Here is a 56,748-nt window from a genome sequence, read left to right on the forward strand (position 1 = left end):
ACCTTCTACGGCACCGCCAATTCGAACCAGATGATGGTCGAGGCGATGGGGCTGCACATGCCCGCCGCCGCCTTTGCCAATCCGGGCACCAAGCTGCGCCAGGAATTGACCCGCGCCGCCGTACACAGGCTGGCGAAGATCGGCTGGGACGGCGAGGATTACCGGCCCTTGTCGGAGTGCGTAGATGAACGCGCGATCGTCAACGCCGCCGTGGCGCTGCTGACGACCGGGGGATCGACCAACCACCTGATCCACCTGCCCGCGATCGCCCGCTGCGCCGGCATCGTCATCGACTGGGAGGATTTCGACCGCCTGTCGCGCGTGGTGCCGCTGCTCGCGCGCGTCTATCCCAATGGCTCGGCCGACGTGAACGGGTTCGAGGACGCGGGCGGCACCGCCTTCGTCATCCGCGAGATGCTGCGCGGCGGGTTCATGCACGGCGACATCCTGACCGTGGCGGGCGACTTCGCCGACTATGGCCGCAAGCCGGAGATGGAGGCCGATGCGCTTGTCTGGCGCGACGTGCCGACGGTGTCGGGCGACGACACGATCGTCCGCACGATCGACGCGCCCTTTTCCGAGGAGGGCGGCTTCCGCATCCTGGCCGGCAACCTGGGTCGCGCGTGTATCAAGGTATCGGCGGTCGAGCGTGACCGCTGGACGATCCAGGCGCCGTGCCGCGTGTTCAGCGATCAGGCGCAGGTGCAGGTCGCCTTCAAGGCCGGCGAGCTCGATCGCGACGTCGTGGTGGTCGTCCGCTTCCAGGGGCCGCGCGCCAACGGCATGCCGGAACTGCACAAGCTGACCCCACCACTCGGCGTGCTCCAGAACCGGGGCTTCCGTGTCGCGCTGCTCACCGACGGGCGCATGTCGGGCGCATCGGGCAAGGTGCCGGCGGCAATCCACCTGTCGCCCGAAGCGCTCGACGACGGCCCGATCGCAAGGCTGCGCGACGGCGACATCGTCCGCCTGGATGCCGAGGCGGGCGTGCTTGAAGCCCTGGTCGAAGCGGCCGAATGGGCCGCGCGCGCGCCAGTCGAAGCGCCGCCGCCCGCGATGGGCACAGGCCGCGAACTGTTCGCGCTGATGCGCGCCGGCTGCTCGACCGCGGAAGAAGGCGGATCGGCGATGCTCGCGATGGCGGGGCTGTAGGGTGCAGGTCGTCGCGGTCGATATCGGCGGCACCCACGCCCGCTTCGCCATTGCCGAAGTGGAAGGTGGCCGCGTCATCGCGCTGGGCGAGCCGGTCACGCTCAAGACCGCCGAGCACGCCAGCCTGCAACTCGCCTGGGAAGCCTTCGCGCAGACGCAAGGCGGGCAATTGCCCCGCGCCGCCGGCATCGCAGTCGCCGCGCCGGTCGGTGGCGAGATCATCAAGCTCAGCAACAATCCATGGATCATCCGCCCCGCGCTGATCGAGGAGCGGCTGGGGGTCGACAGCTGGAGCCTGGTCAATGATTTCGGCGCGGTCGGCCATGCCGTGGCGCAGGTGCCAGAGAGCGACTTCATCCACCTGTGCGGCCCCGACCAGCCGCTGCCCGATCACGGCATGATTACCGTCTGCGGTCCCGGCACCGGGCTGGGCGTCGCCGGTGTCCTGCGCCATGCGGGCGGCTATCACGTCGTCGAGACCGAGGGCGGGCACATGGATTTCGCGCCGCTCGACCGGATCGAGGATGCGCTGCTCAGCCATCTGCGCAAGACCTTCACCCGCGTCTCGGTCGAACGCATCGTCGCCGGCCCGGCGATCGTCGCGATCTACGAGACGCTCGCCGCGATCGAGGGCCGTGCGATCCAGCGGATGGACGACAAGACGATCTGGGCGCAGGCCCTCGACGGCAGCGACAGCCTGGCGACGGCGGCGCTCGACCGCTTCTGCCTGGCGCTCGGCGCGGTCGCGGGCGATCTGGCACTCGCGCACGGACCGAAGGGCGTGGTCATCGCCGGCGGGCTCGGACTGCGCCTGAAGGATCATCTGCTGCGTTCGGGTTTCGAGGAACGCTTCGTCGCCAAGGGGCGGTTCCGTGGCCTAATGGCATCTATCCCCGTCAAGCTCATCACCCATCCCCAGCCCGGCCTCTATGGCGCGGCCGCCGCCTATGCCCAGGAGCATCATCAGTGAGCGATATCGAAACGATCATGCGGACCAGCGCGGTCATCCCGGTGCTGGTGATCGACGACGCCGCGACCGCGCGTCCGCTCGCCGAGGCGCTGGTCGCCGGCGGGTTGAAAGTGCTGGAAGTGACGATGCGTACCCCGGCCGCGCTCGACGCGATCCGCGAGATGAAGCAAGTGCCCGGCGCGATCGTCGGTGCTGGCACTGTCGTGTCCACCGATCAGTTCGAGCAGGTGATGGATGCCGGCGCAGAATTCATCGTCTCGCCCGGCCTGACCGAGGCGCTGGGTCGTCCAATCGTCGAGAGCGGCGTGCCGTTCCTGCCGGGCGTCGCCACCGCCGGAGACGTCATGCGCGGCTATGACCTGGGTCTTCGCCACTTCAAATTCTTCCCCGCGGAAGCGAACGGGGGCCTGCCCGCACTCAAGGCTCTGGCCGCGCCCTTCTATGAGGCGAAATTCTGCCCCACCGGCGGCATCACCGCGGCGAGCGCGCCCGAATATCTGGCGTTCGGCCCGATCCTGTGCGTCGGCGGCAGCTGGGTGACGCCGAGGGGCGCGTCGATGGACGAGGTCGAGCGGCTGGCGCGCGAGGCGAACGGATTGCGTAGCTAGCCCTCTCCCATTGGGAGAGGGAGGGGCTCGCTCGACGCAATCGAGTGGGAGGGTGAGGGCAGCGTAACGCGCCCTGACCTGCCCTCACCCTTCCGCTGCCTTCGGCAGCTCCCTCCCTCTCCCACCGGGAGAGGGAAATCACATCTCCCCGCGCGCGCGGCGGATCGCGTACCATTTCTGCACATTGGCGTTGTGCTGCTCCAGCGTGTCGGCGAAGATGTGCCCGCCGGTGCCGTCGGCCACAAAGTACAGCGCGCTCGACTGGCCCGGATCGAGCACAGCGTCGATCGACGCACGGCCGGGATTGGCGATCGGCCCGACCGGGAGGCCGGGCATGGCGTAGGTATTGTAGCCGTTCTTCGCCTGGAGTTCCGAGCGCAGGATACGCCGGCCCAGCGGACGCCCTTTGGTGATCGGATAGATCGTCGTCGGATCGGCCTGCAGCGGCATGCCGCGGCGGATGCGGTTCGAATAGACCGCCGCCACTGTGCGGCGCTCCTCCGGCTTGCCGGTTTCCTTCTCGACGATCGAAGCGAGGATGATCGCCTCCTCGGGCGTCTTGGCGACCGTGGTCGGCTTGCGCTTCGCCCAGGCTTCGGCGAGGTAACGCTGCATCGCCGCCTGCATCCGGTCGACCACCGACTGGCGCGTGTCGCCACGTTCGTAGCTGTAGCTGTCGGGCAGCACCGAGCCTTCCGCCGGCACCGCGACCTCACCCTCCAGGTTATCGGCCTTCATCAATGCGTCTTGGACCAGCACCGCCGGCCACCCTTCCGGCACCGTCACGAAGCGCTGGAGCGTGCGCCCGCCCTGCATCAGCTTCAATATGTCGGCCTGGCTGATCCCGGCGGGCAGGCGGTATTCCCCGGCCTTGATCGGATCATTTCCGCCCAGCAGCTTTGCGAGCAGCAGGAAACGGTCGGCCGATGTGATCGCGCCCGCTTTTTCCAGCTCCTTTGCCGCGCCGGTCAGGGTCGAACCCTGAGGGATCAGCACCGACATGTTCGCCGGCGCCGGCCCCGCCCCGCCCCAATTCTGGATGACGAGAAATGCGGCCGCCAGTGCCGCGAGGCCAGCGATCAGGCCGATACAGCCGAGCTTACGCAAAGCCCCCTCCCCGTTCGTGCTGAGCCTGTCGAAGCACTGTCTTTCTCCGGCCCGAAGAAGAAGAAGAAGGGCAGGGCTTCGACAAGCTCAGCCCGAACGACGGATGGGTCAGACCGCCTTCATCACCAACGACGCGTTGGTGCCACCGAAGCCGAACGAGTTGTTCAGTACGGCCTTGACCGATCGCTTCTTCGCGACATGCGGTACCAGGTCGACGCCGGCGCAATTCTCGCTCGGGTTGTCGAGGTTGAGCGTCGGCGGCACGATCTGGTCGCGCAGCGCCAGGATGCAGAAGATGCTCTCCACCGCGCCCGCGCCGCCCAGCAGGTGCCCGATCGCCGACTTGGTCGACGACATGCTGAGATTGCCGATCGCCGATCCGAACAGCTTGCGCACAGCACCCAGTTCCAGCTCGTCGCCCAGCGGCGTCGAGGTGCCGTGCGCGTTGATATAATCGATGTCGTCGAGCGACAGGCCGGACTTGCGCATCGCCATTTCCATCGAACGGAATGCGCCCGATCCTTCGGGGTGCGGGGCCGTGACGTGATAGGCGTCGCCCGACAGGCCGTAACCGATCACCTCGGCATAGATTTTCGCACCGCGCGCCTTGGCCCGCTCATATTCCTCGAGCACGACCACGCCCGCGCCCTCACCCATCACGAAGCCGTCGCGCCCGATGTCATAGGGACGGCTGCCGCGCGTCGGATCGTCGCGGAAGCCCGTCGACAGCGCGCGAGCCTGACCGAAGCCGGCGATGCCGATCGGGCAGATCGCGCTTTCGGCGCCGCCCGCCAGCATCACGTCGGCATCGTCCATCGCGATCATCCGCGCGGCGTCGCCGATCGAATGCGCGCCGGTCGAACAAGCGGTGACGACCGCGTGGTTCGGCCCCATCAGGCCGTATTTGATCGAAACCTGGCCCGAGATCAGGTTGATGAGCCGCCCGTGGACGAAATGCGGCGAGACGCGCTTCGGCCCCTTTTCCGCCAGCACCAGCGATTCGCTCTCGATGCCCGGCAGCCCGCCGATTCCCGCACCGATCGAGCAGCCGGCGCGGAACCGCTCGGCCTCGCTCATCTCGGTCAGGCCAGCGTCCTCCAGCGCCTGTCCGGCGGCGTCGATGCCATAGACGATGAAGGGATCGACCTGGCGCTGGATCTTGTGATCGACGCGCTTGCCGGGATCGAAGCCGAACTCATGTTCGGGTGGCTTCACCTCGCAGGCATAGTTGGTCTGGAAATCGGTGGCGTCGAAGCGGGTGATCGTCGCCGCACCCGATTTCGACGCGATGATGTTCGCCCAGACCTTTTCGACCTCTGCTCCGAGGGGGGTCACCAGGCCAAGGCCGGTCACGACTACACGGCGCATTCTCGTCTCCGTATCCGCTCAAAACGACAACGGCTCCCGGCCCCATACCGGGACGGGGAGCCGCTGTTGGAGCCGCCCGCGTTCCGGGGCGGCGCCGGGCTGAATCAGCCCTTATGCTCGTCGATGTAGCTGATCGCGTCCTTGACGGTCGAGATCTTCTCGGCGGCGTCGTCGGGAATCTCCACGCCGAATTCCTCCTCGAACGCCATCACCAGCTCGACGATGTCGAGGCTGTCCGCGCCCAGATCGTCGATGAAGCTCGCATCCTCGGTCACCTTGTCGGCTTCGACGCCCAGATGCTCGACGACGATCTTCTTCACGCGGTCGGCGGTCTCGCTCATACCCTGTTCCTTCTGATGGAATTTGAATTTCCTGAACGCACGTAGAACGGCGATTGTGCCTGCGCAAGTGGCGGAGGAGTCAGGACAGCATCGCCATGCCACCGTTGACGTGCAGCGTCTGGCCGGTGACGTAGCCGGCTTCGCGAGAGGCCAGATAGACGACGGCCGCCCCGATATCCTCGCCAGATCCCAGGTCGCCCGCCGGAATGCGCGTCAGCAGCGCCGCCTTCTGCGCCTCGGGCAGCACGTCCGTCATCGCCGACCGGATGAAGCCGGGGGCCACGCAATTGACGGTGATACCGCGGCTGGCGAGTTCCTGCGCCAGCGCCTTCGACATGCCGACCAGCCCAGCCTTTGACGCGGCATAGTTGACCTGCCCCGGATTGCCCGTCGCGCCGACGACGGAAGTGATCGAGACGATGCGGCCGAAACGCGCCTTCATCATCGGCTTGGCGGCGGCACGGGCGAGGCGGAAGGCGGCCTCCAGGTTGACGCGGATCACCTGATCCCATTCATCGTCCTTCATCCGCATCGCCAGGTTGTCGCGGGTAACGCCGGCGTTGTTGACGAGGATGTCTATCTTGCCCAGCGCCTCGACCGCGCGGGGCACAAGGGCGTCGACGGCGGCGCCGTCCGACAGGTCGCACGGCAGCGCGACGTGATCGCCGCCCAGCCCGGCGCGAAACGCCTCCAGCTTGTCGGCATTGGACCCCGAAACCGCCAGCCGCGCGCCCTGCGCCGCCAGCGCCCTGGCGATGGCGGACCCGATCCCCCCCGAAGCGCCAGTCACCAGCGCGGTCATGCCTGTCAGGTCGAACATACTCAATTTGTCCTTATTTTATTTCGCGCAGAGGCGCAGAGGACGCAGAGGGAACGTAGTTGTTGACCAACCTACGCACGCCTTCCTTGAGCGTCTCGCCTCCGAAATTAACAAGCAGCCCGACGGGCTGCTTCATCAGCCGAAGATAGGTCAGAACCTGCTTCGCGTGGACCTTCGACAGCCGCTCCACCGACTTGATCTCGACGACCAAGCGATCAGCGACAAGAATATCCACGCGAAACGCAGCCTCGAACCTGGTCCCTTCGAAATCGATAGCCACAGGATGCTGGCGACGCACGCCATATCCGGCAGCTTCCAGCCGTGACGCCAGGACCATCTCATACACGCTCTCGAGCAGCCCCGGTCCGAGATCTCGATGGATGCGAATGGAAAGGTCGATGACGTCGTGGGTGATCCGATTGATATCCTCCATCGAATCACCTCCGCGTTCTCTGCGCCTCTGCGCGCAGATCAAAGAAGCTTAACCAGCGCCTCGATGTCGTCCATCGTCACCACGCTCGCCGTGGTCGCATCGGGGGCCGAGCGTTTGACCATGGCCCCGAGCACCTTGCCGCCCAGTTCGACGAAATCATGGACGCCAGCATCGACCATCGCGATCACCGATTCGCGCCAGCGGACCATGCCGGTCACCTGTTCGACCAGCAGCGCCTTGATCACGGCGGGATCGGCGACCGGCGCGGCCGTCACATTGGCGTAGAGGGGCACCAGCGGCGCCTGAAGCGCGACGTCGGCGAGCGCGGCCTGCATCGCGTCGGCGGCGGGCTGCATCAGCGGGCAGTGAAACGGTGCGGATACGGGCAGCAGCACCGCGCGCTTCGCCCCCATCTCCTTCGCCAGCGGCACCGCGCGCTCGACGGCGGCCTTCGCGCCGGAAATCACGACCTGCGACGGATCATTGTCGTTGGCGACCGCGCACACCTCGCCTTGCGCCGCCGCATCGGCGATCGCCTGCGCCTTGTCGCGATCCGCGCCGAGCAGCGCGGCCATCGCGCCCTCGCCCACCGGCACCGCCGCCTGCATCGCCTGCCCGCGCAGCTTCAGCAACCGCGCCGTCGTCGCCAGGTCGAGCGCGCCGGCGGCGCACAGCGCGGTATATTCGCCCAGCGAATGGCCCGCGACGAAATCGGCCTTCTCCGACAGGCGGACGCCGCCTTCCTTTTCCAGCACGCGCAGGACGGCGATCGCGTTGGCCATGATTGCGGGCTGGGCGTTTTCCGTCAGCATCAGGTCGCCTTCCGGACCCTCCGCCATCAATCTCGACAGTTTCTGGCCCAGCGCATCGTCGACTTCCTGAAACACCTCGCGCGCGTGATGGCTCGCGACGGCGAGAGCGGTGCCCATGCCGACCGACTGGCTGCCCTGCCCGGGAAAGATGAAAGCCCGCATCGTCAAAAACCTCCCGCCTGTTGTCGTTGCGACTAGAAGAATCCGCCGGGTCACGCCAATGATTGATTTCGTGGCGGTTTCAGCTATAGGCGCCCGCTTCCCGGCACTTGTTCGCCGGGACGATACGACAGCCGGAGGGGCATGGCACGGGGCCATGTCAGCGATCGGCCAACAGTGAGAAGAACGGAAATGGCTCTCTACGAGCACACGTTCCTTGCGCGCCAGGATCTGGCACAGGCGCAGGTGGACGCACTGGCGGAAGCCGCCACCAAGATCGTCGAAGGCATGGGCGGCAAGGTCGTGAAGACCGAGACCTGGGGTCTGCGCAGCCTGGCCTATCGCATCGCCAAGAATCGCAAGGCGCACTACGTCATGCTCGAGATCGACGCGCCGGGTGCCGTCGTCGCCGAGCTGGAGCGCCAGACCCAGATCAACGAGGACGTGATCCGCTACATGACCGTCAAGGTCGACGAGCTGGAGCAGGGCCCGACCGTGATGATGCGCAAGCAGGAGCGCGACCGCGAGCGCCGCTCCGAGCGTGGCGGCGACCGCCCAGACCGTGGCGGCGATCGCCCTGACCGCGGCCCGCGCCGTGACGCCCAAGAGGAGGCCGCATAATGGCTCGTGCATTCTTCCGCCGCCGCAAGTCGTGCCCGTTCAGCGCCAAGGAAGCGCCGCGGATCGATTATAAGGACGTCCGCCTGCTCCAGGGCTTCGTGTCGGAACGTGGCAAGATCGTCCCGTCGCGCATCACCAGCGTGTCGGCCAAGAAGCAGCGCGAACTCGCCCAGGCGATCAAGCGCGCGCGTCACCTGGGCCTGCTGCCCTACATCGTGAAGTAAGGAGTAGCAGCAATGGACGTCATTCTGCTTGAGCGCGTCGAGAAGCTCGGCGCCATCGGCGACGTGGTGAAGGTGAAGGACGGGTTCGCCCGCAACTTCCTGCTTCCCAACAAGAAGGCCATGCGCGCCAACGAAGCCAACCGTAAGGTGTTCGAGGCGAACCGCGCGCGGATCGAATCGGACAACGCCAACCGTCGCGGCGAGGCCGAGAAGGAAGCTGGCTCGTTCAAGGACGCGTCGGCCACCCTGATCCGCCAGGCGTCGAACACCGGCCAGCTCTACGGCTCGGTCGCGGTGCGCGACATCGTCGACGAACTGGTTTCGGCCGGTCACAAGGTCAACAAGAGCCAGGTCGTGCTCGACCGTCCGATCAAGGCGATCGGCCTGTACGAGGTGAAGGTCGCCCTGCACCCGGAAGTGTCGGTGACGGTCAAGGTCAACGTCGCCCGCTCGCCCGAAGAGGCCGAGATGCAGGCGTCGGGTGTCGATGTGATGGCGGCGATGTTCGAAAAGGACGAAGCCGGCTTCACCGAGGATTACGATCCCAACGCCGAACCGGGCGCTACCGCCGAGGTTGAGGCCGAGGCCGCCGAGGGCGAAGCCCAGCAGGGCTGATCCCGGCGACCCGTTCGCAAACAGGCAAGGGGGCCGTCCGCAACGATGCGGGCGGCCCCTTTTCCGTGTCCGGCGGCGTTGGCTTTTGTTTTTGCCGGATCGCCGCGCTATCCCCGGCCGCATGACCGACCGACCCAGCGTACAGCTTCTCGACACCGGCGATTTCGCACCCTTCTTCAAGGCCCCCGTGCTCGATGGCCGCCCCGACTGGGCGTTCGGCTCGGCCGCCGGAGCGCCGACCGTGGTGTTCCTGCTCGGCTCGGCGGGCCATCCGGCGATGCAGCAGGCGCTCACCGTGCTGCTCGGCCGCAGCGACCTGTACGACGACGTGCGGGCGCGCCTGTTCACGATCACGTGCGATCATGGCGATGTGGCGCAGCGGCGGATCGCCCAGCGGCTGCCGGGCATTCGTCACTTCCTCGATTTTGATCGCGAGGTGAGCCGCCTGTATGGCGCCTGCGACGCCACCGGTGACGGCTATCGTCCGCATATTCTGCTGCTCGATCGCACGCTCCAGGTGGTCCGCCGCTTCACGCTCGCCCAGGCGGGCGAGGTCGCACCGGCCATCGAACGCGGAGACGCCAATGCGCCGCAGGACTGGGCCCCGGTGCTGACGGTGCCGCACCTGCTGGGCGACGATTTCTGCCGCGCGCTGATCGACGTCTACGACCGCGACGGCGGCGCCGAATCGGGGTTCATGCGCGAAGTGGACGGCAAGACGACGCTGGTCGCCGACACCAGCTTCAAGCGGCGGCGCGACGCCAATATCGAGAACCCCGCCCTGCGCAGCGCACTCGCGGCCCGAATCAACAAGGTGCTGGTGCCCGCGATCAGGCGGACGTTCCAGTTTCACCCGACACGCATCGAACGCTATATCGTGGCGGCCTATGACGCCGACGGCGGCGGATATTTCCATGCCCACCGCGACAACACCACCAAGGGCACGGCGCATCGCCGCTTTGCCGTCACGATCAACCTCAACGACGATTACGAGGGCGGCGACCTGTGTTTTCCCGAGTTCGGTGACCGCATCTACCGCGCGCCAAAGGGAGGAGCCGTCGTATTTTCCTGTTCGCTGCTCCACGAAGCGACGCCGATGCGTCGAGGGCGGCGCTATGCCACCCTGCCCTTCCTGTACGACGACGCCGCGGCCGCGATACGCGAGGAGAACAGCCGCTTCCTCGATACCGGTGTCGACCGATATGTCGATGGCCGCACCGTAGAGGGAATTGTGCCCTGACGGTTCAGGGAACCGCGATGCAGGCGCTGACGACGGCGGCGAGCGGCACGAGGGCCAGGATGACGGGGATGATCTGCTTCATGGCGTCTACGACCTGAAATCACTTGGGTTTGCACCGAAAACGCCGGCCCCGCCCCAAAGGTTGCGCGGAGATGAACGATCTCCGTCGCCGCGCTGTCGCACAGGCGCCGCGCCTGCGCCGCTGACAAGTTCCGACAGCCGCGAATTCAGCCGCGCGGCCCCAGCAGGATCAACGCCGCCCCTGCCAGGCAGATCGCCGCCCCCGCCACGTCCCAGCGGTCAGGCCGCAGGCCCTCGACAGCCCACAGCCACCCGAGCGAGCAGGCGATATAGATGCCGCCATAGGCCGCATAGGCCCGCCCCGCTGCCGCCGCATCGACCTGGGTCAGCAGCCACGCAAAAGCCACGAGCGACAGCACGCCCGGCACCAGCCACCACGCCGATCGGCCGAGCCGCAGCCACGCCCAGAAGGCGAAACAGCCCGCGATCTCTGCGATCGCCGCGAGCAGATAGATCGCCACTGTCGGAAACACCCCCGTCATCTCCGCCCGAATAATTTCTCGATGTCGCCGTGCGCCAGCTTCACCCAGGTCGGGCGGCCGTGGTTGCACTGGCCGGAATGCGGCGTCACCTCCATCTCGCGCAGCAGGGCATTCATCTCGGCGACCGACAGGATGCGGCCGGCGCGGACCGAGCCGTGGCACGCCATCGTCGCGGCGACATGATCGAGCCGCTCCTTCAGGCTCAGCGCCTCGTCGAACGCGGCAAGCTCGTCGGCGAGATCGGCGACGAGGCCGCGCGCATCGCCCGCACCCAGCAGCGCCGGAGTGGCGCGAACCAGCATCGCGCGCGGACCGAAACGTTCAAGGTCGAGCCCGAATTCGGCGAGTTCGGCACCGCGCGCCTCCAGCCGGTCGCACGCCGGCTCGTCAAGTTCGACGACCTCGGGCAGCAGCAGCGCCTGTGACGCCACGCCGCCATCGGCGATCGCACGGCGCATCCTCTCCAGCACAAGGCGTTCGTGGGCGGCGTGCTGATCGACGATGACGAGGCCGTCCCCCGCCTCCGCGACGATATAGGTCCTGGCGACCTGCCCGCGCGCAACCCCGAGAGGATAGTCGCGGGTTTCGGGCGCCGCGGCATGAGCGGGCTCGGCGCGCGCCATCGGCGGCGGTGCGAAAAAGGCGGGGCGGCGGTCGTGCAGAAAACCGTTCGCCTGCTGCACGAGATCCTGGCTGTCACCGGGATGAAGATCGGGCGCAGGCTCGACCTGCCAGTTCCCCAGCGCGCCGGCATCCGGCCGTTGCACCACACGGTGCCCCGCCGCGTCCAGGGCGCGCCGCAGGCCGCTGACGATCATGCCCCGCACCAGCGCGGGATCGCGGAAGCGGACCTCGGTCTTGGCGGGATGGACGTTCACATCGACGGCGTCGGGCGGCACGTCGAGGAACAACGCCACCACCGGATGCCGGTCACGCGCCAGCATCTCGGCATAGGCACCGCGGATCGCGCCGATCAGCAGCCGGTCCTTCACCGGCCGCCCATTGACGAACAGATACTGGTGATCGGCGACACCGCGATTGAACGTCGGCAACCCGGCGACCCCGCCGAGCCGCAGCCCGTCGCGCTCGAGGTCCACGGCGACACTGTTATCGGCAAGATCGCGGTCGGTCAGCGCGGCGACGCGCGCCGGCCGGTCGTCATCCGCCTGCACGCCCAGCACACGGCGTCCGTCATGCTCGACCGAGAAGGCGATTTCCGGCCGCGCCATTGCCAGGCGCTTCACCACGTCCAGGCAGGCGGCATATTCGGCACGCGGAGAGCGCAGGAACTTGCGTCGGGCCGGCACGCGGGCGAATAACTGCTCGACGCGCACGCGCGTGCCGGGGGGCAGCGCCGCCGGCCCCTCCGCCTCGACCACGCCGTTGTCCACCACCCGCATCCAGCCATCGCCGCCCGCCACCCGGCTTTCCAGCGTCAACCGCGCGACGCTCGCGATCGACGGCAGGGCCTCGCCACGAAAGCCCAGCGTGGCGACCGATTCGATGCTTTCGTCGGGTAGCTTGGATGTCGCGTGACGTTCCAGCGCGAGCGCCATGTCGGCGGGCGCCATGCCGCATCCGTCGTCGTTCACCTCGATCAGGTCGGTGCCGCCCGCAGCCAGCCTGACGGCGATCCGCCGCGCGCCGGCGTCGATCGCGTTCTCGACCAGTTCTTTCAGCGCGGAAGCGGGGCGTTCCACCACTTCGCCGGCGGCGATCCGGTTGACGAGATGGCTGGGCAGGCGTCGTATTGACATGGACGTTGCTCTAGCCCAAGCGGCGCCATCCCGCGACCCGTATCCGCCGCCTGAAATGGAGCCGGAACACCGGCTCGGAGCGGTGCAGACGTTCGAGATAATGTGCGATCCGCCACGGCCGGGCAGGCCCGTGGCCAGGGAACGGAATAAGGTTGATGCTCTTCTCGCGATTTTTCAAATTCATGTCCCAGGACATGGCGATCGATCTGGGGACGGCCAACACCGTCGTCTATGTCCGCGGCCGCGGCGTCGTGCTCAACGAACCTTCGGTCGTCGCGATCGAGACGATCAACGGCATCAAGCGCGTGCGCGCCGTCGGCGACGACGCCAAACTGATGATGGGCAAGACCCCCGGCACAATCGAGGCGATCCGCCCGCTGCGCGACGGCGTGATCGCCGACATCGACGTGGCGGAGGAGATGATAAAGCACTTCATCACCAAGGTGCACGGCGGGCGCAAGGCGCTGATGCGCTGGCCCCAGATCGTCATCTGCGTGCCGTCGGGATCGACCAGCGTCGAACGCCGCGCGATCCGCGACGCCGCATCGAACGCCGGCGCGTCCCAAGTCTTCCTGATCGAGGAGCCGATGGCCGCCGCGATCGGCGCCGACATGCCGGTGACAGAGCCGGTCGGCAGCATGGTGGTGGACATCGGCGGCGGCACCACCGAGGTGGCGGTGCTGTCGCTGCGCGGCCTTGCCTATTCGACCAGCGTGCGCGTCGGCGGCGACAAGATGGACGAGGCGATCGTCAGCTACGTCCGCCGCAACCACAACCTGTTGATCGGCGAAGCCACCGCAGAGCGGATCAAGCAGGAAGTCGGCATCGCCAAGCCGCCGGCCGACGGCATCGGCATGACGCTGCACATCAAGGGCCGCGACCTGGTGAACGGCGTGCCCAAGGAAATCCAGATCAACCAGGGCCAGATCGCCGAGGCGCTGAGCGAACCGGTAGGGACGATCGTCGAGGGCGTGCGCATCGCGCTGGAGAACACCGCGCCGGAACTGGCCGCCGACATCGTCGACCAGGGCATCGTGCTGACCGGCGGCGGCGCGCTGCTGCAGGGCATCGACGAGGTGCTGCGCGACGAGACCGGCCTGCCGGTGACGGTCGCCGAGGATCCGCTGACCTGCGTCGCGCTTGGCACCGGCCGCGCGCTGGAGGACGAAGCGTTCCGCGGCGTCCTGATCCAGGTGTGATCCTCTAGGCTAGAGAGGGCGCGGACATGGCGCCGCCCATCGCCCGACGCACCGGCTTTTCCAGGCGGGCACAATTCGGGGTCTTCATCGGCTATGTCGCGGCGGCCACCGGTGTGGCGGTCGGCGCGATCCTTGTGCTGCTGTCGACGTTCAACCCCCCCGCCTTCGCGGCGGTCCGCGCGAGCGTGGCCGAACTGACGACGCCGGTATCGAGCGCGCTGCATTGGGTGCGGCGTTCGACCGCCTCACTGGGCAGCATCGGCGATCATGTCGGCGGCGCCAACCGCATCCGCGCGCTGGAGAAGCAGCGGGCGGACGACGCTGCCGTCGTGCTCCGGGCACGCACGATGGTGCAGGAAAACCACCGGCTACGCCGCCTGCTGACGATCCGCGATGCCGACGGCCCGCCGATCATCGCCGCCCGGCTGGTCAGCTCGACCGCTGCCAGCACCCGACGCTTCGCCACGCTCAACGCCGGCCGCATGCAGGGCGTGCGGCCCGGCCAGCCGGTACGTGGACCGGAGGGGCTGATCGGCCGCGTGATCGAAACTGGGCTCAACACCGCGCGCGTATTGCTGGTGACCGATGCGGAAAGCGTGGTGCCGGTGCGTCGGACACGCGACGGCCTGCCGGCGATGGCGACCGGGCGCGGGGACGCGATGATCGACATCCGCTCGGCGGGGGCGCTCAACGCGCCGTTCGTCGCGGGCGACCTGTTCGTCACCTCGGGCGCCGGCGGCATCTATCCGCCCGGCATTCCGGTTGCCAACGTCACCGCCAATGCCAGGGACGCGGCGCTGGCACGCCCCCGCGCCGATCCCGATTCGCTCGATTTCGCATTCGTCTACCCCGCCTTCCTGCCCGCGCCGCCGCGAGCGACGCCGCCGGAGACGGAGAGATGAGGGCGAAACGGCCGTCGAGGTTCGGCGAGCCCGCCAGCCCGCGCCGCCGCACCGCGATCGCCGCGGCAACGGTAATGGCGGGGTCGTTGCTGACGGCAATACCCATCGTCGCGCCGGTGCCACTGCTGCCGCCGTTCGGCCTGCTGATGCTGCTGGCGTGGCGGTTGCGCTCGCCCGATGCGCTGCCGGTCTGGGCCGGCGTACCGCTCGGCCTGTTCGACGATCTGCTGAGCGGGCAACCGCTGGGCAGCGCGATGTCGCTGTGGACGCTCGCGCTGATCGCGATCGACATGCTCGACAGCCAGCTGGTGTGGCGCAATTTCTGGCAGGACTGGATGATCGCAGCGGCGGGCGTCGCCGCGTTCCTGATCGGATCACGGCTTGCCGGAACGCCGCTGGGGGCGCATGTCGATACCGTGCTGCTCCTCCAGATCGCCGTTTCAGCCGCGCTCTATCCGCTGGCGGCGCTGTTGTGCGCGCGGGCCGAGCCGCCGGGAGCCGAGGCACGGTGAGGATCGCCAATCCCTTCGCCATCGCCAACGAAGCGAAGCAGACCTTCACCTTCACACGCCGCGCGGCGATCGTCTCAACGCTCCAGATCGGCGTCGGCGTGTTGCTCGCCGGGCGGCTCACCTGGCTCGCGGTCGCGGAGAACGACCGCTATTCGCTGCTCAGCGAAAGCAACCGCGTCAACACCACATTGGTACCGCCACGGCGCGGGTGGCTCGTCGATCGTTCGGGTGTGCCGATCGCCGACAACCGAACCGATTTCCGCGTCGATATCATCCCCGACCGGGTCGAGGCGCCGGACCGGGTTATCGCTACGCTCGCCAACGTCCTGAACCTGACGCCTGACGAACAGGCGCGGATCGCCGCCGAGCTCAAGCGGTCGGCGGGTTTCCAGCCGGTACAGGTGGCCGAGAACCTCGACTGGGACCGGTTCGCCGCCGTCGGCCTGCGCCTGCCGGAGCTGCCCGGGATCGCGCCGACGCGCGGCTTTTCGCGCAACTATCCCGCCGGGGCGGCGGTCGCGCACCTGACCGGCTATGTTGGCATGGCCAATGCCGAGCAGTACCGCGAGACGCGCGATCCGCTGCTCGTCACGCCCGGCTTCAAACTGGGCAAGGACGGGCTGGAGAAGGTGCTGGAAAGCCGATTGCGCGGCAAGCCCGGCGCCAAGCGGATCGAGGTCACCGCGCGGGGCAAGCTGGTACGCGAACTGGCGACACGGCCCGACGTGCCGGGTGAGACGGTACGGCTGACGGTCGATGCCGGGCTTCAGGAATATGCCGCGCGACGGCTCGGCCCCGGATCGGGATCGGCGGTGGTGCTCGACTGCCTGACCGGGGGCATCCTGGCGATGGCGTCGATGCCCGCCTATGACCCCAACAGCTTTTCCGACGGCATCAGCAACAACGAATATACGATGCTGCGCGAGGACGAACGCATCCCGTTGATGAACAAGTCGCTACAGGGTCTGTACCCCCCCGGATCGACCTTCAAGCCGGCGACCGCGCTGGCGATCCTGGAATCCGGCATCGATCCGCGCCGCGTCGTCTATTGCAACGGCGGATACCAGCTCGGCAACCGCCGCTTCGGCTGTCTCGGGCGGCACGGCCCGATGACGATGCACACCGCGATCGCGCGTAGCTGCAACACCTATTTCTATTCGATGGGGCGCGAGGTCGGCATCGCCGCGATCGCCAGATCGGCCCGCGCGCTGGGGATGGGCCAGGAATATGACCTGCCGCTGCCCTCGCAGCGCTACGGCACGGTGCCCGACGCCGAATGGAAGCTGCGCCGGCACAAGCAGGCGTGGGGCCAGGCCGATACGCTCAACACCTCGATCGGCCAGGGCTTCCTGCTCGGCAGCCCGTTGCAGCTGGCGGTGCTGGCGGCGCGGGTCGCTTCCGGCCGCGCGGTCGTGCCCCACCTGCTGCTCGGCGCCGAGACCCCGGCGGCGGCGCTGCCGATGAGCCCGGAGCATCTCGCGATCGTCCGATCCGGCATGGACGAGGTGGTCAACGGCCACGGCACCGCCGGGCGCAGCCGCCTGCCCTTCCCCGACATCAGGATGGGCGGCAAGACCGGGACGGCGCAGGTCCGCCGCCTGTCGGGCATGGCGCGCGGCGGCGCCAACGTGCCGTGGAAATATCGCGACCACGGCCTGTTCATCTGCTTCGCGCCGGTCGCCAATCCACGCTTCGCAGCCGCCGTCGTGATCGAGCACGGCATGTCCGGATCGGGCGCCGCCGCCCCCGTCGCCAGCGACATCATGACCTATATCTTCGACAAGGAACGGGCGCTGGCCAAGCTCGCCGCGCTGGAAAAGGACTGGGGCGGCGATATCCGCACCCGCATGACGGCGCAGGCGACAGCCTTTGCCGCATCGCGCAACGCTCCGCCCGCCCCGCCACCGGCAGACGCGGCGGCCGCATCGGGCGCGGTCGCCAACGCGGCCGCCGACACCACGGCCAATTCCACCGAGACCGAAGCCGACGCCGGGGAGGTTCCGCCGACATGATGAAGGCCCCGGTATCCGGCCTGATCCCGGCGCCGCTCGCGCAGCTGCCGTGGCGCGTCCTGTTCCTGGTGATCGCCATCGGCGTCAGCGGATGGGTGGTGCTGTTTTCCGCCGCGGGCGGCAGCCTGACGCCGTGGGCGCTGCGCCAGGCGACGCTGTTCTGCGCGTTCCTGGGGCTGGCGATCGTCCTGTCCCGGGTGACGCCGCGAACGTTGTCCCGCATCGCGCTGCCCGGCTACGTCATCGTGCTGGTGCTGCTGATCCTGGTCGAGACGCTGGGCGCGGTGCGCGGCGGTAGTCAGCGCTGGCTCGATCTCGGCTTCATCCGCCTGCAACCATCAGAATTCATGAAGCCGATGATCATTCTGGCGATGGCGAAGTTCTACGACGGGCTGCCGCAGGTCGAGGTGCGGCGGTTCGGCCCGCTGGTGCCGGCCGGCATCCTCGTCGGCGTGCCGTTCCTGCTCGTCTATCTCCAGCCCGATCTAGGAACAGGGCTGATGATCCTGGGCGGCGGGGTGACGGTGATGTTCCTCGCGGGCACGCCGCTGCGCATCTTCATCGGCGCGGCGATGGCGCTCGGCATCGCCGGGCCGCTGGCCTACAATCTCCTGCTCCACGAATATCAGCGCAACCGCATCGCCATCTTCCTCAATCCCGAAGCCGACCCGCTCGGCACAGGCTATCACATCAGCCAGTCGAAGATCGCGATCGGATCGGGCGGGCTAACCGGAAAGGGTTTCCTCCAGGGCAGCCAGATCCACCTGGACTATCTGCCCGAGGGGCACACGGATTTCGCCTTCGCGACGATGGTGGAGGAATGGGGGCTGATCGGCGGGCTGGCGGTGATCGTCGCCTTCATGCTGCTGATCCGCTGGGGCATCAACGTGGGGCTGCGGGCGAACACAAGGTTCGAACGGCTGACGGCCGGCGGCCTCGCGACCGCGATCTTCTTCTACTTCGCGATCAACCTGATGATGGTGATGGGCCTGGCGCCGGTCGTCGGCATCCCCCTGCCCTTCATCAGCTATGGCAGTTCGGCGCAGATGACGGTGATGATCTGCATCGGCATGCTGATGTCGATCGACCGCCAGACCCGGCACGCGCCGGGCGGCGGGTGGTAGGTCGGTGACAAGGCGGCGAGTCGCTGATCCTGTAAAGGTCCCGAAGGGGCTCCACCTCCTCAGGAGTGCAAGCCTCCGACAGACGCGGCCCGGCCCAGTTCAATCCGGGATAATCCCGGCAACCACCGCCAGGGCCAATCTCTATGTCTCTACCTATCGACGGCGATCAGCCGTTGTCGCGCCCGGGCGGCACGCTCAGGCCCTTTTCGCGCAACCACTTGGGGTCATAGAGCGTCGATAGGTAGCGGAATCCGGTGTCGCACAGGATGGTCGCGATGCGCTTGCCCGGGCCAAGCTCGCGCGCCAGCCGCACCGCGCCGGCGACGTTGATCCCCGACGACAGGCCCAGGCACAGCCCCTCCTCGGCGAGCAGACGGCGAACCCATTCGAGCCCTTCCTCGTCGGAAATGCGATATTGGGTGTCGATCGGCGCGCCTTCCAGATTGGCGGTGATCCGCCCCTGCCCGATGCCTTCGGCCACCGACGATCCTTCGGCGCGCAATTCGCCGTGGGCGTAATAATCATAGAGCGCGGCGCCGTGCGGATCGGCGAGCGCGATCGTCACGCCCTCGTCATGCGCCTTCAGTCCCAGCCCGACCCCGGCCAGCGTCCCGCCGGTGCCTACGGCGCAGACGAAACCGTCGATCCGTTCCTCCATCTGGCGCCAGATCTCTTCGGCGGTGCCGACGATGTGCGCGCGGCGATTGGCGATATTGTCGAACTGGTTGGCCCAGATCGCGTTCGCCGTCTCCTCGGCGATGCGGCGCGAGGTGTGGATGAAATGGCCGGGGTTCGAATAGGGCGCGGCGGGCACGAGGACGAGCTCGGCTCCCAGCGCGCGCAGCGTATCCATCTTTTCTCGGCTCTGCGTCTCCGGCATCACGATGATCGTGCGATAGCCCTTGGCGTTGGCGACCAGCGCCAGCCCGATGCCGGTGTTGCCCGCCGTCCCCTCGACGATGCAACCACCCGGCGCGATCAGTCCCTTGTCCTCGGCATCCTCGACGATGAACAGCGCGGCGCGATCCTTCACGCTCGCACCGGGATTGGCGAACTCGCACTTGCCGTAAATGTCGCAGCCGGTTGCCTCGCTCGGCCCCTTCAGCCGCACCAGCGGGGTGTTGCCGATCAGGGCGAGCGTATCAGGGATCGCGTGCATGGCGCCCAAGATGGCGCGCGCGGCCACGCGGGGCAATGCTAAGAAGCGCTTGGTGACGCGCAAATCCTCCTTCGCGCCGGTGATCGACGCCGGCACCCGCCTGCTGGTGTGCGGCAGCCTGCCCGGCGACGCATCACTCGCGGCAGGACGCTACTATGCGCATCCGCAGAATCAGTTCTGGCGGCTGATGGCGCCCGTCGCGGGGATCGATCTGCCGGTGCTGGATTATGACGCGCGGCTGGCGGCGCTGCTCGGGGCTGGCGTCGGGCTGTGGGACGTGGTGGCGAGCGCCCGCCGCGACGGAAGCAGCGATGCGGCGATCCGCGAGATCGCCGGCAACGACCTGATCGGGCTGGCCGAGTCGCTGCCGCAGCTTCGCGCGATCGCCTTCAACGGCGGCACCGCCCTGGCACACGGCCGGCGATTGCTGGGACCGGTCATTGACCGCTGGCGTATCATCGCGCTGCCCTCGTCGAGCCCGCTCCACACGATCGGACTGGCGGCGAAGCAACCGGCGTGGCTGGCGTTGCGCGACCAGCTGGTTTGACGCGGCAGGCGGGCAGGGTCATGCATTGGCGATGAAACTCGCCTTCGCCCTCCCCGCGCTCGCTCTGCTCGGCGCCGCGCCGCTTCCGACCGCCGACCTGGTGCTGCGCGGCGTGACTGTGATCGACGTCGCGCAGGGCCGCGCGCTGCCAGGGCAGGCGGTGGTGGTAAAGGGCGACCGGATCGTCGCCGTTGGCGTGGACGCCGCCACCGCGCGCGGCTTCCGCTCGGCGCGAAGCGTCGATGCGCGCGGCCGATATGTGATGCCGGGCCTGTGGGACATGCACGTCCATTTCGGCGGCGGGCCGGCGCTGATCGAGGAGAACAAGGCGCTGATGCCGCTCTACATCGCGCACGGCATCACGTCCGTCCGTGACTGCGCGGGGGATCTGGCGATGGAGGTGCTGGGCTGGCGCGACGATATCGCAGCCGGGCGGCTTTTCGGACCGACGCTCTACACCTCCGGCCCCAAGATCGAGGGGCTGAAGCCGATCTGGAAAGGCACGATCGAGACGGGCACCCGCGCCGACATTGATGCCGCGCTCGACAGGCTCCAGGGCCTGCGCGCCGATTTCGTCAAGATCACCGACAGCACGCTGACGCCCGAGTTGTTCCTCTATGCCGTCCGCGCGGCCAAGGCGCGGGGGTTGCGGACGTCGGGCCACATCCCGATGGCGCTGACAGTCGGGCAGGCGGTCGACGCCGGGATCGGATCGATCGAGCACCTCGACTATGCCTTCAAGCCCGGTGTGCCCGACGAGGCGGCGATCGCTGCCGATTTCGCCGCCGGCCGGATCGACCGCGAGGCGGCCAACGCGCGGCTGGATGCCGGCTTCGCGCCCGCCACCGCGCGTGCGGCATATGCCAGGCTGGCCCGCACCGGCGTCGTCGTGTCGCCTACGCTCAACATCAGCCGGATCATCGCCAACCTGGACCGCGAGGATCACAGTCGCGACCCGTACCTAGCCTATATCGGCCCGGGCCTGCGCAAGACCTATGACTGGCGGGTCGAACGCGCGGCAAAGGCGACGCCGGCGCAGGTCGCCGCCCGCCATGCCCATTACGACAGGATGGTGACGATCCTGCCGATGCTGGCAAAGGCCGGCGTGCCGATCATGGCCGGCACCGACGCGGGTTTCCTCAATTCCTACGACTATCCGGGCATCGGCCTGCACGACGAACTGGCGCTGTACGTCCGCCATGGGCTGACCCCGGCGCAGGCGCTGCGATCGACGACGATCACCGGACCCGCGTGGCTGGGCAAGGGCGCGCGCTATGGCGCGGTGGTGCGCGGCAAGGCGGCCGACCTGCTGCTGCTCGATCGCAATCCCCTGGCCGACATCGCCGCGACACGCGGCATCCACGCCGTCGTACTGCGCGGCGGCCTGTACGATCGCGCCGCGCTCGACCGCATGCTCGCCGGTGTGAAAGCAAGGGTTGCCGCCTTTCCCACCCCTGAATCCTGATCCGATGGAGTCGGTTTCGTCGTGAAATGCACCATCGGTGGTGCGGAGGATATTGACGTACGATGCTGCATGAGCGAAGCCGCAGCCGCTATGACGAACCGCATCCTTCCCGCCGTCGCGGCCATTGCGCTGCTTTCCGTTGCCGCCTGCAACAACGAGCCAGAGGTGATCGACAGCCGCGCGCCCGATCCCATGGCCGAACAGCTGAAGAACGCGGCGCCGGTGGAGCTGCCGCCTTCGGTGGAGAAGGCCGTGACCTTCCGCTGCCAGCCGGGCAACGAACTGGTCTATGTCGACTTCTTCCAGGGCCGCAAGCTGGCCAACCTGAAGACCACGCCGACGGGCACGCCGATCCGCCTGACCGCACCGGAGTCCGGCCAGCCACTGACCGGCGAGGGCCACACCGTCGAAGGCACGCCGACGTCGGTCAAGTACACCGCGCCGGGCGGCAAGGTCCTGACCTGCAAGGCGTAAGCGCCCGCAGCCCGAAAAATTCACATGGGGCCGGCGGAGCGATCCGCCGGCCCCATTTTCTTGCCCGCGCCACCGCGCGTCCGCCTTGCCTTTGTCCGATCGCCGGGCGCACACTCGCCTTCGCATGAGCCGCCCCGCCGCTCCCGTCGAGACGATCGACCCCGATCTGCTGCTGCGCGCCTATGCGATGGGCGTGTTCCCGATGGCCGATGCTCGCGACGCGCCCGGCATCTACTGGGTCGAACCGAAACAGCGCGCGATCCTGCCGCTCGACGGCTTCCACCTGTCGCGCTCGCTGCGCCGGACGCTGCTGCGCGACCGGTTCCGCGTCACCGCCGATCACGGCTTCGAGCGGATCATCGCCCTGTGCGCACAGGCCGCGCCCGACCGACCCGACACCTGGATCAACGGCGCGATCGAAAAGGCCTTCGTCACGCTCCACAACCGCGGCTTCGCCCATTCGGTGGAGGTGTGGGACGGCGATGCGCTGGTCGGCGGGCTCTACGGCCTGGCGCTGGGCCGCGCCTTCTTCGGCGAAAGCATGGTGAGCCGCGCAACCGACGCGTCGAAGGTCGCGCTCGCCCACCTCGTCGCGCGACTCAGTTTCGGCGGGTTCGCCCTGCTCGACTGCCAGTTCCAGACGGCCCACCTCGCCTCACTGGGGGCGGTGGAGGTGCCGCGCGGCGATTACAGCGCGTTGCTGGGCGCCGCGCTCGGGCCCTCGGCGGGCGGGCTGCTCTCGGGTTCGGCGGTGGTGGAAGGATCGTTCGACGCCCTAGATCGCGCGGGCGCGGCAGAGCCTGCCGATGCCGACACCGTGTCCGGCCCAGTCGCGGGGAAGCGCATCGTACAGCTTTTGGGCCAGACGTCGTAGAGGCCGCTCTGGACGACGTTGAGTGCCGGCCGTTCCTTGAACACCCAGCCCGAGAAGGCACGGCGCCAGCGCTGGTCGGTGCCGCGCACGTCGAGTTGCAGGAAGGCGCCGGTCAACTGATCCTGCTCCCACGGTGCGGTCTTCTCGCAGGCGCGCAGGCGGATGATGGCGTCACCGACACGATACGCCTGGCCGGGCTTCATCACCAGTTCGCGGGACTGGCCGTTGCGCTTGTTCAGGAAGCCGACGACGGCGACGCGCTCGCCCATCGGCGTGGCGCCGGCGCCGGACGCAGCGCCGACATCCTCCACCACGGGAGCGGCCGGCGTCGGCGCGGGTGTGGGGCGGGCGGCGGGTGTCGCCGCCTTCGTCCGGGACGGGGCGGTGGCGCCGAGCCGGGTCGCGCCATACCAGCCGCCGGCCACGATCGAGCCGGCCAGCGCCGCGGCGGCCAGCCAGCCCGCGCGCGTCATTCGGCGCCCGAAATCATGATTCGGGCGTCCACGCCTCGTAATCGCCGGTCGCGGCGGCGCGACGACCGCCCTTTTCCAGCGCGCCCGCCGGACGATAGGCGAGCGGCGTTCCGGTCATGTTGGGAACCGCAGGCTGCTGCCAGCTGCGCGCCGGCGGCATCGCCCGATCGGGCACGTCGTCGATCTGGTGGTGCAGCCAGCCGAACCATTCGGGCGACACGCGGCTGGCGTCGTTCGATCCGTTGTAGATCACCCAGCGGCGCGGATTGCCGGCGGTGTCCTTGCCGCCCTGGTAATAGACATTACCCAGATCGTCCTCGCCCACCCGCGCCTTGCCGGCGAGACCGAACCAGGTGCCGATGGTCGCGCCGTTCCACCAGGTGAAGGGATTGAGGTTGATGCCCATGCAGGGGCGAATAGCGGGCCACCCGGTGGAGGGCAAGCGATCCTCCGGCCCCGCCGCGCCCACCGGCCCATCGCCGCCGAACCCGCTTGCGTGCCCGCGCCGCTTCTGGTCGAGTGGCGGCATGCGGCCGGGAGCAGCCGGCGCGCGATCGGGAGTGCATGGGATGGCGATCAGCCGTCGGCGTATCGAAAATGGCGGCTTCGTGCTGTTCCTGGGCCTCATCACCGTGGGCCTGGCGCTGATCGTATCGAACTTCATCAGCGCCTGCCTGTGGGCGGCGCTGGCCGCGCTGCTGTTCCAGCCCCTGTTCCAGCGTTTCGTGGAACATTGGCCGGGGCGGCGGAATCTGGCAGCGACGATGACATTGCTGGTCATCACCGTCGCCGTCGTCATCCCGGCGATGGTCGTCGCCAGCCTGGTCGTCGATCAGGCATCGGGCGTCTATGCGCAGATGCGCGACGGGCGGATCAACTTCGCGGTCTATTTCCAGCAGGTGCATGACGCGCTGCCGATGCGGGTGCAGCACCTGCTGGACGGCACCGGCTTCGACAGTTTCGAGGGCGCGCAGGGCCGCATCTCGCAGGCGTTGAGCGACAGCGCGTCGCTGCTCGCTCAGCGCGCCTTCTCGATCGGCGCCAACGCCGCCGCCTTCCTGCTGGCATTCGGCGTCGCGCTCTACGTCACCTATTTCCTGCTGCGCGACGGCGAGCGGATCGGGCCGGCGATCGTCCGCGCGCTGCCGTTCGAGCCGGCGGTGGCGCAGCGGCTGGCCGATCGTTTCGTCATCGTCGTCCGCGCGACGATCAAGGGATCGGGGCTGGTCGCGCTGGCGCAGGGTGCCCTTGGCGCGGCGACCTTCTGGATCGTCGGGCTGCCCGCCGCGCTGCTCTGGGGCCTGCTGATGGCGATCGCCGCGCTGTTGCCGGCGATCGGCCCGGCGATCATCTGGGTGCCGGTGGCGATCTACCTGTTTGCCACCGCCGCCGTCTGGCAGGGCGTGGTCGTGGTGCTGTCGGGCATCCTGGTGATCGGCCTGATCGACAATATCCTGCGCCCGATGCTGGTGGGGCGCGACACCGGCCTGCCCGACTGGCTGGTGCTGGTGACGACGCTGGGCGGGATCGACGTGCTGGGGCTGAGCGGCATCGTCATCGGCCCGATGGCCGGCGCGCTGTTCCTGACCGGCTGGTCGATCCTGACCGAACAGCGGCAGGCCCGCCTGCGTGAGCCGGAATCGCCGACGCTACCGGCGGCGTAAGGGGGGTAGTCGCGAACCCACGCGACCGTGATGTGTGGGTCATCTCACGAAGGTAGCGGTCGCAGATGCGATAGAAAGTTGCGCTGAGGAGGTGCGGCTTCGGTCCCGCCGTGGTCGATGTGCGACCCGCGGTATAGCGAAGCGCATAGTCGGTCTCTCTGGTGTGCAACTCGCTCAGGCGCTGGACGTATTCCTCCAACGGTGCCTTTTCAAATGCGCCGAAATCATCCTTCCAATGCGGGTTCTGCTTTGCTGCCTCCCATTCCTCCGCAGCGGCTGTCAGAATGTCGGCGCGCGTGTTCAGATTGCGTCCGTCATTCCACAGAGCAAGGATGTCGTGGCCGAACTTGCGGGCCTCAATCTCTGTGGCCCCGTTGCGGATCAGAGCTGCCTTGAGGAATAATTCGATGCCATGCGCAGCGACGTGCAGGGTAGGCGTGACGAGCAGTTTGCCACTCTCATATTCGTCGCTCTGGCGCAGCACTTCGCCGGCGAGAAGATAGCGCTTCGCCTCAGCCAGCCAGCCAAATTCAGGCTTCGCTGCCATCTCCGGCCAGACCGATTCATTGTCCATAGCATCCTCTACCCTATGGTGGCGCGCTCTTGCACTGCCCTTACACGACACCCGCGGCAGCGTGTAAGACCTGTCCCCGAAGGGAGTGAGCTACTGTTTTTGCTGATGATTTTGGTGGACGCACTTGGGCTCGAACCAAGGACCCGCTGATTAAGAGTCAGCTGCTCTACCAACTGAGCTATGCGTCCATGACCGGCGGTGGCAGCGGCGCTTGGTGGGGCCGCGTCCCGATCGGGAGGGCGCGCGTTACCATCGTCGGCGGGGATTGCAACATCTTTCGCACGAAATCCGCCACCCACTCGACGGCGACGCAAAAGCGTGGAAGGTCTTCGCGCGATGGGCGGGCACTGGCAGTTCTGGATCGATCGCGGGGGCACGTTCACCGATGTGGTCGCGGTCGATCCGTCGGGCGCGATGCGTACCGCGAAACTGCTGTCGGAAAACCCCGAAAGCTATGACGACGCCGCCGTCGCCGCGATCCGGCGGCTGACCGGGATCGCGGACGGCCCGCTGCCGCCCTGCGACATCCGCATCGGCACGACGATCGCGACCAACGCGCTGCTGGAGCGCGCGGGCACGCCGACGCTGCTGGCGATCACGCGCGGCTTCGGCGACGCGCTCGTCATCGGGACGCAGGACCGGCCGGACATCTTCGCGCGGGCGATCCACCGCCCGCCGCCGCCGCATGCCGCGGTGATCGAGATCGACGAGCGCGTGACCGCCGAGGGGGATGTGCTGGCGGCGCTCGACGAAGACGCAGCGCGGACGGCACTCGCGGCGCAGGCTGCGGCCGGCCTGCGATCGATCGCGATCGTACTGATGCACGGCTATCGTTTCCCCGCGCACGAGGTGCGGCTGGCCGTGCTGGCGCGCAAGGCCGGCTTTACCCAGGTATCGGTCAGCCACGAATGCGGGGCGCTTATCAAGCTGGTCGGGCGCGGCGACACGACGCTGGCCGACGCCTATCTGTCGCCGGTACTGCGCGGCTATGTCGCGGGGTTCGAGGCGGCGCTGGGCGGCGGACAGGCGCCGCTGTTCATGATGTCGTCGGGCGGGCTGACCGCCGCGCATGCCTTTCGCGGCAAGGATGCGATCCTGTCCGGCCCGGCCGGCGGGATCGTCGGCATGGCGGAGACCGCGACGACGGCGGGGTTCGAGCGGGTGATCGGCTTCGACATGGGCGGCACATCGACCGATGTCTCGCTGTTCGCCGGAGCCTATGAGCGCGACAACGAGAGCATCGTCGCCGGCACGCGGCTGCGCGCGCCGATGCTGCGCATCCACACGGTCGCGGCCGGCGGCGGATCGATATGTCGCTTCGAGAGCGGACGGCTGGCGGTCGGGCCGCAATCGGCCGGAGCGGTGCCGGGGCCGGCGGCGTACCGGCGCGGCGGGCCGCTGACCGTCACCGACTGCAACGTCGCGCTGGGCAAGTTGCAGCCGGATCTTTTCCCGGCGGTGTTTGGCCCGAACGGCGACCAGCCGCTCGACATATCGGCGGCGCACGTGCGCCTGGCTCAGGTCGCCGCCGATGCGGCGATGGCGCCAGAGGATACCGCCGAGGGGCTGATCGCCATCGCCGTCGCCAGCATGGCGAACGCGATCCGGGCGGTGTCGGTGGCGCGCGGGCACGACGTGACGCGCTTCGCGCTCGCCTGTTTCGGGGGAGCCGGCGGGCAGCATGCCTGCCTGGTCGCCGACGCGCTGGGGATCGGGCAGGTGCTGATCCATCCGCTCGCGGGCGTGCTGTCCGCCTATGGCATGGGGCTGGCGGACCGCCGCGAATTGCGCGAGCGGACACTGGGCGTCGCGATCGCGGATCACGCGGCGATCGACGCGGCGGCTGGAGAGTTGAGCGCGGCGGCACGGGCCGCGCTGGTCGGCCAGGGCGTGACCGATCCGATCGCGGTCGAGGCCCGCGCCCATCTGCGTCCCGCAGCGAGCGACAGCACGATCGACGTCGCGCTGGCCGACGAGACGACGATGCGCGCGGAATTCGACGCGGCGCACCGGCGGCGGTTCGGCTACGCCACTGCCGCGCCGCTGATCGTCGACATGCTGCGGGTCGAGGCGATCGCCCGGTCCGCAGGCGACACCGCCCTGCCCCCGCCCGCGTCCGCTTCCCGGCCGACCATCGCGTCCGTACCGGTACGCATGGCCGGCGCGGTGCACGATACGCCCGTCCATCACCGCGATACCCTGGCGGCCGGCACGACGATTGCCGGGCCGGCGCTGGTGATCGATCCGGTAGCGACGACGGTGATCGAACCGGGGTGGTCTGGACGGATCGACGCGCAGGGCTGCATCATCCTGACGCGCGCGCAGCCGCTGGCGACCGCCACGCTCGGCACCCGCGTCGATCCGGTGCGGCTGGAGATATTTTCCGGCCTGTTCATGGCGATCGCGGAGGAAATGGGCGCGGCGCTGCGCCATTCGGCATCGTCGGTGAACATCCGCGAACGACTGGATTTCAGTTGCGCGATCTTCGACGCAAACGGCAGGCTGATCGCCAACGCGCCGCACATCCCCGTGCACCTGGGATCGATGGGCGCGAGCATCCGCACGGTGCTGGATCGGCGGACGGCGGACGGGCGCGGCATCCGGCCGGGCGATGTCTATGCGCTGAACGCCCCCTATGACGGCGGCACGCACCTGCCCGATATCACGGTGATCGCGCCGGTCTTCGCGGCGGGCTCGACCGTGCCCGATTTCTTCGTGGCGGCGCGCGGGCATCACGCCGATGTCGGCGGCACCAGCCCGGGATCGATGCCGCCGGACAGCCGGACGATCGCCGACGAGGGCATAGTGTTCGACAACGTGTTGCTGGTCGAGGGCGGCGTGCTGCGCGAGGCGGAAGTCCGCGCCCTGCTGGCGTCGGGCGCCCATCCGGCGCGCAACATCGACATGAACATCGCCGACCTGTCGGCCCAGATCGCCGCCTGTGCGCGGGGCAGCGCCGGGCTGCTCGGGCTGTGCGGCGATTACGGCACCGACGTGGTTCGCGCGTACATGGAGCACGTCCAGGATCATGCCGAGGCGGCCGTGCGCGCGATGATCGGGCGGCTGTCCGACGGCGCGTTTGCCTATGCGATGGATAATGGCGCAGTCGTCCGCGTCGCGGTAACGGTCGAGGGCGACGGCCTGACGGTCGATTTCGCGGGGACGAGCGCCCAGCGACCCGACAATTTCAATGCGCCTTCCGCCGTCGTCCGCGCGGCCGTGCTCTACGTCATGCGCACATTGCTCGACGCGGCCGTGCCGATGAACGACGGCTGCCTGCGCCCCGTTACGATCCACATTCCCGAAGGATCGATGCTCGCCCCGCGCGCGCCTGCCGCCGTCGTCGCCGGCAATGTCGAGACCAGCCAGGTCGTCACCGACTGCCTGTTCGGCGCGCTGGGCGCGATGGCGGGATCGCAGGGGACGATGAACAACCTCACCTTCGGCGACGCCACGCACCAATATTACGAGACGATCGCGGGCGGCAGCGGCGCCGGGCCGGGTTTCGCGGGGACAGATGTGGTGCAGAGCCATATGACGAACAGCCGGCTGACCGATCCCGAAGTGCTCGAAACGCGCTTTCCCGTGCTGGTCGAGGAATTCTCGATCCGTAAGGGTTCCGGCGGGGCCGGCGCGTTCACAGGCGGTGACGGCGCGACGCGCCGCATCCGGTTCCGCCAGGCGATGCGCGCGGCGATCCTCAGCAACCGCCGCATCGTGCCGCCGTTCGGGCTGGCCGGCGGACGTGACGGCGCGCCCGGCACGAACCGCGTTGAGCGCGCCGACGGAACGGTCGAGACGCTCGGCTCCACCGCGATCGTCGAGATGGGTGTCGGCGACGTGTTCGTCATCGAGACGCCCGGCGGCGGGGGCTACGGCTGATGCTGGTCCTCTCCGGCATCGCCGTCATCGCGCTCGGCTTCCTGCTGCGCTTCAATCCGCTGCTGGTCGTCACCGTCGCGGCTGGAGTCACCGGCCTTGCCGCCGGGCTCGATCCGCTGGCGATCGTCGCCGCCTTTGGCAAGGCGTTCAACGACAGCCGTTACGTCAGCGTGGTGTGGATCGTGCTGCCGGTGATCGGTCTGCTCGAACGCCACGGACTTCAGGAACGCGCGCGGCACGTGATCGGCCGGCTTAAGGGGGCCACGGTCGGGCGGCTGCTGCTCTTCTACCTGCTGTTCCGCCAGGTCACCTCCGCGCTCGGCCTCACCTCGATCGCCGGCCATGCGCAGACCGTCCGCCCGCTGGTCGCGCCGATGGCGGAAGCGGCGGCCGACAACCAGGGCGTCGCACGCGGCGACACGGTGCCGGCGATGGCGGCGGCGACCGACAATGTCGGGCTGTTCTTCGGCGAGGACATCTTCATCGCGATCGGATCGATCCTGCTGATGAAGGGCGTGCTGGAGGGGTACGGCATCATCCTGGAACCGCTGCACCTGTCGGTCTGGGCGATCCCGACGGCGATCGCCGCGTTTGCCATCCACGGCGCCCGGCTCGCGCTGTTCGACTGGAGGCTGAAGCGGTGATCGGCCTGCCCTTCATCTACACCGTCGCGGGGCTGACCTTCACCGCCTTCGCGGCGATGTCGGCGATCGACCGCGGCAACGCGAAGCGGCTCGGCAACACCGCCTTCTACGGCCTGCTCGCGATCAGTTTCCTGTTCGGCGACCGGCTGGGCGATCTCGGCAACGGCGTGCTGGTGCTGGCGATCGTCGGCATCGCCGGCTTCGGCCTGATGGGGCGCGGCGCCGGCGTCACCACCACGCCCGAACAGCGCCAGGCGGAGGCGTCGCGGCGGCGCGAGAAACTGTTCCTGCCTGCACTGGTGATCCCCGCAGTCGCGCTGGCGGGCACATTCCTGTTCAAGGCCGCACCGGCGATCGTCGATCCCAGGCAGGCGACTTTGGTCGCGCTGACCGTCGGCGTGTTGATCGCGCTCGTCGCCGGCTATGCCTGGTTCCGCCCCGCCCCAGCGACGCCGTTCGACGAGGGCCGGCGGCTGATGGACGGGGTCGGCTGGGCCGCGATACTGCCACAGATGCTCGCCAGTCTGGGCGCGGTATTCGCCCTGGCGGGCGTAGGCGATGTGGTCGGCGATCTGGTGAAGGGCGCGATTCCGGCAGGCAGCCTGTTCGCCGCCGTGCTCGCCTATGGCCTCGGCATGGCGCTGTTCACGATGGTGATGGGCAACGCCTTCGCCGCGTTCCCGGTGATGGCCGCGGCGATCGGCGTACCGATCCTGATCGGCGATTTCGGCGGCGATCCGGCGGTGGTGGCGGCGATCGGGATGCTCGCCGGCTTCTGCGGCACGCTGATGACGCCGATGGCGGCGAACTTCAATCTGGTGCCCGCCGCGTTGCTCGACCTTAAGGACAAGAACGCCGTCATCCGCGCGCAGGTGCCCACCGCCCTGCCGCTGCTTGCCGTCAACATCCTCTTCATCTGGTGGTTCGGCTTTGCTCGATAGCGACACCGCCGGCCGCTTCGCGCGCCTCACCCTCTCGCACATCGGCCAGCAATGGCCGTACAAGATGGACCATGTCCTGACCGACCCCGACGACGCGCGGCCGCCGATCGCTTTCCACCCGATCTTCCACGGCAGCTTCGACTGGCACAGTTGCGTCCACGGCTGGTGGCAAATGCTGCGACTGGCGCGGCGCTTCCCGAAGCTGGACGAAACGGCGGAAATCCGCGCCCGCGCCGACACGATGCTGGTGGCGGACAAGGTGGAGGGCGAACTTGCCTATCTGTCGCGCCCCTTCTCCGGCCCCTTCGAGCGACCTTACGGCTGGGGCTGGCTGCTGGCGCTGCATGACGAGGCGATGCGCCACGATGCCCCATGGGGCCGCGCGCTCGACCCGCTCGCCCGCGCCTTCGCCGCGCGCTTCCACGATTTCCTGCCGAAGCTGACCTACCCGATCCGCACGGGCACGCATTTCAACACCGCCTTCGCGCTGATCCTCGCGCGCCGCTGGGCGGTCGGCCGCGATGCGGCGCTGATCGCCCTGATCGACGATCGCGCGCGCCACTGGTTTGGCGACGACCGCGACTGCCAGGCGTGGGAGCCCGGTGGCGACGATTTCCTGTCGGGCACGCTGATTGAGGCGATGCTGATGCGTGAGGTGCTCGGCGCGCAGGAATTTGCCGACTGGTTCGGCGCCTTCCTGCCCCGCCTGGCCCACGGCAAGCCGGCGACTCTGTTCGCCCCCGCCCATGTCTCCGACCGGAGCGACGGCAAGATCGCGCACCTCGACGGACTGAACCTCAGCCGCGCGTGGTGCTGGCGCGCGCTGGGCCGCCCCGACCTGGCCGACGCGCACCTCGCCGCCAGCCTGCCGCATCTCGACGATGATTATATGGGCGGCCACTGGCTCGCCACTTTCGCGCTGCTGGCGCTCGACGACCGGACCTGAGTCATCGTTTCGTAATCGAAATGGCATCGATCCGTCACGCCATTAGAATGAAGGCGTAGCAATCCCCCGCCATCGGCGCTGGCAAGACGCCGGCGATGAATGCCGGTCGCCATTTCCATCGGGGGATCATCGTGGCTCACATCACTTCGCGCGCTCGCGGTTTCGCGGGCGCCTCTCTGCTCGCACTCGCAACCTTCTCGGCCGGAATCGCGCATGCGCAGATCGCCGGCGGTGCCTCCGCCACCGCCGCGCCGCTGGGTGCCGGTGCAACGACGCCCAACGCCGGGCCGACCGTGTCGGGCCATGTCTATGATCCCTCGGGAGCCGCGCTGCCCGGCGTGCGCGTGGTGGTCGATCAGACCGGCGCGCAAACGACCACCTCGCTCGACGGCGGCTTCACCATTGCGGTTCCTGCTGACGGCGACGTCTCGCTGACCTTCGATTATCTCAGCCGTCCGCGCCAGAACCACATGGTCGCCTTCGCCGATCGCGCCGCGGCGGTGGAGATCACGCTCGGCATGCCGGAAGGCAGCAACGAGGTCATCGTGATCGGCTCGCTGCTCGACACCACGGCGCGCGCGCTCAACCAGCAGCGTCAGGCCGACAACACCACAACCATCCTGTCGGCCGACGCGATCGGCCGCTTCCCCGATCCCAACATCGCCGAGGCGCTGCAGCGCGCGCCCGGTATCGGCATCGAGCGCGACCAGGGCGAAGGCCGCTACGTCAATGTGCGCGGCGCGCCGGCGGAATTCAGCGCGGTGACCGTGGATGGCGTGGCGATCGCCTCTGTCGATCCGACCACCCGCGCGGTCGATCTCGACACCCTGCCGTCGGACATCGTCGCCAACCTGGAAGTCAGCAAATCGCTGATGCCAGATCAGGAGGCCGATTCGGTCGCCGGCGCGATCAACATCAAGACGCGCTCGCCGTTCGATCGCAAGGGGCTGGCGGTGAACGCGATGGCCGGCGCCAGCTACAACCAGTTCGGCGGCACCAGCGATTATCGCGCCTCGGGTTCGGTCAGCAACGTGTTCGCCGGCCGCACCGTCGGTCTGCTGCTGTCGGGGAGCTACAGTTCGACCCACCGCCGCCCGGACAATGTCGAGAACGTCTGGGATCTGGTCGGCCCCGCCACCAACCGCGTGTTCGGCATCACCGAAACGCTGTTCAAGGACTATGACACCAAGCGCGAGCGCATCGCTGGCACCGCCGCTTTCGAGGTCCGCCCGACCGATGCGACGAAGATCTGGGTGCGCGGCTCCTACGCCCGGTTCAAGGACGACGAGTATCGCGACCGGCTGAGCATCATCTGGACCGACGGCACGATCCAGCCAGGCGCCACCAACCAGAGCGCCACCTACACCAACACCCGCATCGAGAAGCAGGTCCGCCACCGCGTCCAGCTGAACGAGATCTGGACAGCGATGGCCGGGCTCGAACAGAATGTCGGCGGCGGCAAGATCACGCTGACCGGCGCTTGGTCGAAGTCCGACCAGAGCTATCCGCGCCGTGACGAACTGCTGTTCCGCTCGACGCTGCGTCCGACGATAACCTATGATTTCTCGGGCGACGCCGATCTGCCGCGCTACTCGCTGTTTCAGACCGGCGAGCATCTGCGCACCGAGACCTTCGGCTTCCGCGAAAACGCCTATCGGTCGAACACCACGGCGACCGAAGAGAAATCGTTCCTCGCCCGCTTCGACGCCCCGATCGACTGGGGCACCAACACCGTGACGCTCAGCGTCGGCGGCAAGTATCGCGACCGCGACATCAATGCCGACGAGGAACGCCTGCGCGACCGACGCGCCAGCGCCGCGCCGACCCAGACGCTCGCCCAGTTGCTGGGCGACGACGAATCCCGCAACTTCGACTATGATCTCGGCCGCCGCTTCGACGAGGATGCCGCCAACGCCTATTTCGATCGTACCAAGGCGACGTCGGAACGCCGCATGCCGCAATCGGTGACCGCCGACTATCTGGCGAACGAGAAGATCATGGGCATCTTCGGCATGTTGCGCGGCCAGTTCGGCGACACCACGGTGATCGGCGGCCTGCGCGTGGAAACAACCGATTTCCGCGCCAGCGCCACCCGCGTCCTGCCTAATGGCAGCCTTGCGCCGACGCTGGCGAAGACGGGCTATACCGAATTCTTCCCCAACCTGACGCTGCGCCAGGCATTCAACGAGAATCTGATCGGCCGCTTCGCGCTGTGGCGCGGCATCAACCGCCCGAACTTCCCATCCGTCGTCCCCAGGGCGCTGGAGACCACCGATGCCAACACGGTGCGCGTCGATCTGGGCAATCCGAACCTGCGGCCGATGCTGGCGAACAACGTCGATGCCGGCCTCGAATATTATATCCGTCCGCTGGGGGTGATTTCGGCCAACGCCTTCTACAAGGATCTGACCGACTATCGCTACACCGTCACCCGTCAGGGCACCTATCTGGGTCAGGCGGCGATCCTGACCCAGGCGGAGAATGCGCCGGAAGGCAAGCTGTACGGGATCGAGCTGAACTGGCAGCAGCAGTTCAAGTTCCTGCCCGGCCTGCTCGGCGGCCTGGGCGTGTTCGCCAACTATACCTATACCCAGGCCGATGCGAAGCTGGCGCAGGCCTATGCCGGCCGCCAGACCTATGCCCTGCCGGGTCAGTCGAAGCATATGTGGAATGCGGCGCTGTTCTATGAACAGGGTCCGGTCAACCTGCGGGTTTCCTACACCAAGCGCAGCGACTATCTGGACGAGGTCAATGCCGACAATTCGGCGCTCGACCTCTATTGGGAAGGTCGCGGCCAACTCGACGCGACCGCCAGTGTCCAGCTCATGAAGGGCATCAACCTGTTCTTCGAAGGCAAGAACCTGACCAACTCGGCTGGCGTCCGCTATTATGGCGTGCGTCAGCGCGTGTATGAATATGAGAAGTTCGGCTACTCGTTGTTCGGCGGTGTGCGGGTGAAGCTGTGAGGGAAGCGCTGGTCCTCGCGACGATGCTGGCCGGCTGTGCGGCCGGCACGCCGCGCCCAATCGTGGATCAGGTGGCCGTCGCCACCGTCACCGCGGCGGCGGAGAGCGATCCGGTCGACACTGCGGCCGACGCCGCCGACGATCCAGCGATCTGGCGCAACTCCGCCGAGCCGGCGAAGAGCCTGGTGATCGGCACCGACAAGAAGGCCGGCATCCACGTCTACTCGCTGGCGGGCAAGCGGCTGAGCTTCACGCCGGCGGCGCGGCTCAACAACGTCGATCTGCGCGAGCATGGCGGCCGCGTGATCGTCGCAGCCAGCGACCGCGCCGATGTCGCCAACGCTCATGTCGCGCTGTTCACGCTCGACACCGCGGCGGCGAAGCTGGTGCCGCTGGGTCGCTATCCGGTCGGTCCGGGCGAAGCGTACGGCATGTGTCTGTGGACGCGCGCATCGGACAAGGCGCTGTTCGGCTTCGTCGTGTTGAAGGACGGCCGCATCGACCAGCTTTCGATCGACGTGTCCGGCGCGACGCCCGTGGTGCGCACGGTCCGCTCGATGAAGCTCGGCACCCAGTCCGAGGGCTGCGTGGTCGACGACCGCACCGGCAAGCTCTATGTCGCAGAGGAAGACGTCGGCCTGTGGCGCTTCGACGCCGATCCGTCCGCGCCGACGACGGCGGAGGCGCTGCCCAGGGTCGACAGCAAGACGCTGTTCGCCGACGCGGAAGGGCTCGCGCTTGCCCCCGAGGGCGCCGACGGCGGCTATCTGATCGCGTCCAGCCAGGGCGACAACGCCTATGTCGTCTATCGCCTGCCCGACGTCCGCTATGTCGGCCGGTTCCGCATCGCAGGGAGCGCCGGCATCGACGCGACCAGCGAGACCGACGGGATCGAACTGGCGATCGGCGATTTCGGCCCGAACTATCCCGAGGGGCTGTTCGTGGTGCAGGACGGCGACAACAGCCCCGATCCGCAGAACTTCAAATTCGCCAGCTGGAAGACGATCCGGGAGGCGCTCGGCCTGAAGTGAGCGACGGCGGCACGCGACCCCACGATTGTCACGAAACTGCAACCGTTGTAACCGCCGCGCCGACTCACCCGACAGGAGAAGCGCCCATGCTGGGCTGGTTCCAGAAGCTGATGCCCAGCCAGGGCCTCTTCTTCGATCAATTCGAGGCGCATGCCGTCACCCTCGTTGCGGGTGCGGAAGCGATGTCGCGCCTGTTCCACGGCGAAGGCGCGATCAGCGATCAGATCGCGGAGATCGTGCGGCGCGAGCATGAAGCCGACGACATCACCCGCGAGGTGCTGCAGGACGTCCGCCGCGTTTTCGTGACGCCGTTCGATCGCAGCGCGATCACCGACCTGATCGGCGTGATGGACGACGCGATCGACCAGATGAACCAGACGGCGAACTCGATCTCGCTCTACGGCGTCACCGAATTCGATCCGCAGATGCTGGCGATGAGCGAGGCGATCCTGGAGGCCGCGCAGGTGACGCAGGAAGCGCTGCCCCTGCTGCGCAAGCTAGCCCCCAACGCCCAGCGGCTTCACACGCTGACCGAGCGGCTGGTGCGGATCGAGGGCAAGGCCGACGACATGCACGACGCGGGGCTCCGCGCGCTGTTCGCGCAGACGCAGGGCGATGCGATGGCGTTCATCGTCGGGCGCGAGATCTACAGCCATCTGGAGCGCGTCTGCGACCGGTTCGAGGATGTCGCGAACGAGATCCAGGGCCTCGTCATCGACCACGCCTGAAGGGCTCCGCACGATGACCATCTCCTTCGAACTGCTGGTCTTCCTGATCGGCGTCGCACTGCTGTTCGACTTCCTCAACGGCCTGCACGACGCGGCGAACTCGATCGCCACCGTCGTCGCAACGCGCGTGCTGTCGCCTGTCGTCGCGGTGGTGTGGGCCGCGTTCTTCAATTTCAGCGCATTCTTCGTGTTCGGCACCGCGGTCGCCAAGACGGTGGGGTCGGGCATCATCCACGCCGACGTGATCGATCCTCGGGTGATCCTGGGCGCGTTGTGCGGCGCGATCGCTTGGAACGTCGTTACCTGGATCAAGGGCATACCGTCGTCGTCCAGCCACGCGCTGATCGGCGGTCTGCTGGGTGCGGGCGTCACCAAGGCGGGGCTAGATCCGATCGTCTGGTCGGGCGTGCTCAAGACTGTGGCGGCGATCTTCGTGTCGCCGACGGTCGGCCTGATCCTGGCGCTGATGCTGGTGCTGTTCGTCGCCTGGACGAGTCTCAGGTTGTCGCCCTTGATGGTCGACAAGCGGTATCGCAAGCTCCAGCTCGTCTCCGCCGCGCTCTATTCGCTCGGCCACGGCGGCAACGACGCGCAAAAGACGATGGGGATCATCACCGCTTTGCTCTATTCGCAGGGCATGCTCGGCGATCAGTTCGCGGTGCCCTTCTGGGTGGTCATAAGCTGCTACATCGCGATCGCGCTGGGCACGATGTCCGGCGGGTGGCGGATCGTCCACACGATGGGATCAAAGATCACGCGGCTGACCCCGGCGCAAGGCTTCGCGGCGGAAACCGGCGGCGCGATCACGCTGTTCGCGGCCACCCACCTGGGCGTGCCGGTATCGACCACCCACACGATCACCGGCGCCATCGTCGGCGTCGGCGCGGCACGGCGTCTGACGGCGGTGCGCTGGGCGGTGGCCAGCAATATCGTGTTCGCCTGGTTCGTGACGCTGCCGGCGGCGGCGGCGATCGCGGCGCTCAGCTACTGGGTCGCCGGTTTCTTCATCGCCTGACAGGGGTGCGCCGATGCCGCTTTACGAATTCGACGGAAAGGCCCCTGCCCTTGGCAGGGACGCATGGGTTGCACCGAGCGCCGACCTGATCGGCGACGTCGTGCTCGGTGACGAAGCCAGCGTGTGGTTCGGCGCCGTGATCCGCGGCGACAACACGACGATTCACATCGGCACGCGCAGCAACGTGCAGGAAGGCGCGGCACTGCACAGCGACCCCGGCGCGCCGCTGACGATCGGCGCGGAGGTGACGGTCGGCCATCACGCCATCCTGCACGGCTGCACAGTCGGCGACCGCAGCCTGATCGGCATGGGCGCGACGGTGCTCAACCGCGCGGTGATCGGGGCGGACAGCATCGTCGGCGCGGGCGCGCTGGTGACCGAAGGCAAGACGTTCCCGCCCGGCAGCCTGATCGTCGGCAGTCCCGCGCGTGCCATTCGCACGCTCGATGATGCGGCCAGGGCGATGCTGCGCGCCTCCGCGGCGCATTATGCGCAGCGGGCGAAGGACTATGCGGCCGGGCTGAAGCGAGTCGGCTGACCTATCCCCGCCAGCGCCACCACGGCGGCGGAGCGATCTTCACGTCGGGCACCAGCCATTCGTCGCCGAGCACGCTCAGTCCGGTCGAGGGGCGCAGCGCGGCAGGCGGGGCGATCATCGGGATACCCGGCGTCCACGTCACCTCGGCGAATTCTCCACCGTCGAACCCGCCAACATCGGCGATGATGACGGGGAAATCCTGACGCCTGAGCGGCACCGCGCGGCCGTTCTCCACCACCGACACCGCGGCCCCCATGCGCGTCACGCCATAGAGCAGCACCGCGAACTGGTGCGGCAGGCGGATGCAGCCGTGCGAGGCCGGATAGCCCGGATTGACGCCGGCGTGCAGCGCGATCCCGTCCCAGGTCAGCCGCTGCATGTACGGCATCGGCGCGTTCGAATAGAGGTTCGAGCGGTGAAACACCCGCTTCTGAAGGATGGTGAAGTCGCCGAGCGGGGTCGCCTTGCCGCGCTTGCCGGTCGAGACGCTGGCGACGCCGATCAACCGGTCGGCGCGATAGGCCATCGCGATCTGGGTCGCGCGGTCGATGACCAGCGACACCTCGCCGCGCGTCGGATCGTCGTCGCGCCAGGCATATTGGCCGGGCCGCACGGCATCCACCGCGTCTTCGAGCGCGATATTCGTCAGGCGCTGCGCGGCCGCCGGGCTCGTAGCGACCATCGCGCATGCCAGCACCAGCAACACGTTCAAACCGCCCTTCGCCAAACCCGCCTCCGATCCCCGATACCGCCGACGCGCTTATCGTAAATGGCTGATAAACGATAGCAAACCGTGTCCCGAAACGGTTCATACGGCGCGTGCCGGAGCGACAGATCGAGCCGAGACCACGACGAACCGTCGATGCCAAACGGCTGATTTTTCACCCTTGTTCTGCTACACGTCCGATCCGGGAAGGCGATTTCGGACGATTGGATGGACTATCTGTTCGGCGCCACGGCGTCGCGCCGCGGACTGTTGAAGACGGCGCTGATCGCAGGATCGGTCGCGGTGATTCCCGGCTGCGCGCGCAAGGCCGCCGAGGTTTCCGGCATCGACTCGCCGCCGCCGCCGGTCGCGACTCCGATCCCCCAGCCCGAACCCGTCGTCGCCGTGCGCACCGCGCCGCTTGGCGTGCGCCCGCACCTGTTTCGCCGTGCGCTCGCCGCGCTCGACGCACATGGCCGTGCGGTCGAGCATCATGATCGCATCGCCATCGCCGATTTCGCCGCCGCCTCGTCCGAACCGCGGTTCCACCTGATCGACCTGATCGACGGCAGCAGCACCTCGATGCTCGTCGCCCACGGCAGTGGATCGGACCCGCGTCATACCGGGTGGCTCCAGCGATTCTCGAACATCCCCGATTCGAACGCGACCAGCGAGGGCGCGTATCTGACCAGCAATTATTATGTCGGCAAGCACGGCCGGTCGCAGCGGTTGATCGGCCTCGATCCGACCAACAACAACGCGCTCGATCGCGCGATCGTGGTGCACGGCGCCTGGTATTCGAACCAGCAAACGCTTCAGCGGCTCGGCAAACTCGGCCGCAGCCAGGGCTGTTTCGCGGTGGGCGAAAGCAACCTCCAAGCGGTGTTCGACGTGCTGGGCGAAGGGCGCATGATCTACGCGGCGAAGGTGTAGCGGCGACCGGCGAACGCCGGTAGAACGCCGGGCGTGACCAGCCACCGCTTCTTTTCGCATCAGGCGCAGGGCCTCGTCCGCGTCGGCGCCTGCACCCCCATCGGCACGGTGGGCGATCCCGCCACCAACGCCGCCGCGACGATCGCGCTCGCACAGACCGGACATGAAGCCGGTTGCGACCTGCTGGTGTTCCCCGAACTCACCCTGTCGTCCTACGCGATCGACGACCTGCACCTGCAGGACGCGCATGCGGCGGCGGTCGAGGCGGCGCTGGCGGAGGTCGCCGCGGCGAGCGAGAGCCTGACACCGGTTCTGCTGGTCGGCGCGGGCCTGAGGCGCAACGGCAGGCTGTACAATTGCGCGGTGGCGATCGCGAGTGGCCGCATCCTGGGCGTGGTGCCCAAGAGCTTCCTGCCCAATTACCGCGAATATTACGAGAAGCGCTGGTTCGCGTCGGGCATCGGCACGTCGGGCGAGATCGCCGTCGCCGGACAGATCGCACCGTTCGGCCCGGACCTGGTCTTCGCCGCATCCGACCTGCCCGATTTCGTCTTCCATGCCGAGATCTGCGAGGATTTCTGGGCTCCCGCGCCGCCCTCCATCGACGGTGCGCTGGCCGGCGCGCTGATCCTCGCCAATCTCTCCGCCTCCAACATCGTCATCGGCAAGGCGCGCGAGCGGGTGCTGCTGTGCGCGTCGCAATCGGTGCGCACCGCGTCGGCCTATGTCTATTCGGCATCGGGGCCGGGCGAGAGCACCACCGATCTGGCCTGGGACGGCCAGGGGATGATCCTCGAACTCGGCGAGATGCTGGCGGAAAGCGAACGCTTCGATCTCGCGACCGAGATCGTCGTCGCCGATGTCGATGTCCAGCGGCTGCGGCTGGAGCGGATGCGTACCGGCACCTTCAACGACGCCGCCGCGGCGCGCAACCATCCGGAAAAGCACTTTCGCCGCATCGCGTTCGATCACAGGCCGGATTTCGCCGACCGGGGCCTGCAACGCCCGCTGCGCCGCTTCCCGTTCGTGCCCAACACCCCGTCGAAGCTCGACGAGGATTGTTACGAGGCGTTCAACATCCAGGTCGAAGGACTGCGCAAGCGCCTGACCGCGACCGGATCGAAGCATCTCGTCATCGGCGTGTCGGGCGGACTCGATTCGACCCATGCGCTGATCGTCGCCGCCAAAGCGTTCGACCGGATGGGACGGCCGCGCAGCGATATCCTGGGCTTCACCCTGCCCGGCTTCGCCACCGGCGAGGCGACCAAGGCGCAGGCCTGGGGCCTGATGCACGCGCTGGACGTGACGGGCGAGGAGATCGACATACGCCCCGCCGCGCGCACCATGCTGGAGGCGATCGGCCATCCCTATGCGGCGGGCGAGCCAGTCTATGACGTGACGTTCGAGAACGTCCAGGCCGGGCTGCGCACCGATTTCCTGTTCCGCCTCGCCAATCAGCGGCAGGGGATCGTGCTGGGCACCGGCGACTTGTCCGAACTCGCGCTCGGCTGGTGCACCTACGGCGTCGGCGACCATATGAGCCATTACGGCGTCAACGCCGGCGTGCCCAAGACGCTGATCCAGTACCTCATCCGCTGGTGCGTCCGGTCCGGCCAGTTCGACGCCGCGACCGACCAGGTGCTGGAAGCGATCCTAGCGACAGAAATCTCGCCCGAGTTGGTCCCTGCCGACGCATCGGGCGCGATGCAGAGTACGCAGGACCGTATCGGTCCCTACGAACTCCACGATTTCTTCGCGCATTACGTGCTGCGCCACGGCCTGCCGCCGTCGAAGATCGCCTTTCTGGCATGGCATGCGTGGAAGGACGCGCAGGCGGGCCGCTGGCCGATGGGCTTCCCCGAGGATAGCCGCAACCAGTATGACCTTGCCACCATCGCAAAGTGGCTGGAGGCGTTCCTCGATCGCTTCTTCCGCACCAGCCAATTCAAACGGTCGGCGCTGCCCAACGGGCCAAAGGTATCGCCCGGCGGCGCGGTGAGCCCGCGCGGCGACTGGCGCGCGCCATCGGACGGGACGGCACGGGTGTGGCTCGACGAACTGCGCGCGAAGCTGCCGCCGCTCTGAAGGCCCCGCCTAAACAACCACCGTTCGCCCTTAGCTTGTCGACGCCCTGCCTTTTCTTGGAGCCGAATCGCCTTATTCCAGTAAGCTGCCGCCCTTCGACAATCTCACTCCGCACGGTGTAGGGGGCGATCATGATCACCGCCGCACCGTCCGAATTTCGCGCCGCCCTGCCCGGCTGCGGCCGCCTGCTCGGGCTGGACGTCGGGACGAAGACGGTGGGCACCGCGCTGTGCGATGCCGGGTGGAGCTTCGCCAGCCCCGCCTCGCTGATCCGCCGCACGAAATTCACCGCCGACAAGGCCGCGCTCGCCGCGATGCTCGTCCCCCAGTCGGTAAAAGGCGTGGTGATCGGCCTGCCGCTCAACCTCGACGGCAGCGACAGCCCGCGCACGCAATCGACCCGCGCCTTCGCGCGCAACCTGGCGGATTGGGGACTGCCGATCCTGCTGTGGGACGAACGCTGGTCGACAGTCGCGGTGGAGCGGGTGATGATCGAACAGGATCTGAGCCGCGCCAAGCGCGCCGAACGCGTTGATTCGCTCGCCGCCGCGCATATCCTCCAGGCGGCGATCGATGCACTGGTGAACGTCAGCGGCGGATAGGCGTCACTTGCCGATGGTCAGGCTGCGCAGCAGCGGACGGCCGATCGGCTGGTCGAACCGGCACCCGATCATCCCGTCCTTCACCCAGATCACCCGCGCCGCGATGGGCAGGCTGCCACCCAGCCGGATCGACACCGGCTGGTCGGCGGTCGCTTCGGCGGTACAGGCCAGCCGGCAGCCGTAGATCGAGATTTCGGTGATCGCGGCATCGACGCCGTCGTCGGCCAGGCCGCGCACGGATGCTGCGGCAGCCGTCGCCCCGAAACGCTGTGCGTTGACCTGTTCGGCCGACACAATCGGCCGATATGCCGTCGCTCGAGAAGCCATCCCCGCCCCTTTGCACGCAGCAATCTGTGCGTAAGCCTGTCAAAATTCAATTAAGCTCTCACAGGCGGCAACCCGTGCTGCGACGAATCGTCGCGATTCGACGGCGACGGGAGCCAGAATCCCGTTCCGTTCCGTAACTTTGCCCGCCTTTCCCGCTTTTGGGACACAGCACCGGCCCCGATTCGCGAGCCGCTTGCCCCTGCGGTCCGCCCTCGTTAGGCAGCAGCCTCGATGCCCTCGCCCGTGCCCTCGCCCCATGTCTATCCGCAAGGGCGCGCGGCGTTTCCGCACCGCCACCTGACCGGCATCGCCGGGCTGCAACCGCACGAAATCCTGTTCCTGCTCGACGAAGCGGAACGCTGGATCGATCCCAACCGCACCCGCGCCACGCCCGACAGGCGGCTCGCCGGTCTGACGCAGATCAACGCCTTCTTCGAAAACTCGACGCGGACGCTGCTGAGCTTCGAGATCGCCGGCAAGCGGCTGGGCGCCGACGTCGTCAACATGCACGCCGCCCAATCGAGCGTGAAGAAGGGCGAGACGCTGATCGACACCGCCGTCACGCTCAACGCGATGCGCGCGGACGTGATCGTCATCCGGCACATGTCGAGCGGAGCCGTGCGGCTGATCGCCGACCAGGTCGACTGCCCGGTGCTCAACGCCGGCGACGGCCGCCACGAACACCCGACACAGGCGCTGCTCGACGCGCTGACCATCCGCCGCCGGCGCGGCCGGGTGGAGGGGCAGCGCGTGGTGATCTGCGGCGATCTGCTGCACAGCCGGGTCGCGCGCTCGAACATCCTGGCGCTGACCGCGCTGGCGGCCGAGGTGCGGGTCTGCGCCCCCTCCACGCTTATGCCGCCGGCGATCGAGCAGTTCGGCGTCACGCCGTTCACCGATTTCGATGCCGCGCTCGACAGCGCCGACGTGGTGATGATGCTGCGGGTGCAGAGCGAGCGGATGTCTGGCGGGTTCATCCCGTCGACGCGCGAATATCACGCCCGCTACGGGCTCACCGCCGATCGGCTGCGGCGCGCCAAGGACGATGCGTTGGTCATGCATCCGGGGCCGATGAACCGCGGCGTGGAGATCACGTCCGAGATCGCCGACCACCCCGAACGCTCGGCGATCACCGAACAGGTCGAGATGGGCGTGGCGGTGCGGATGGCGTGCCTCGACGTGCTGACCCGCGCGGATCGTGGCGTCGAGGGTTGGGCATGATGACCGCGCTGCGCTTCATCAACGCGCGGATCGTCTGCCCGGCGGGCGGCATCCGCGACGGGGAGTTGCTGGTCGACGGCGAGACCATCGTCGCGCGGATCGACGGCGACGCGCAGGTGATCGACTGCCGCGGCAGGACGCTCGCCCCCGGCATCGTCGATCTCGCCGCCTTCGCGGTCGACAAGGCGGCGTGCCGCGCGGGCGGCATCGTCCGCGTCGCGCTGATGCCCGATCAGTCGCCGGTGCTCGACGATCCCGGTATCGTCCGCCGCGCCGCGACCATGGGCAAGCCCGAACTGTGGGTCCACCCGCTCGCCGCCGCGACGCAGGGACTGGAAGGCCGCGACCTTGCGGAGATGGCGATCAACGCCTCGGCCGGTGCGCGCGGTGTCGCGACCGGGCGGCGCTGGATCGGCGACGCCGGGCTGATGCGCAAGGCGCTGGCCTATGCCAGGGATTGCGACCTCACGTTGGTCAGCCATGCCGAGGACGCCGCGCTGGCCGGCGACGCGGTGGCGACCGACGGATTGACCGCGACTCTGCTCGGCCTGCCATCCGCGCCGCCGGTGGTCGAAGCGCTGGCGATCGCGCGCGACCTGATGCTGGCGGAGGATACCGGCGCCCGGCTCCACATCCGCCAGGTGACGACGGCGGCCGGGCTGGACCTGATCCGCGCGGCCAAGCGCCGGGGTGTCGCCGTCACCTGCGGCATCACGCCGGCGCACCTGATGCTGTCGGATATCGCGATGAACGATTTCCGCACCTTCGCGCACCTTTCGCCGCCACTGCGCAGCGAGGACGATCGGCGGGCCTGCGTCGCCGCTCTGGCCGACGGGACGATCGACGTGCTGGGATCGGGCCATGATCCGCGCGGGCCGGAGGAAAAGCGCCTGCCGTTCGCGGATTCGGCCCCCGGCGCGGCGGGCGCGCGGACGCTGCTCGCGCTGGCGCTGGGCCTCGCGGAGAACGAGGGTATCGGCCACGATCGGCTGTTCGCCCTGCTCGCCGCGAATCCGGCGAGCATCCTCGGGCTCGACGTCGGGGCCCTCACGCCGGGCATGCCCGCCGATCTGGTGCTGCTCGATCCCGGTGCCCCGTGGCAGGTCGATGCGACCCGCGACGGCAACACCCCGTTCGACGGCCTGCCGGTTCAGGGGAAGGTTTTGCGGGTCTGGAAAGGCGGCAAGGAAATCCCCGGCGCCTGACTTTTCAGGGTCCTGATCCGCCCGGTCCGACGCACCGTTTTCCGGCGAATGCCGGAGCCCTGGCAACTGAAAGCCTGACGATATCCTGCGCTCCGGCCTTCGCCGGAGCACCCCGCTGGATATGCCTTACCGCGAGGCGAGTTGCACCCCGGCCGCCCACGCTGCGACCTGATCGCCGGCACCGACGCGCACGAAGCAGGCATTGCCGCTGGCGCGCACCCGGCGACACAGCGCATCGGCATCGCCGCGCGCGAAGCCGCCGACCGACAGGCGATAGAAATCCTGGCCACCCGCGTTGATCCGCATGCCATAGGGCTTGTAGGCACCGACCGCGCCGATCCGGCGCGAGATGCGACCCCACGCATCCTTCGCCACGCCCGCACTTTCATAGGCGCCGAGCTGGACATGGAAATTGCCCTTGGCGAGCGGACGGGGCACAAACGCGCCGACGCTCGCCGGTTTGTCAGCGACGGCGACCGCCGCGAGCGGCAGGACGCGCTGGACACGACCGGGAACGACGCGCGGCGCGGCGATCGGCGACGGAATCGCCTGCACGATCTCGCGGCGCGGCGCGAAGACCACGCTCGGGCCGATATTGGCGACATCGACCGTACCGGCCGCCACCGCGGGATCGACGATCGGTTCGGCGGCCGGAGCGACGACGGGAGCCGCGACCGGCGCGGCTGCGAGATAGGTCGGCGTGGTCGTGTTCAGCGCCAGCCGCACCGGCTGGCCGGGATCCGCGACCGGCACAACACCCAGCAGCGCCGCGACCTGATCGGCCGCGCCCTTGGGCTGCGAGAAGGTCGCCCACTGCATGATCCGCGCATCGACGTCGGCCGGCGACATGTCGAACGACGCGATCGCCTTGGCTTCCTGCCAGCGTCCCGCGAGCGCGAGGCTCAGCGCCAGGTTCTGGCGGGTCTTGGCGTCGGCGCCCGGAGTGCGGGCGGCATCGGTCAGCAGCGCGACGGCAGTCACCGGATCGCCGGCCAGCGCCAGTGCGAGGCCGCGGTCGCTTACCGGAATGGCAGCGTCATGCGCGTTCAGCGTCGTGCGCGCGGCGCCCCAGTCGCCGGTCGCGATCTGCGCCAGCGCCAGATGCAGCGCAGCGCCACCGCTGTCCGGATCGAGCGACAGCGCGTCGGTCAGCGCGGCGACGGCCGAGTTGAACCGGCCCGACGCCAGATATGCCTGGCCGAGCAAGGTGCGATACCCCGCGTTGCGCGGATCGAGCGCGACGGCGGCTTCCGCCGCCTCGACGGCCTTGCCGGCGCGATGCCGGTCGAGCGCCTTCTGCGCGGCCTGCGCCTGCGACGCGGCCCGGCGCTCGGCGCCGGTATCGCTGGATGCGGTGGCGGCGATGCCGCCGGCCAGGCTCACGCTGCCCAGCAGCGCCGCGGCGATGATCGTGCGTGTCTTCATGACTTCCCCCCTGAAGCCCTGCCGTTCGACGCGGTGTCGTCGGACAGTTGCGAAACAAGTCCCCGGATTTCGGGCAATGTGGCGATGAACGCGTCGAGCGCCTCGACCACCAGCGCCTGCGCGCTACGGTTGCGGCTGGCGGAGGCCAGGCGCAGTTGCAGATGACGTTCGGCGTCGAGCCGCAGCGTGAAGGCGGCCTTGGCCTTGCCCGCGCGCACTTCCCGCCCGATGCGGGCGACCTGGGCGGCGGGCACGACGACGGCCACGGCTTCCTGCGCCGGCGCGGTTTCGATTTCCTCGCGCAGCGTCTCGCGCTCGACCAGCACCGGCGGCACCGTGGCGACCGGCGGCGCGACGGGTGCGGCGGCCGGCTGGATCGCGACGACCGGAGCCGGCTCATGCGCGCCTTCGCCCATGTCGTTCCAGCCGAGATCGTCGAGGTTCATCGCGTGGCCGTGAAAGCCCTGCGGGCGCATCGCCGGCCGCGCCTGCCCCTTGCGGGCGAGCAGCCCGGAAGAGAGCGAGGCCTGCGGCTTTGAGGTTCCGAACATTGCCACCCTCCCCTCAGCTCACCACGCGGCGGCCGAAGCCGGCGGCGGCGCGGGTGTTGGCGAAGCCGTTGGCTTGCGTCGGCGCGCTGAACACGGTGCGGCGGAAGTTCTTTTCCAGCCGGTCGGAGATATAGGTCCACAGCGCCGTGACCTCGGCCGCCGACTTGCTGCGCGGATCGAGTTCCATGACGGTGCGGCCGTCGATCATCGATCCGGCGAAATCGGTACGGTGGTGGATAGTGATCGGCGCGACCGTGCCATGCTGCGACAGCGCGACGGCTGCCTCGCTGGTGATCCGCGCCTTGGGCGTGGCGGCGTTGACGACGAAGATCAGCGGCTTGCCCGCGCGCTCGCACAGATCGACGGTCGCGCCCACGGCGCGCAGATCATGCGGGCTGGGGCGGGTCGGGATGACGATCAGTTCGGCGACCTGGATGACGCTCTGGATCGCCATGGTGATGGCGGGCGGTGTATCGATCACCGCCAGCTTGAAGCCCTGCTGGCGCAGCACCTCCAGATCGGCGGCGAGCCGTGCGACCGTGGTCTGGGCAAAGGCGGGAAATTCGGTCTGGCGCTCGTTCCACCAGTCGGCCAGCGATCCCTGCGGATCGATATCGATCAACACGACCGGACCCGCGCCCGAAAGCTGCGCCTGCACGGCCAGATGCCCGGAAAGCGTGGTCTTTCCGGATCCGCCCTTCTGCGACGCCATCGCCAATACGCGCATTGCCACCCCTGATGAAACCTGTGTCCCGAGGGGAAATGCCACGGCGGAGAATAAAAAGAGGTTAATGCCGTCGCCGGGCCGATCGGTGCGATATCGGACACGCCGGTAACGATGTCTTTGCCAATTCACGGCTAATGCACATTAACTATGACGGACAACGGTAACAGGATGCGTGATATGGGCAGGGTGATGCTGGCGGCGGCGATGGCTCTGGGCGTGGTCGCGGCGCCCGCGCTGGCGGATGTGAAGGCCGGCGTCGATGCCTGGGCGCGGGGCGATTACGCCAAGGCGATCGACGAATGGCGCGGCCCCGCGGTCGCCGGCGATCCCGATGCGCAGTTCAACCTGGGCCAGGCGTACAAGCTGGGCCGCGGCGTGCCGGTCAATATCGCGATCGCGGAAGACTGGTATCGCAAGGCCGCCGAACAGGGCCACCCGCAGGCCGCCGACAACTACGGCCTCGCGCTGTTCCAGTCGGGCAAGCGCGACCAGGCGGTGCCGTGGCTGGAGAAATCCGCCACCCGGGGCGAACCGCGCGCGCAATATGTGTTGGGCACGATGCTGTTCAACGGCGATGTGGTGAAGCGTGACTGGGTGCGCGCCTATGCGCTGATGACGCGCGCGTCGGGCACCGGCCTCGAACAGGCCTCGTCCACGCTGGCGCAGATGGACAAATATGTCTCGCTGGCCGATCGCCAGAAGGGCGTCGAGCTCGCCCGCCGCTACGAGGCCGATGCGGCACGCCCCGTTCTCGCGGAGGTGACCGCGCCCGCCGTCACGCCGCCAGCCCCGCGCCCGCAGCGCCCCATCGCGACGACGCAACTGCCGCCCTCGCGCCCCGCCACGCCGCCGCCCACCGTGGCTGAACCGCGCCCGACCCCGCCGGCCCCGCGCCCTGCCGCCGTCGCGGCTTCGGGCGACTGGCGCGTCCAGCTCGGCGCATTCGGCCAACCGGGCGGCGCGCAAAGGCTGTGGAGCCAGGTCGCGGCCAAATTCCCCGGCCGCCAGCCCTATTACGTCAAATCGGGCACCCTCACCCGCCTGCTCGTCGGCCCTTACGCCAGCCAGGCGGAAGCGGCGCGGGGATGTGGCAGCGTGAAGCCGTGCGTGCCGATGCGTTGAGGTGGCATGTTCAGGTTGCGGAAGCAATCTGAAGCCTCGCCACGTCCGGCAGCGGGACAGCATAGCCGTCCCGTCTCACGGCGTGGCGTGGCGTGGCGTGGCGTGGCGTGGCAGATCAGTGGCCGTCGTTATCGAGATCGGCGATTGCTTTGCGCAAAGCGGCGCGATGGCCTGCCACCTCGACTTCGGCGCTAATTCGCTTCGCTTTTGCGCTGCGCCATCTCCAGAGGAACGCTGCCGGAAAGACCATCATTGGCGAGACGACCCAGGCGACTTCGAAAAGAGCCATCTCAACCGCAACATAAAAGGCAAACGCCACTATTAAACACACGAACAATACGCCCACGGTCAGCATGAAACGCTCTTCGAACCGATCAGGAGACGTCGGCGGCACGTAAGGGTGAAATATCAGCTTTGACTTCGACCTTGTGCTCGGAAAATCCATCGTCGAACTCTGACGCACCCCTTGCTCGAGAGCAAGAAGTTGCCCGAACAGAAAACTGGCCTACCCGCTACTCCACCCAGTCCTTCCGCCCAATCCCCTGCGCCCACAACAGCGCGGTCAGATCGCCGTGATCGATGCGGGCGCCGGCGGCGGAGGCGACGATCGGCTTGGCGTGGTAGGCGACGCCCAGCCCCGCCGCGCGGATCATCTGGAGGTCGTTGGCGCCGTCACCCACCGCCAGCGTCTGTTCCGCCGCCAGCCCGCGTTCGGCCATCGCGGCCTCCAGCGCTTCCAGCTTGGTCGCGGAATCGACGATCGGCCTGCCCACCGTCCCGTCGAGCCTGCCGCCCGCGACGTTGAGCCGGTTCGCGATCACCCGGTCGAAGCCGATCTCGGCGCCCACTGGATCGGCGAAACGGGTGAAGCCGCCCGACACCAGCACGCTGTAGCCCCCACGCGCCTTCATCGTGCGCACCAACGTCCGCGCACCGGGCATCAGGCGCACGCGTTCGGCCAGGCAGCGATCGATCGCGCCTTCGTCCAGCCCTTCCAGCAGCGCGACCCGCGCGTCGAGCGCGCCCGCGAAATCCAGTTCGCCGCGCATCGCGCGTTCGGTGATCTCGGCGATCTGCGGCTTGATGCCGGCATAGTCGGCCAGTTCATCGATGCATTCGACGGTGATCATCGTCGAATCCATGTCGGCGACGATCAGCCTTTTCTCACGTCCTGCGATCGGCTGGATGATGATGTCGGCGCTCAACCCGACTGACTGCAAAGCTGCCATCGGGGAAATGTCGGGATCGTCGTTTGTCATGAATGGCAGGTCGGCCGCTGAGCCCTCATCAAGCCAACGCCAGTTCCAATCGGGCCGAGCACCTGCGGCGTGCTCCAAGGCGTACCAAGCATCGTCAACCTGCTGCTTGGTCAGTTCACATGCTATCAGCGTCGCGACGAAAACCATGTACTATCCCCGTTCGTGCTGAGCTTGTCGAAGCACCGTCCTTTCTTCAGAGGAAGAAGTGCGGCCCTTCGACAAGCTCAGGGCGAACGGTGGGGAAGTGTGATGTCTGGTCTTCCCAAGGTCGCGCTCATCGCAGGGCCGACCGCCAGCGGCAAGTCCGCGCTCGCGCTCGCGCTCGCGGAAGCGCACGACGGGGTCATCATCAACGCCGACGCCAGCCAGGTCTATGCCGACCTGCGCATCCTGTCCGCCCGCCCGTCGCCTGACGAAGAAGCGCGCGCGCCGCACCAGCTGTTCGGCCATGTCGATGGTGCCTACACCGGCTATTCGGCGGCACGCTGGGCGGACGAGGCAGGGGCGGCGATCGCCGACGCACACGCCGCCGGGCGGTTGCCGGTGCTGGTCGGCGGGACCGGGCTTTACCTGCGCACCCTGCTCGACGGGATCGCGCCGGTGCCGGAGATCGACCCGGCGATCCGCGCGGAAATCCGCGCCGCGCCAGTCGCCGACAACCATGCGCGCCTGACAGTGCACGATCCCGCCGCCGCCGCGCGGCTCAACCCCGGCGACACCACCCGCGTCGCCCGCGCGCTGGAGGTCGTGCTGTCGACAGGCCGACCGCTCGCCGCGTGGCAGGCGGAGAAGGTCGGCGGGATCGGCGCGGCGATCGATCCGGTCGCCACCATCCTGCTGCCCCCGCGCGACTGGCTGTTCGCCCGCTGCGACGCCCGCTTCGCCATGATGCTGGATGGTGGCGCGGCCGCCGAGGTGCGGGCACTGCTCGCCCGGCCCGACGTATCCCCCGATGCACCCGTCCGTCGCGCGATCGGGGTTCCCGAGATCGCCGACCTGCTCGCCGGACTTTCGACACGCGAAGAAAGCGTTGCGCGCGCGCAGGCGGCGACCCGGCAATATGCCAAGCGGCAATATACCTGGTTCCGCAACCAGCCGCCTGCCGCATGGCAGCGAAGCGATACGACAGAAATATTGCCTTTGCTCAATGATTTTGAAATAAGATTACGTCTATAGCTGTTGACACATCATTTTCCTGCATCTAGCACGCGCGCCGACCCTGTGATATTGCGCGTGCGAACAACGAGGACCTGAATCCGTGACCGAACAGAGTGGCGCCGACATCCTCATCACCGCGCTGACAGAGCTCGGGGTGGAAGTCGTCTTCGGCTATCCCGGCGGCGCGGTCCTTCCCATTTACGACGCGCTGTTCAAGCAGGACCGGATTCGCCACATCCTCGTCCGCCACGAACAGGCCGCGACGCACGCGGCCGAAGGCTATGCCCGCGCGACCGGCAAGCCCGGCGTGGTGCTCGTCACCTCCGGCCCGGGCGCGACCAACGCCGTCACCGGCATCACCGACGCGCTGATGGATTCGATCCCGATGGTGGTCATCACCGGCCAGGTGCCGTCGGCCCTGATCGGCACCGACGCGTTCCAGGAGGCCGATACCGTCGGCATCACTCGCCACTGCACCAAGCATAATTATCTGGTGAAGGACCCCGCGAAGCTGGGACCGACGGTGCACGAGGCATTCCATATCGCCACGTCGGGCCGTCCGGGCCCGGTCGTCATCGACATCCCCAAGGACGTGCAGGTCGCCAGCGCCCGCTACGAAACGCCCGGCCCGATCCAGCACCGCACCTATCGCCCCCAGGTCGATCCCGACATGGCGGCGATCGAGCAGGTGGTCGACATGCTGGCCGCGGCCGAACGCCCGGTGTTCTACACCGGCGGCGGCGTCATCAATGCGGGGCCGGAGGCGACGCGGCTGCTGCGCGAGATCGCCGAACTGACCGGCGCGCCCGTCACCTCGACGCTGATGGGCCTGGGCGCCTTCCCCGCATCGTCGCCTCAGTGGCTGGGCATGCTGGGCATGCACGGCACCTACGAAGCCAATTACGCGATGAACAAGGCCGATCTGGTCGTCGCGGTGGGCGCGCGCTTCGACGATCGCGTTACCGGGCGATTGGACGCGTTCAGTCCCAACAGCCGCAAGGTCCACATCGACATCGACCGGTCGAGCATCAACAAGACGGTGCGGATCGACCTGGCGATCGTCGCGGACGCCGCGCGGGCGCTGGCGGCGATGGTCGATACCTGGAAATCGCGCGGCCACCCGAAGCCCGACATCACCGAATGGTGGGGCCGGATCGAGGGCTGGCGCCAGACGCGCTGCCTCGATTTCCCGAACGGCGACGGGACGGAGATCATGCCGCAACGCGCGATCCGCGCGCTGTACGAGGCGACCAAGGACCGCGCGCCCATCATCTCCACCGAGGTCGGCCAGCACCAGATGTGGGCCGCGCAGCATTTCGGGTTCGAGGCGCCGAACAAGTGGCTGACGTCGGGCGGGCTCGGCACGATGGGTTACGGTCTCCCCGCCGCGATCGGCGCGCAATTGGGCCACCCCGACGCGCTGTGCATCGACATCGCCGGCGAGGCGTCGATCCAGATGAACATCCAGGAACTCGGCACCGCGACGCAATATCGCCTGCCGGTCAAGATCTTCATCCTGAACAACGAATATATGGGCATGGTCCGCCAGTGGCAGGAACTGACCTACCAGTCGCGCTATTCGTCCAGCTATTCGGACGCGCTGCCCGATTTCGTGAAGCTGGCCGAGGCTTACGGCTGGAAGGGCATCCGCATCGAGAAGCTGGACGAGCTGGATGACGGCATCGCCGCGATGCTGGCACACGACGGGCCGGTGATGGTCGATTGCCGTGTGGCGAAGCTCGCCAACTGCTTCCCGATGATCCCCAGCGGCGCGGCGCATACCGAGATGCTGCTGCAGGCCGCCGAAGTCTCGGGCGAGATGGACGACGAGGCCAAGGCCTTGGTGTGATCTAGGGCGTCATCCCAGCGAAAGCTGGGATCTCACGCTTCGCGCAAACGCTTTCAACAGGGAGACCCCGGCTTTCGCCGGGGTGACGAGAACAGTGCACATACGCCAGGAAATCACTGAACGGCATACGCTGGCCGTCATCGTCGACAACGAACCCGGCATCCTCGCGCGGATCGCCGGGCTGTTCACGGCGCGCGGCTATAATATCGAGAGCCTGACGGTGAGCGAGGTCACCGCCGACAAGGCGGTCAGCCGCATCACCATCGTCACCTCGGCCAGCGCCGCGATGCTGGAACAGATCGTCGCCCAGCTCGACCGCCTCGTGCCGGTCCACACGGTAACCGACCTGACCGCCGAGGGCGCGCACGTCGAGCGCGAACTGGCGCTGGTCAAGGTCGCGGGCAGCGGCGATCACCGCATCGAGGCGCTGCGCCTGGCCGACGTCTACCGCGCGCGCGTGGTCGATGCGACCACGTCAAGCTTCGTGTTCGAAGTGACCGGCGGACGCGAGAAGATCGACAAGTTCGTCGAACTAATGGGCGAGGTCGGCCTGGTCGAGGTCGCCCGCACCGGCATTGTCGCCATCGCAAGGGGTCGCGACGCGGCGTAGAAATTCCCTCTCCCACCGGGAGAGGGAGGGAGCCGCGGAACGCGGCGGAAGGGTGAGGGCGAGGCGCCGGTCACCCTCACCAACTCCGACTAGGCAGCACGCTGCCAAGTCTTCGTATCCTCTCCCAACGGGAGAGGCAGAAAAGGGAAATGACGAAATGCGTGTCTATTACGATCGCGACGCCGATCTGAACCTCATCACCGACAAGAAGATCGCCATCCTCGGCTATGGTTCGCAGGGCCATGCCCACGCCCAGAATCTGCGCGATTCGGGCGTGAAGGACGTCGCGATCGCGTTGCGCGACGGCTCGGCCACCGCCAAGAAGGCCGAAAAGGCCGGGTTCAAGGTGCTGTCGAACAAGGACGCGGCCACCTGGGCCGACATCCTGATGATCCTGGCCCCCGACGAGCATCAGGCGGCGATCTATGCCGACGATCTGCATGCGAACCTGAAGCCCGGCGCGGCGATCGCCTTCGCGCACGGCCTTAACGTCCATTTCGGCCTGATCGAGCCGCGTGACGACATCGACGTCATCATGATCGCGCCCAAGGGCCCCGGCCACACCGTGCGCAGCGAATATGTGAAGGGCGGCGGCGTGCCCTGCCTCGTCGCGATCCACCAGGACGCCAGCGGCAACGCGCATGACATCGCGCTCGCCTATGCGTCCGGCGTCGGTGGCGGCCGCAGCGGCATCATCGAAACCAATTTCCGCGAGGAATGCGAAACCGACCTGTTCGGCGAGCAGGCCGTGCTGTGCGGCGGCATCACCCACCTGATCCAGGCCGGGTTCGAAACGCTCGTCGAGGCCGGTTACGCCCCCGAGATGGCCTATTTCGAATGCCTGCACGAAACCAAGCTGATCGTCGACCTGCTGTATGAAGGCGGCATCGCCAACATGCGCTATTCGATCAGCAACACCGCCGAATATGGCGACATCACCACCGGCCCGCGGATCATCACCGACGAGACCAAGGCAGAGATGAAGCGCGTGCTCGACGACATCCAGTCGGGGCGTTTCGTCAAGAACTTCGTTCTCGACAACCGCGCCGGCCAGCCCGAGCTGAAGGCCGCCCGCAAGCGCGCCGAAGCGCATCCGATCGAGCAGGTCGGCACCGAACTGCGCGCGATGATGCCCTGGATCGGCGCGAACAAGCTCGTGGACAAGGCCAAGAACTGACGCAGTCGGGTCGCACTTGTCGGCCAACCGGCCGGCCCGGCGAAGCCTGCCCTTCGGGCACGGCTTTGCCGGGTCCGACGGGCGGGCGGGCTTCCGCTTCGCCACGCGAGCCATAGGGTGACGACGCCGATTGTCCCCCCCTCCCCAATAGTCTAGCGCCCGCGGCGTCATGGCCGCGTCGTATCGTTCCTCGTCCTACGACGCGCGCCCGTCCCTTCGCGATCGCATAGCCGCCTCGGGCCTGTCGGGCGCGATCATCGCCGGGCTGATCGTCGCGCTGCTGTGGGTCACCGCGCCCGTCTTCGTCGATCTGGGCAGCGGCAATCCGCTCACGACCTTCGACGTATCCGCACCGCAACGCGCGCCGACGGTGTCGCCGCCCGCGCCGAAGCCGGTCCAGCCGAAACCCGCCGAACGCCGCCCCCCACCGCCGCCCGCGGAACGCCCCCCGCCCCCACCGGCTCCGCCAGTCCCGGTCCCCACCGTGCCCGGCATGATCGTGCTCAGCCGCGACGATTTCGCCCGGTCCGACATTGCAGGCATGCGCAGGAAATCGGCCGACGGTGATCGCCCGGCCGAGGTCGCCGACAGCGGGGGCGGCAGGCCCGCCTATGGCCCCAGCGAACCCGCCGGCGGCCGCACCATGCACGCCGCCGACTGGTATCGAGAACCGACCCGCGCGGAGATGATAACCTATATGCCGCCCAACCAGCGCGAAGGCTGGGGCGTGATCGCCTGCCAGACGGCGGAGCGTTACCGTGTCGAGAACTGCCGGTCGCTGGGCGAAACGCCAGGATCGGGCATCGCCCGCGGCATGCGCCAGGCGGCGTTCCAGTTCCTGGTCATCCCGCCGCGTGTCGATGGCCGGCCGCAGATCGGCGCCTGGGTCCGCATTCGCTTCGATATCGTGAAGGGGATCGAGAAATAGCGTCGCGACGACGGGAAACATTCCGTTTCCGCAACCGTATTTGACGTGGGCGCCGCATCGCGCAAAGCCGGCGCTGCAACCCATTGTTCCGGAGACCGTCCATGCGCCTGCCGCTCGTCCTGATCGCCGCCACCGCCATCGTCGCGGTCCCCGTCGTCGCCCAGCAGGCGATGCAGAAGCCGGGCTCGCTCAATCCCGCGCTGGTCACCGGCGGCACCTACACCGCCGATGCCGCCCATTCGCTGATCGGCTGGCGCGTCGATCACCTCGGCTTCAACGACTATTTCGGCATCTTCGGCGACGTCGCGGGCACGCTGACGCTCGATCCGAAGAAGCCCAATGCGGCACGGGTCGAAGTGACCATCCCGGTTTCCAAGGTGACGACCGCCAGCACCGGGCTGAC

General features: G+C 68.0%; 55 protein-coding genes, 1 tRNA gene and 2 pseudogenes (2 of these 58 running past the window's edge). 38 read left to right on the plus strand and 20 right to left on the minus strand.

Going from position 1 to position 56,748, the window contains the following annotated elements; all coding sequences use genetic code 11:
• The 3 genes in view from edd to eda are tightly spaced (at most 17 nt apart) and all read left to right on the plus strand, a layout consistent with a single transcriptional unit that may run on beyond the window.
• On the plus strand, positions 1-1,152 hold the 3' portion of the coding sequence (gene edd / locus VYI76_RS09955; protein ID WP_326524597.1) for a phosphogluconate dehydratase. 669 nt of this gene lie to the left of the window's left edge; only the last 1,152 of its 1,821 coding nucleotides appear in the window; its start codon lies beyond the left edge, outside the window; the stop codon is at positions 1,150-1,152.
• A 1-nt stretch (position 1,153) separates the two neighbouring features.
• The gene (glk, locus tag VYI76_RS09960) at positions 1,154-2,122 is read left to right on the plus strand and encodes a glucokinase (protein WP_326524598.1); all 969 of its coding nucleotides are present in this window, start codon (positions 1,154-1,156) and stop codon (positions 2,120-2,122) included.
• 17 nt (positions 2,123-2,139) lie between these two features.
• Positions 2,140-2,730, plus strand: coding sequence for a bifunctional 4-hydroxy-2-oxoglutarate aldolase/2-dehydro-3-deoxy-phosphogluconate aldolase (gene eda / locus VYI76_RS09965; RefSeq protein ID WP_326525086.1), 591 nt, complete (start codon positions 2,140-2,142; stop codon positions 2,728-2,730).
• Between the two features lie 138 nt (positions 2,731-2,868).
• Here the strand turns inward: eda and mltG are convergent, their stop codons facing one another.
• The 6 genes from mltG to fabD all read right to left on the minus strand — a co-directional run bounded on the left by mltG (position 2,869) and on the right by fabD (position 7,773).
• Positions 2,869-3,837 carry an endolytic transglycosylase MltG gene (gene mltG / locus VYI76_RS09970; protein ID WP_326524599.1) on the minus strand — a complete coding sequence of 323 codons (969 nt, stop codon included), beginning with the start codon at positions 3,835-3,837 and terminating at the stop codon, positions 2,869-2,871.
• Positions 3,838-3,945: 108 nt separating this feature from the next.
• On the minus strand, positions 3,946-5,205 hold the full coding sequence (gene fabF / locus VYI76_RS09975; RefSeq protein WP_326524600.1) for a beta-ketoacyl-ACP synthase II: 1,260 nt from the start codon (positions 5,203-5,205) through the stop codon (positions 3,946-3,948).
• A 104-nt stretch (positions 5,206-5,309) separates the two neighbouring features.
• Positions 5,310-5,546, minus strand: a complete 237-nt coding sequence (locus VYI76_RS09980) for an acyl carrier protein (RefSeq protein ID WP_326524601.1) — start codon at positions 5,544-5,546, stop codon at positions 5,310-5,312.
• A gap of 79 nt (positions 5,547-5,625) precedes the next feature.
• The gene (gene fabG, locus VYI76_RS09985; protein ID WP_326524602.1) at positions 5,626-6,366 is read right to left on the minus strand and encodes a 3-oxoacyl-[acyl-carrier-protein] reductase; all 741 of its coding nucleotides are present in this window, start codon (positions 6,364-6,366) and stop codon (positions 5,626-5,628) included.
• Between the two features lie 13 nt (positions 6,367-6,379).
• Positions 6,380-6,799 carry a GxxExxY protein gene (locus tag VYI76_RS09990; protein WP_326524603.1) on the minus strand — a complete coding sequence of 140 codons (420 nt, stop codon included), beginning with the start codon at positions 6,797-6,799 and terminating at the stop codon, positions 6,380-6,382.
• A 38-nt stretch (positions 6,800-6,837) separates the two neighbouring features.
• Positions 6,838-7,773 (minus strand): ACP S-malonyltransferase, encoded by a 936-nt coding sequence (fabD, locus tag VYI76_RS09995; RefSeq protein ID WP_326524604.1) that lies wholly within the window; start codon positions 7,771-7,773, stop codon positions 6,838-6,840.
• 189 nt (positions 7,774-7,962) lie between these two features.
• Here fabD and rpsF point away from each other — a divergent pair, with 189 nt between their 5' ends.
• The 4 genes from rpsF (at position 7,963) to VYI76_RS10015 (ending at position 10,470) form a co-directional block, all read left to right on the plus strand.
• Positions 7,963-8,391, plus strand: a complete 429-nt coding sequence (rpsF, locus tag VYI76_RS10000) for a 30S ribosomal protein S6 (RefSeq protein ID WP_326524605.1) — start codon at positions 7,963-7,965, stop codon at positions 8,389-8,391.
• Positions 8,391-8,615 (plus strand): 30S ribosomal protein S18, encoded by a 225-nt coding sequence (gene rpsR / locus VYI76_RS10005; RefSeq protein WP_326524606.1) that lies wholly within the window; start codon positions 8,391-8,393, stop codon positions 8,613-8,615. The genes rpsF and rpsR overlap by 1 nt, the downstream gene beginning before the upstream one ends.
• 12 nt (positions 8,616-8,627) lie before the next feature.
• A complete protein-coding gene (gene rplI, locus VYI76_RS10010) occupies positions 8,628-9,230 on the plus strand; it encodes a 50S ribosomal protein L9 (RefSeq protein ID WP_326524607.1) in 603 nt (200 codons plus the stop codon).
• Between the two features lie 121 nt (positions 9,231-9,351).
• Entirely contained in the window at positions 9,352-10,470 is a 1,119-nt protein-coding gene (locus tag VYI76_RS10015) for a 2OG-Fe(II) oxygenase (RefSeq protein ID WP_326524608.1), read from the plus strand.
• Between the two features lie 227 nt (positions 10,471-10,697).
• Here the strand turns inward: VYI76_RS10015 and VYI76_RS10020 are convergent, their stop codons facing one another.
• Positions 10,698-11,033, minus strand: a complete 336-nt coding sequence (locus tag VYI76_RS10020) for a YnfA family protein (RefSeq protein ID WP_326524609.1) — start codon at positions 11,031-11,033, stop codon at positions 10,698-10,700.
• Positions 11,030-12,790 carry a DNA mismatch repair endonuclease MutL gene (gene mutL / locus VYI76_RS10025; RefSeq protein WP_326524610.1) on the minus strand — a complete coding sequence of 587 codons (1,761 nt, stop codon included), beginning with the start codon at positions 12,788-12,790 and terminating at the stop codon, positions 11,030-11,032. The genes VYI76_RS10020 and mutL overlap by 4 nt, the downstream gene beginning before the upstream one ends.
• A gap of 155 nt (positions 12,791-12,945) precedes the next feature.
• Between mutL and VYI76_RS10030 the strand changes: the two genes are divergently transcribed.
• The 5 genes from VYI76_RS10030 to rodA are packed head-to-tail and all read left to right on the plus strand — an operon-like array spanning position 12,946 to position 18,539.
• On the plus strand, positions 12,946-13,989 hold the full coding sequence (locus VYI76_RS10030) for a rod shape-determining protein (protein WP_326524611.1): 1,044 nt from the start codon (positions 12,946-12,948) through the stop codon (positions 13,987-13,989).
• Between the two features lie 26 nt (positions 13,990-14,015).
• Complete coding sequence (mreC, locus tag VYI76_RS10035; RefSeq protein WP_326524612.1) at positions 14,016-14,891, plus strand: rod shape-determining protein MreC; 876 nt, start codon at positions 14,016-14,018, stop codon at positions 14,889-14,891.
• The gene (gene mreD, locus VYI76_RS10040; protein ID WP_326524613.1) at positions 14,888-15,403 is read left to right on the plus strand and encodes a rod shape-determining protein MreD; all 516 of its coding nucleotides are present in this window, start codon (positions 14,888-14,890) and stop codon (positions 15,401-15,403) included. Before mreC ends, mreD begins: the two co-directional genes overlap by 4 nt.
• 2 nt (positions 15,404-15,405) lie before the next feature.
• Complete coding sequence (mrdA, locus tag VYI76_RS10045) at positions 15,406-17,415, plus strand: penicillin-binding protein 2 (protein WP_443018943.1); 2,010 nt, start codon at positions 15,406-15,408, stop codon at positions 17,413-17,415.
• Positions 17,415-18,539, plus strand: coding sequence for a rod shape-determining protein RodA (gene rodA / locus VYI76_RS10050; RefSeq protein WP_326525087.1), 1,125 nt, complete (start codon positions 17,415-17,417; stop codon positions 18,537-18,539). Before mrdA ends, rodA begins: the two co-directional genes overlap by 1 nt.
• A gap of 166 nt (positions 18,540-18,705) precedes the next feature.
• Here rodA and VYI76_RS10055 read toward each other — a convergent pair whose 3' ends face one another.
• A complete protein-coding gene (locus VYI76_RS10055; RefSeq protein ID WP_326524615.1) occupies positions 18,706-19,698 on the minus strand; it encodes a cysteine synthase A in 993 nt (330 codons plus the stop codon).
• Between VYI76_RS10055 and VYI76_RS10060 the strand changes: the two genes are divergently transcribed.
• The 4 genes from VYI76_RS10060 (at position 19,697) to aat (ending at position 23,058) form a co-directional block, all read left to right on the plus strand.
• On the plus strand, positions 19,697-20,245 hold the full coding sequence (locus VYI76_RS10060; RefSeq protein WP_326524616.1) for a DNA-deoxyinosine glycosylase: 549 nt from the start codon (positions 19,697-19,699) through the stop codon (positions 20,243-20,245). The two genes, VYI76_RS10055 and VYI76_RS10060, sit on opposite strands and share 2 nt — an antisense overlap.
• Positions 20,246-20,276: 31 nt before the next feature.
• Complete coding sequence (locus VYI76_RS10065) at positions 20,277-21,710, plus strand: amidohydrolase family protein (RefSeq protein ID WP_326524617.1); 1,434 nt, start codon at positions 20,277-20,279, stop codon at positions 21,708-21,710.
• A 69-nt stretch (positions 21,711-21,779) separates the two neighbouring features.
• On the plus strand, positions 21,780-22,184 hold the full coding sequence (locus VYI76_RS10070) for a hypothetical protein (protein WP_326524618.1): 405 nt from the start codon (positions 21,780-21,782) through the stop codon (positions 22,182-22,184).
• A 124-nt stretch (positions 22,185-22,308) separates the two neighbouring features.
• Positions 22,309-23,058, plus strand: coding sequence for a leucyl/phenylalanyl-tRNA--protein transferase (aat, locus tag VYI76_RS10075; RefSeq protein ID WP_326524619.1), 750 nt, complete (start codon positions 22,309-22,311; stop codon positions 23,056-23,058).
• 35 nt (positions 23,059-23,093) lie between these two features.
• Here the strand turns inward: aat and VYI76_RS10080 are convergent.
• Together VYI76_RS10080 and VYI76_RS10085 are read right to left on the minus strand one after the other, a co-directional pair.
• Positions 23,094-23,531 (minus strand): annotated as a pseudogene (locus VYI76_RS10080) (DUF2155 domain-containing protein); the annotation flags it as partial.
• A gap of 13 nt (positions 23,532-23,544) precedes the next feature.
• Positions 23,545-23,937 (minus strand): NADH:ubiquinone oxidoreductase subunit NDUFA12, encoded by a 393-nt coding sequence (locus VYI76_RS10085; protein ID WP_326524620.1) that lies wholly within the window; start codon positions 23,935-23,937, stop codon positions 23,545-23,547.
• Positions 23,938-24,100: 163 nt separating this feature from the next.
• On the opposite strand from VYI76_RS10085, the gene VYI76_RS10090 reads away from it, so the two are divergent.
• Complete coding sequence (locus VYI76_RS10090) at positions 24,101-25,195, plus strand: AI-2E family transporter (RefSeq protein WP_326524621.1); 1,095 nt, start codon at positions 24,101-24,103, stop codon at positions 25,193-25,195.
• Here the strand turns inward: VYI76_RS10090 and VYI76_RS10095 are convergent.
• Positions 25,086-25,769, minus strand: coding sequence for a hypothetical protein (locus VYI76_RS10095; protein ID WP_326524622.1), 684 nt, complete (start codon positions 25,767-25,769; stop codon positions 25,086-25,088). The genes VYI76_RS10090 and VYI76_RS10095 overlap by 110 nt on opposite strands.
• A 112-nt stretch (positions 25,770-25,881) precedes the next feature.
• Positions 25,882-25,957, minus strand: a tRNA-Lys gene (locus tag VYI76_RS10100).
• A 148-nt stretch (positions 25,958-26,105) separates the two neighbouring features.
• On the opposite strand from VYI76_RS10100, the gene VYI76_RS10105 reads away from it, so the two are divergent.
• From VYI76_RS10105 to VYI76_RS10145, 9 genes and pseudogenes are all read left to right on the plus strand, one after another.
• Positions 26,106-29,651: a hydantoinase B/oxoprolinase family protein gene (locus tag VYI76_RS10105; RefSeq protein WP_326525088.1), complete on the plus strand. Its 3,546-nt coding sequence runs from the start codon at positions 26,106-26,108 to the stop codon at positions 29,649-29,651.
• Entirely contained in the window at positions 29,651-30,295 is a 645-nt protein-coding gene (locus VYI76_RS10110) for a DUF969 domain-containing protein (protein WP_326524623.1), read from the plus strand. Before VYI76_RS10105 ends, VYI76_RS10110 begins: the two co-directional genes overlap by 1 nt.
• Positions 30,292-31,236, plus strand: coding sequence for a DUF979 domain-containing protein (locus VYI76_RS10115; protein ID WP_326524624.1), 945 nt, complete (start codon positions 30,292-30,294; stop codon positions 31,234-31,236). The genes VYI76_RS10110 and VYI76_RS10115 overlap by 4 nt, the downstream gene beginning before the upstream one ends.
• On the plus strand, positions 31,226-32,182 hold the full coding sequence (locus VYI76_RS10120; protein ID WP_326524625.1) for a DUF2891 domain-containing protein: 957 nt from the start codon (positions 31,226-31,228) through the stop codon (positions 32,180-32,182). The genes VYI76_RS10115 and VYI76_RS10120 overlap by 11 nt, the downstream gene beginning before the upstream one ends.
• A 131-nt stretch (positions 32,183-32,313) precedes the next feature.
• The gene (locus tag VYI76_RS10125; RefSeq protein WP_326524626.1) at positions 32,314-35,148 is read left to right on the plus strand and encodes a TonB-dependent receptor; all 2,835 of its coding nucleotides are present in this window, start codon (positions 32,314-32,316) and stop codon (positions 35,146-35,148) included.
• Positions 35,145-36,179 carry a phytase gene (locus tag VYI76_RS10130; protein ID WP_326524627.1) on the plus strand — a complete coding sequence of 345 codons (1,035 nt, stop codon included), beginning with the start codon at positions 35,145-35,147 and terminating at the stop codon, positions 36,177-36,179. The genes VYI76_RS10125 and VYI76_RS10130 overlap by 4 nt, the downstream gene beginning before the upstream one ends.
• Before the next feature lie 86 nt (positions 36,180-36,265).
• Positions 36,266-36,907, plus strand: a pseudogene (locus VYI76_RS10135) (DUF47 domain-containing protein); the annotation flags it as partial.
• A gap of 13 nt (positions 36,908-36,920) precedes the next feature.
• The gene (locus VYI76_RS10140) at positions 36,921-37,922 is read left to right on the plus strand and encodes an inorganic phosphate transporter (protein ID WP_326524628.1); all 1,002 of its coding nucleotides are present in this window, start codon (positions 36,921-36,923) and stop codon (positions 37,920-37,922) included.
• Positions 37,923-37,935: 13 nt separating this feature from the next.
• Complete coding sequence (locus VYI76_RS10145; protein WP_326524629.1) at positions 37,936-38,460, plus strand: gamma carbonic anhydrase family protein; 525 nt, start codon at positions 37,936-37,938, stop codon at positions 38,458-38,460.
• A gap of 1 nt (position 38,461) precedes the next feature.
• On the opposite strand, the gene VYI76_RS10150 is transcribed toward VYI76_RS10145, so the two are convergent.
• Entirely contained in the window at positions 38,462-39,166 is a 705-nt protein-coding gene (locus VYI76_RS10150) for a L,D-transpeptidase family protein (protein WP_326524630.1), read from the minus strand.
• A gap of 228 nt (positions 39,167-39,394) precedes the next feature.
• On the opposite strand from VYI76_RS10150, the gene VYI76_RS10155 reads away from it, so the two are divergent.
• The 3 genes from VYI76_RS10155 (at position 39,395) to ruvX (ending at position 42,786) form a co-directional block, all read left to right on the plus strand.
• On the plus strand, positions 39,395-40,099 hold the full coding sequence (locus tag VYI76_RS10155; RefSeq protein ID WP_326524631.1) for a murein L,D-transpeptidase catalytic domain family protein: 705 nt from the start codon (positions 39,395-39,397) through the stop codon (positions 40,097-40,099).
• Positions 40,100-40,132: 33 nt separating this feature from the next.
• Positions 40,133-42,184 (plus strand): NAD(+) synthase, encoded by a 2,052-nt coding sequence (locus VYI76_RS10160; RefSeq protein WP_326524632.1) that lies wholly within the window; start codon positions 40,133-40,135, stop codon positions 42,182-42,184.
• Between the two features lie 131 nt (positions 42,185-42,315).
• Positions 42,316-42,786: a Holliday junction resolvase RuvX gene (gene ruvX / locus VYI76_RS10165; protein ID WP_326524633.1), complete on the plus strand. Its 471-nt coding sequence runs from the start codon at positions 42,316-42,318 to the stop codon at positions 42,784-42,786.
• Between the two features lie 3 nt (positions 42,787-42,789).
• Here the strand turns inward: ruvX and VYI76_RS10170 are convergent, their stop codons facing one another.
• The gene (locus tag VYI76_RS10170; protein ID WP_326524634.1) at positions 42,790-43,113 is read right to left on the minus strand and encodes a PilZ domain-containing protein; all 324 of its coding nucleotides are present in this window, start codon (positions 43,111-43,113) and stop codon (positions 42,790-42,792) included.
• A gap of 243 nt (positions 43,114-43,356) precedes the next feature.
• On the opposite strand from VYI76_RS10170, the gene VYI76_RS10175 reads away from it, so the two are divergent.
• Positions 43,357-44,334 carry an aspartate carbamoyltransferase catalytic subunit gene (locus VYI76_RS10175; protein ID WP_326524635.1) on the plus strand — a complete coding sequence of 326 codons (978 nt, stop codon included), beginning with the start codon at positions 43,357-43,359 and terminating at the stop codon, positions 44,332-44,334.
• Positions 44,334-45,539 (plus strand): dihydroorotase, encoded by a 1,206-nt coding sequence (locus VYI76_RS10180; RefSeq protein ID WP_326525089.1) that lies wholly within the window; start codon positions 44,334-44,336, stop codon positions 45,537-45,539. The genes VYI76_RS10175 and VYI76_RS10180 overlap by 1 nt, the downstream gene beginning before the upstream one ends.
• Positions 45,540-45,665: 126 nt before the next feature.
• Here the strand turns inward: VYI76_RS10180 and VYI76_RS10185 are convergent, their stop codons facing one another.
• From VYI76_RS10185 to VYI76_RS10195, 3 genes are read right to left on the minus strand one after another with little or no spacing between them, the layout of a single operon-like run.
• Positions 45,666-46,964: an SPOR domain-containing protein gene (locus VYI76_RS10185; protein WP_326524636.1), complete on the minus strand. Its 1,299-nt coding sequence runs from the start codon at positions 46,962-46,964 to the stop codon at positions 45,666-45,668.
• Positions 46,961-47,515 carry a hypothetical protein gene (locus tag VYI76_RS10190; protein WP_326524637.1) on the minus strand — a complete coding sequence of 185 codons (555 nt, stop codon included), beginning with the start codon at positions 47,513-47,515 and terminating at the stop codon, positions 46,961-46,963. Before VYI76_RS10190 ends, VYI76_RS10185 begins: the two co-directional genes overlap by 4 nt.
• 13 nt (positions 47,516-47,528) lie before the next feature.
• Positions 47,529-48,242, minus strand: coding sequence for a ParA family protein (locus tag VYI76_RS10195; protein ID WP_326524638.1), 714 nt, complete (start codon positions 48,240-48,242; stop codon positions 47,529-47,531).
• Positions 48,243-48,410: 168 nt separating this feature from the next.
• On the opposite strand from VYI76_RS10195, the gene VYI76_RS10200 reads away from it, so the two are divergent.
• Positions 48,411-49,364, plus strand: coding sequence for an SPOR domain-containing protein (locus tag VYI76_RS10200; protein ID WP_326524639.1), 954 nt, complete (start codon positions 48,411-48,413; stop codon positions 49,362-49,364).
• Positions 49,365-49,479: 115 nt separating this feature from the next.
• Here VYI76_RS10200 and VYI76_RS10205 read toward each other — a convergent pair whose 3' ends face one another.
• Positions 49,480-49,719, minus strand: a complete 240-nt coding sequence (locus tag VYI76_RS10205; protein WP_326524640.1) for a hypothetical protein — start codon at positions 49,717-49,719, stop codon at positions 49,480-49,482.
• 157 nt (positions 49,720-49,876) lie between these two features.
• A complete protein-coding gene (gene serB, locus VYI76_RS10210; protein WP_326524641.1) occupies positions 49,877-50,770 on the minus strand; it encodes a phosphoserine phosphatase SerB in 894 nt (297 codons plus the stop codon).
• Positions 50,771-50,872: 102 nt separating this feature from the next.
• Between serB and miaA the strand changes: the two genes are divergently transcribed.
• The 6 genes from miaA to VYI76_RS10240 form a co-directional block, all read left to right on the plus strand.
• On the plus strand, positions 50,873-51,799 hold the full coding sequence (gene miaA / locus VYI76_RS10215) for a tRNA (adenosine(37)-N6)-dimethylallyltransferase MiaA (RefSeq protein WP_326524642.1): 927 nt from the start codon (positions 50,873-50,875) through the stop codon (positions 51,797-51,799).
• An 82-nt stretch (positions 51,800-51,881) separates the two neighbouring features.
• Entirely contained in the window at positions 51,882-53,630 is a 1,749-nt protein-coding gene (locus VYI76_RS10220; RefSeq protein WP_326524643.1) for an acetolactate synthase 3 large subunit, read from the plus strand.
• A gap of 94 nt (positions 53,631-53,724) precedes the next feature.
• Positions 53,725-54,240, plus strand: coding sequence for an acetolactate synthase small subunit (gene ilvN, locus VYI76_RS10225; RefSeq protein WP_326524644.1), 516 nt, complete (start codon positions 53,725-53,727; stop codon positions 54,238-54,240).
• Positions 54,241-54,397: 157 nt separating this feature from the next.
• Entirely contained in the window at positions 54,398-55,417 is a 1,020-nt protein-coding gene (ilvC, locus tag VYI76_RS10230) for a ketol-acid reductoisomerase (RefSeq protein WP_326524645.1), read from the plus strand.
• Positions 55,418-55,586: 169 nt separating this feature from the next.
• Entirely contained in the window at positions 55,587-56,345 is a 759-nt protein-coding gene (locus VYI76_RS10235; RefSeq protein WP_326524646.1) for a hypothetical protein, read from the plus strand.
• A gap of 101 nt (positions 56,346-56,446) precedes the next feature.
• Positions 56,447-56,748: the 5' end (the start) of a YceI family protein gene (locus tag VYI76_RS10240; RefSeq protein WP_326524647.1), read on the plus strand. The gene runs 325 nt beyond the window's last position; the window shows 302 of its 627 coding nt (coding positions 1-302); its start codon is at positions 56,447-56,449; the stop codon falls past the right edge of the window.

Origin of the sequence: Sphingomonas sp. (genome assembly GCF_035910975.1) — a bacterium.
Lineage (GTDB): Bacteria > Pseudomonadota > Alphaproteobacteria > Sphingomonadales > Sphingomonadaceae > Sphingomonas.

Coding starts and splice junctions, on each gene's coding strand:
- eda (WP_326525086.1), top strand. CDS start 2,140: ATGCGGACCAGCGCGGTCATCCCGGTGCTGGTGATCGACGACGCCGCG.
- fabF (WP_326524600.1), bottom strand. CDS start 5,205: ATGCGCCGTGTAGTCGTGACCGGCCTTGGCCTGGTGACCCCCCTCGGA.
- VYI76_RS09980 (WP_326524601.1), bottom strand. CDS start 5,546: ATGAGCGAGACCGCCGACCGCGTGAAGAAGATCGTCGTCGAGCATCTG.
- fabG (WP_326524602.1), bottom strand. CDS start 6,366: ATGTTCGACCTGACAGGCATGACCGCGCTGGTGACTGGCGCTTCGGGG.
- VYI76_RS09990 (WP_326524603.1), bottom strand. CDS start 6,799: ATGGAGGATATCAATCGGATCACCCACGACGTCATCGACCTTTCCATT.
- fabD (WP_326524604.1), bottom strand. CDS start 7,773: ATGCGGGCTTTCATCTTTCCCGGGCAGGGCAGCCAGTCGGTCGGCATG.
- rpsF (WP_326524605.1), top strand. CDS start 7,963: ATGGCTCTCTACGAGCACACGTTCCTTGCGCGCCAGGATCTGGCACAG.
- rpsR (WP_326524606.1), top strand. CDS start 8,391: ATGGCTCGTGCATTCTTCCGCCGCCGCAAGTCGTGCCCGTTCAGCGCC.
- rplI (WP_326524607.1), top strand. CDS start 8,628: ATGGACGTCATTCTGCTTGAGCGCGTCGAGAAGCTCGGCGCCATCGGC.
- VYI76_RS10015 (WP_326524608.1), top strand. CDS start 9,352: ATGACCGACCGACCCAGCGTACAGCTTCTCGACACCGGCGATTTCGCA.
- VYI76_RS10020 (WP_326524609.1), bottom strand. CDS start 11,033: ATGACGGGGGTGTTTCCGACAGTGGCGATCTATCTGCTCGCGGCGATC.
- mutL (WP_326524610.1), bottom strand. CDS start 12,790: ATGTCAATACGACGCCTGCCCAGCCATCTCGTCAACCGGATCGCCGCC.
- VYI76_RS10030 (WP_326524611.1), top strand. CDS start 12,946: ATGCTCTTCTCGCGATTTTTCAAATTCATGTCCCAGGACATGGCGATC.
- mreC (WP_326524612.1), top strand. CDS start 14,016: ATGGCGCCGCCCATCGCCCGACGCACCGGCTTTTCCAGGCGGGCACAA.
- mreD (WP_326524613.1), top strand. CDS start 14,888: ATGAGGGCGAAACGGCCGTCGAGGTTCGGCGAGCCCGCCAGCCCGCGC.
- rodA (WP_326525087.1), top strand. CDS start 17,415: ATGAAGGCCCCGGTATCCGGCCTGATCCCGGCGCCGCTCGCGCAGCTG.
- VYI76_RS10060 (WP_326524616.1), top strand. CDS start 19,697: ATGGCGCCCAAGATGGCGCGCGCGGCCACGCGGGGCAATGCTAAGAAG.
- VYI76_RS10055 (WP_326524615.1), bottom strand. CDS start 19,698: ATGCACGCGATCCCTGATACGCTCGCCCTGATCGGCAACACCCCGCTG.
- VYI76_RS10065 (WP_326524617.1), top strand. CDS start 20,277: ATGAAACTCGCCTTCGCCCTCCCCGCGCTCGCTCTGCTCGGCGCCGCG.
- VYI76_RS10070 (WP_326524618.1), top strand. CDS start 21,780: ATGAGCGAAGCCGCAGCCGCTATGACGAACCGCATCCTTCCCGCCGTC.
- aat (WP_326524619.1), top strand. CDS start 22,309: ATGAGCCGCCCCGCCGCTCCCGTCGAGACGATCGACCCCGATCTGCTG.
- VYI76_RS10085 (WP_326524620.1), bottom strand. CDS start 23,937: ATGGGCATCAACCTCAATCCCTTCACCTGGTGGAACGGCGCGACCATC.
- VYI76_RS10090 (WP_326524621.1), top strand. CDS start 24,101: ATGGCGATCAGCCGTCGGCGTATCGAAAATGGCGGCTTCGTGCTGTTC.
- VYI76_RS10095 (WP_326524622.1), bottom strand. CDS start 25,769: ATGGACAATGAATCGGTCTGGCCGGAGATGGCAGCGAAGCCTGAATTT.
- VYI76_RS10105 (WP_326525088.1), top strand. CDS start 26,106: ATGGGCGGGCACTGGCAGTTCTGGATCGATCGCGGGGGCACGTTCACC.
- VYI76_RS10110 (WP_326524623.1), top strand. CDS start 29,651: ATGCTGGTCCTCTCCGGCATCGCCGTCATCGCGCTCGGCTTCCTGCTG.
- VYI76_RS10140 (WP_326524628.1), top strand. CDS start 36,921: ATGACCATCTCCTTCGAACTGCTGGTCTTCCTGATCGGCGTCGCACTG.
- VYI76_RS10145 (WP_326524629.1), top strand. CDS start 37,936: ATGCCGCTTTACGAATTCGACGGAAAGGCCCCTGCCCTTGGCAGGGAC.
- VYI76_RS10155 (WP_326524631.1), top strand. CDS start 39,395: ATGGACTATCTGTTCGGCGCCACGGCGTCGCGCCGCGGACTGTTGAAG.
- ruvX (WP_326524633.1), top strand. CDS start 42,316: ATGATCACCGCCGCACCGTCCGAATTTCGCGCCGCCCTGCCCGGCTGC.
- VYI76_RS10170 (WP_326524634.1), bottom strand. CDS start 43,113: ATGGCTTCTCGAGCGACGGCATATCGGCCGATTGTGTCGGCCGAACAG.
- VYI76_RS10180 (WP_326525089.1), top strand. CDS start 44,334: ATGACCGCGCTGCGCTTCATCAACGCGCGGATCGTCTGCCCGGCGGGC.
- VYI76_RS10185 (WP_326524636.1), bottom strand. CDS start 46,964: ATGAAGACACGCACGATCATCGCCGCGGCGCTGCTGGGCAGCGTGAGC.
- VYI76_RS10190 (WP_326524637.1), bottom strand. CDS start 47,515: ATGTTCGGAACCTCAAAGCCGCAGGCCTCGCTCTCTTCCGGGCTGCTC.
- VYI76_RS10195 (WP_326524638.1), bottom strand. CDS start 48,242: ATGCGCGTATTGGCGATGGCGTCGCAGAAGGGCGGATCCGGAAAGACC.
- VYI76_RS10200 (WP_326524639.1), top strand. CDS start 48,411: ATGCGTGATATGGGCAGGGTGATGCTGGCGGCGGCGATGGCTCTGGGC.
- VYI76_RS10205 (WP_326524640.1), bottom strand. CDS start 49,719: ATGCTGACCGTGGGCGTATTGTTCGTGTGTTTAATAGTGGCGTTTGCC.
- serB (WP_326524641.1), bottom strand. CDS start 50,770: ATGGTTTTCGTCGCGACGCTGATAGCATGTGAACTGACCAAGCAGCAG.
- miaA (WP_326524642.1), top strand. CDS start 50,873: ATGTCTGGTCTTCCCAAGGTCGCGCTCATCGCAGGGCCGACCGCCAGC.
- ilvC (WP_326524645.1), top strand. CDS start 54,398: ATGCGTGTCTATTACGATCGCGACGCCGATCTGAACCTCATCACCGAC.
- VYI76_RS10235 (WP_326524646.1), top strand. CDS start 55,587: ATGGCCGCGTCGTATCGTTCCTCGTCCTACGACGCGCGCCCGTCCCTT.